At 62.0% G+C, this 57671-nt stretch carries 48 protein-coding genes and 2 tRNA genes (2 of these 50 cut by a window edge); 30 read left to right on the top strand and 20 right to left on the bottom strand.

Annotated elements, in window-relative coordinates; genetic code table 11:
• On the bottom strand, nucleotides 1–930 hold the 5' portion of the coding sequence (locus E4656_RS08235; RefSeq protein ID WP_135482718.1) for a Gfo/Idh/MocA family oxidoreductase. It extends 105 nt beyond the left edge of the window; the window shows 930 of its 1035 coding nt (coding positions 1–930); it begins with the start codon at nucleotides 928–930; the stop codon falls past the left edge of the window.
• A gap of 247 nt (nucleotides 931–1177) precedes the next feature.
• Between E4656_RS08235 and E4656_RS08230 the strand changes: the two genes are divergently transcribed.
• The gene (locus E4656_RS08230) at nucleotides 1178–2470 is read left to right on the top strand and encodes an NCS2 family permease (protein ID WP_135482717.1); all 1293 of its coding nucleotides are present in this window, start codon (nucleotides 1178–1180) and stop codon (nucleotides 2468–2470) included.
• A gap of 48 nt (nucleotides 2471–2518) precedes the next feature.
• A complete protein-coding gene (locus tag E4656_RS08225; protein ID WP_135482716.1) occupies nucleotides 2519–3076 on the top strand; it encodes an adenine phosphoribosyltransferase in 558 nt (185 codons plus the stop codon).
• 45 nt (nucleotides 3077–3121) lie between these two features.
• Here the strand turns inward: E4656_RS08225 and E4656_RS08220 are convergent, their stop codons facing one another.
• The 3 genes from E4656_RS08220 to E4656_RS08210 form a co-directional block, all read right to left on the bottom strand.
• Nucleotides 3122–3517, bottom strand: coding sequence for an MAPEG family protein (locus E4656_RS08220; RefSeq protein ID WP_135482715.1), 396 nt, complete (start codon nucleotides 3515–3517; stop codon nucleotides 3122–3124).
• Between the two features lie 62 nt (nucleotides 3518–3579).
• Nucleotides 3580–4911, bottom strand: coding sequence for a deoxyguanosinetriphosphate triphosphohydrolase (locus E4656_RS08215; RefSeq protein WP_135482714.1), 1332 nt, complete (start codon nucleotides 4909–4911; stop codon nucleotides 3580–3582).
• Between the two features lie 33 nt (nucleotides 4912–4944).
• On the bottom strand, nucleotides 4945–7272 hold the full coding sequence (locus E4656_RS08210; protein ID WP_135482713.1) for a penicillin acylase family protein: 2328 nt from the start codon (nucleotides 7270–7272) through the stop codon (nucleotides 4945–4947).
• Nucleotides 7273–7418: 146 nt separating this feature from the next.
• Between E4656_RS08210 and parC the strand changes: the two genes are divergently transcribed.
• The gene (gene parC / locus E4656_RS08205) at nucleotides 7419–9665 is read left to right on the top strand and encodes a DNA topoisomerase IV subunit A (RefSeq protein ID WP_135482712.1); all 2247 of its coding nucleotides are present in this window, start codon (nucleotides 7419–7421) and stop codon (nucleotides 9663–9665) included.
• A gap of 44 nt (nucleotides 9666–9709) precedes the next feature.
• Nucleotides 9710–9991: a late competence development ComFB family protein gene (locus E4656_RS08200; protein ID WP_135482711.1), complete on the top strand. Its 282-nt coding sequence runs from the start codon at nucleotides 9710–9712 to the stop codon at nucleotides 9989–9991.
• On the opposite strand, the gene glgX is transcribed toward E4656_RS08200, so the two are convergent.
• Together glgX and glgB are read right to left on the bottom strand one after the other, a co-directional pair.
• Nucleotides 9970–12093, bottom strand: coding sequence for a glycogen debranching protein GlgX (glgX, locus tag E4656_RS08195; RefSeq protein WP_135482710.1), 2124 nt, complete (start codon nucleotides 12091–12093; stop codon nucleotides 9970–9972). The genes E4656_RS08200 and glgX overlap by 22 nt on opposite strands.
• Nucleotides 12094–12104: 11 nt before the next feature.
• On the bottom strand, nucleotides 12105–14273 hold the full coding sequence (gene glgB, locus E4656_RS08190; RefSeq protein WP_135482709.1) for a 1,4-alpha-glucan branching protein GlgB: 2169 nt from the start codon (nucleotides 14271–14273) through the stop codon (nucleotides 12105–12107).
• A 112-nt stretch (nucleotides 14274–14385) separates the two neighbouring features.
• On the opposite strand from glgB, the gene E4656_RS08185 reads away from it, so the two are divergent.
• The 4 genes from E4656_RS08185 (at nucleotide 14386) to E4656_RS08170 (ending at nucleotide 19563) form a co-directional block, all read left to right on the top strand.
• Nucleotides 14386–16554: a TIM-barrel domain-containing protein gene (locus E4656_RS08185; protein WP_135482708.1), complete on the top strand. Its 2169-nt coding sequence runs from the start codon at nucleotides 14386–14388 to the stop codon at nucleotides 16552–16554.
• A 175-nt stretch (nucleotides 16555–16729) separates the two neighbouring features.
• Nucleotides 16730–17149 carry a c-type cytochrome gene (locus tag E4656_RS08180; protein WP_135482707.1) on the top strand — a complete coding sequence of 140 codons (420 nt, stop codon included), beginning with the start codon at nucleotides 16730–16732 and terminating at the stop codon, nucleotides 17147–17149.
• Between the two features lie 102 nt (nucleotides 17150–17251).
• Nucleotides 17252–18739 (top strand): 4-hydroxy-3-polyprenylbenzoate decarboxylase, encoded by a 1488-nt coding sequence (gene ubiD, locus E4656_RS08175; protein WP_135482706.1) that lies wholly within the window; start codon nucleotides 17252–17254, stop codon nucleotides 18737–18739.
• 119 nt (nucleotides 18740–18858) lie between these two features.
• Nucleotides 18859–19563: a ferredoxin reductase domain-containing protein gene (locus E4656_RS08170; protein ID WP_135482705.1), complete on the top strand. Its 705-nt coding sequence runs from the start codon at nucleotides 18859–18861 to the stop codon at nucleotides 19561–19563.
• A 27-nt stretch (nucleotides 19564–19590) separates the two neighbouring features.
• On the opposite strand, the gene E4656_RS08165 is transcribed toward E4656_RS08170, so the two are convergent.
• Genes E4656_RS08165 through hemC form a run of 4 tightly spaced genes read right to left on the bottom strand, consistent with a single transcriptional unit; the run spans nucleotide 19591 to nucleotide 23660 of the window.
• Complete coding sequence (locus E4656_RS08165) at nucleotides 19591–20823, bottom strand: heme biosynthesis HemY N-terminal domain-containing protein (protein WP_135482704.1); 1233 nt, start codon at nucleotides 20821–20823, stop codon at nucleotides 19591–19593.
• Nucleotides 20820–21959 carry a uroporphyrinogen-III C-methyltransferase gene (locus E4656_RS08160; RefSeq protein ID WP_167855983.1) on the bottom strand — a complete coding sequence of 380 codons (1140 nt, stop codon included), beginning with the start codon at nucleotides 21957–21959 and terminating at the stop codon, nucleotides 20820–20822. Before E4656_RS08160 ends, E4656_RS08165 begins: the two co-directional genes overlap by 4 nt.
• The gene (locus E4656_RS08155; protein WP_167855982.1) at nucleotides 21956–22699 is read right to left on the bottom strand and encodes a uroporphyrinogen-III synthase; all 744 of its coding nucleotides are present in this window, start codon (nucleotides 22697–22699) and stop codon (nucleotides 21956–21958) included. The genes E4656_RS08160 and E4656_RS08155 overlap by 4 nt, the downstream gene beginning before the upstream one ends.
• 19 nt (nucleotides 22700–22718) lie before the next feature.
• A complete protein-coding gene (gene hemC, locus E4656_RS08150) occupies nucleotides 22719–23660 on the bottom strand; it encodes a hydroxymethylbilane synthase (protein ID WP_135482701.1) in 942 nt (313 codons plus the stop codon).
• Nucleotides 23661–23781: 121 nt separating this feature from the next.
• On the opposite strand from hemC, the gene znuC reads away from it, so the two are divergent.
• Together znuC and E4656_RS08140 are read left to right on the top strand one after the other, a co-directional pair.
• Entirely contained in the window at nucleotides 23782–24594 is an 813-nt protein-coding gene (gene znuC / locus E4656_RS08145) for a zinc ABC transporter ATP-binding protein ZnuC (RefSeq protein WP_240753936.1), read from the top strand.
• Nucleotides 24587–25387 carry a metal ABC transporter permease gene (locus E4656_RS08140; protein WP_135482700.1) on the top strand — a complete coding sequence of 267 codons (801 nt, stop codon included), beginning with the start codon at nucleotides 24587–24589 and terminating at the stop codon, nucleotides 25385–25387. The genes znuC and E4656_RS08140 overlap by 8 nt, the downstream gene beginning before the upstream one ends.
• Nucleotides 25388–25998: 611 nt before the next feature.
• On the opposite strand, the gene htpX is transcribed toward E4656_RS08140, so the two are convergent.
• The 3 genes from htpX to ettA form a co-directional block, all read right to left on the bottom strand.
• Entirely contained in the window at nucleotides 25999–26856 is an 858-nt protein-coding gene (gene htpX, locus E4656_RS08135; RefSeq protein ID WP_135482699.1) for a protease HtpX, read from the bottom strand.
• 106 nt (nucleotides 26857–26962) lie between these two features.
• Nucleotides 26963–27889 (bottom strand): Ppx/GppA phosphatase family protein, encoded by a 927-nt coding sequence (locus tag E4656_RS08130; RefSeq protein ID WP_135482698.1) that lies wholly within the window; start codon nucleotides 27887–27889, stop codon nucleotides 26963–26965.
• Nucleotides 27890–28229: 340 nt separating this feature from the next.
• Entirely contained in the window at nucleotides 28230–29885 is a 1656-nt protein-coding gene (gene ettA / locus E4656_RS08125; protein ID WP_135482697.1) for an energy-dependent translational throttle protein EttA, read from the bottom strand.
• A gap of 252 nt (nucleotides 29886–30137) precedes the next feature.
• Here ettA and glyA point away from each other — a divergent pair, with 252 nt between their 5' ends.
• Nucleotides 30138–31406 (top strand): serine hydroxymethyltransferase, encoded by a 1269-nt coding sequence (glyA, locus tag E4656_RS08120; RefSeq protein WP_135482696.1) that lies wholly within the window; start codon nucleotides 30138–30140, stop codon nucleotides 31404–31406.
• Nucleotides 31407–31568: 162 nt separating this feature from the next.
• On the opposite strand, the gene yhbY is transcribed toward glyA, so the two are convergent.
• Nucleotides 31569–31880, bottom strand: coding sequence for a ribosome assembly RNA-binding protein YhbY (gene yhbY, locus E4656_RS08115; protein WP_135482695.1), 312 nt, complete (start codon nucleotides 31878–31880; stop codon nucleotides 31569–31571).
• Between the two features lie 75 nt (nucleotides 31881–31955).
• Between yhbY and rlmE the strand changes: the two genes are divergently transcribed.
• From rlmE to E4656_RS08035, 16 genes are all read left to right on the top strand, one after another.
• Nucleotides 31956–32711 carry a 23S rRNA (uridine(2552)-2'-O)-methyltransferase RlmE gene (rlmE, locus tag E4656_RS08110; RefSeq protein WP_240753935.1) on the top strand — a complete coding sequence of 252 codons (756 nt, stop codon included), beginning with the start codon at nucleotides 31956–31958 and terminating at the stop codon, nucleotides 32709–32711.
• Nucleotides 32712–32900: 189 nt separating this feature from the next.
• Entirely contained in the window at nucleotides 32901–34925 is a 2025-nt protein-coding gene (gene ftsH / locus E4656_RS08105; RefSeq protein WP_135482693.1) for an ATP-dependent zinc metalloprotease FtsH, read from the top strand.
• A gap of 94 nt (nucleotides 34926–35019) precedes the next feature.
• Nucleotides 35020–35880 (top strand): dihydropteroate synthase, encoded by an 861-nt coding sequence (gene folP, locus E4656_RS08100; protein WP_240753934.1) that lies wholly within the window; start codon nucleotides 35020–35022, stop codon nucleotides 35878–35880.
• Complete coding sequence (glmM, locus tag E4656_RS08095) at nucleotides 35877–37217, top strand: phosphoglucosamine mutase (protein ID WP_135482692.1); 1341 nt, start codon at nucleotides 35877–35879, stop codon at nucleotides 37215–37217. Before folP ends, glmM begins: the two co-directional genes overlap by 4 nt.
• A gap of 87 nt (nucleotides 37218–37304) precedes the next feature.
• Complete coding sequence (gene tpiA / locus E4656_RS08090; protein ID WP_135482691.1) at nucleotides 37305–38060, top strand: triose-phosphate isomerase; 756 nt, start codon at nucleotides 37305–37307, stop codon at nucleotides 38058–38060.
• A 9-nt stretch (nucleotides 38061–38069) separates the two neighbouring features.
• A complete protein-coding gene (gene secG, locus E4656_RS08085; protein WP_135482883.1) occupies nucleotides 38070–38411 on the top strand; it encodes a preprotein translocase subunit SecG in 342 nt (113 codons plus the stop codon).
• 49 nt (nucleotides 38412–38460) lie between these two features.
• Nucleotides 38461–38546, top strand: a tRNA-Leu gene (locus E4656_RS08080).
• Nucleotides 38547–38613: 67 nt separating this feature from the next.
• Nucleotides 38614–38690: transfer RNA gene (locus tag E4656_RS08075), tRNA-Met, on the top strand.
• Nucleotides 38691–38820: 130 nt separating this feature from the next.
• Entirely contained in the window at nucleotides 38821–39261 is a 441-nt protein-coding gene (gene rimP, locus E4656_RS08070) for a ribosome maturation factor RimP (RefSeq protein ID WP_476703733.1), read from the top strand.
• Between the two features lie 27 nt (nucleotides 39262–39288).
• Nucleotides 39289–40782, top strand: coding sequence for a transcription termination factor NusA (gene nusA, locus E4656_RS08065; RefSeq protein ID WP_135482689.1), 1494 nt, complete (start codon nucleotides 39289–39291; stop codon nucleotides 40780–40782).
• A gap of 24 nt (nucleotides 40783–40806) precedes the next feature.
• A complete protein-coding gene (gene infB / locus E4656_RS08060; RefSeq protein ID WP_135482688.1) occupies nucleotides 40807–43356 on the top strand; it encodes a translation initiation factor IF-2 in 2550 nt (849 codons plus the stop codon).
• Between the two features lie 34 nt (nucleotides 43357–43390).
• A complete protein-coding gene (gene rbfA / locus E4656_RS08055) occupies nucleotides 43391–43822 on the top strand; it encodes a 30S ribosome-binding factor RbfA (RefSeq protein ID WP_135482687.1) in 432 nt (143 codons plus the stop codon).
• Complete coding sequence (gene truB, locus E4656_RS08050; RefSeq protein WP_135482686.1) at nucleotides 43803–44705, top strand: tRNA pseudouridine(55) synthase TruB; 903 nt, start codon at nucleotides 43803–43805, stop codon at nucleotides 44703–44705. Before rbfA ends, truB begins: the two co-directional genes overlap by 20 nt.
• 125 nt (nucleotides 44706–44830) lie before the next feature.
• A complete protein-coding gene (gene rpsO, locus E4656_RS08045; RefSeq protein WP_135482685.1) occupies nucleotides 44831–45100 on the top strand; it encodes a 30S ribosomal protein S15 in 270 nt (89 codons plus the stop codon).
• A gap of 231 nt (nucleotides 45101–45331) precedes the next feature.
• Nucleotides 45332–47449, top strand: coding sequence for a polyribonucleotide nucleotidyltransferase (gene pnp, locus E4656_RS08040; protein ID WP_135482882.1), 2118 nt, complete (start codon nucleotides 45332–45334; stop codon nucleotides 47447–47449).
• A 259-nt stretch (nucleotides 47450–47708) separates the two neighbouring features.
• Entirely contained in the window at nucleotides 47709–48488 is a 780-nt protein-coding gene (locus tag E4656_RS08035; protein WP_135482684.1) for a substrate-binding periplasmic protein, read from the top strand.
• Nucleotides 48489–48549: 61 nt separating this feature from the next.
• Here the strand turns inward: E4656_RS08035 and rlmM are convergent, their stop codons facing one another.
• Genes rlmM through E4656_RS08020 form a run of 3 tightly spaced genes read right to left on the bottom strand, consistent with a single transcriptional unit; the run spans nucleotide 48550 to nucleotide 51201 of the window.
• Nucleotides 48550–49605 (bottom strand): 23S rRNA (cytidine(2498)-2'-O)-methyltransferase RlmM, encoded by a 1056-nt coding sequence (gene rlmM / locus E4656_RS08030; RefSeq protein WP_135482683.1) that lies wholly within the window; start codon nucleotides 49603–49605, stop codon nucleotides 48550–48552.
• Between the two features lie 29 nt (nucleotides 49606–49634).
• Entirely contained in the window at nucleotides 49635–50288 is a 654-nt protein-coding gene (locus E4656_RS08025) for a hypothetical protein (protein WP_167855981.1), read from the bottom strand.
• A gap of 49 nt (nucleotides 50289–50337) precedes the next feature.
• Entirely contained in the window at nucleotides 50338–51201 is an 864-nt protein-coding gene (locus E4656_RS08020) for a DnaT-like ssDNA-binding domain-containing protein (RefSeq protein WP_135482681.1), read from the bottom strand.
• A 124-nt stretch (nucleotides 51202–51325) separates the two neighbouring features.
• Between E4656_RS08020 and E4656_RS08015 the strand changes: the two genes are divergently transcribed.
• Genes E4656_RS08015 through E4656_RS08005 form a run of 3 tightly spaced genes read left to right on the top strand, consistent with a single transcriptional unit; the run spans nucleotide 51326 to nucleotide 54167 of the window.
• On the top strand, nucleotides 51326–52210 hold the full coding sequence (locus E4656_RS08015) for an ABC transporter ATP-binding protein (protein ID WP_135482680.1): 885 nt from the start codon (nucleotides 51326–51328) through the stop codon (nucleotides 52208–52210).
• A 1-nt stretch (nucleotide 52211) separates the two neighbouring features.
• Entirely contained in the window at nucleotides 52212–53225 is a 1014-nt protein-coding gene (locus tag E4656_RS08010) for an ABC transporter permease (protein ID WP_240753933.1), read from the top strand.
• A 24-nt stretch (nucleotides 53226–53249) separates the two neighbouring features.
• Complete coding sequence (locus E4656_RS08005) at nucleotides 53250–54167, top strand: LysR substrate-binding domain-containing protein (RefSeq protein ID WP_135482679.1); 918 nt, start codon at nucleotides 53250–53252, stop codon at nucleotides 54165–54167.
• A 609-nt stretch (nucleotides 54168–54776) separates the two neighbouring features.
• On the opposite strand, the gene pgi is transcribed toward E4656_RS08005, so the two are convergent.
• The 3 genes from pgi to panC form a co-directional block, all read right to left on the bottom strand.
• Nucleotides 54777–56414, bottom strand: a complete 1638-nt coding sequence (gene pgi / locus E4656_RS08000; protein ID WP_135482678.1) for a glucose-6-phosphate isomerase — start codon at nucleotides 56412–56414, stop codon at nucleotides 54777–54779.
• A gap of 56 nt (nucleotides 56415–56470) precedes the next feature.
• Complete coding sequence (gene panD / locus E4656_RS07995; RefSeq protein ID WP_135482677.1) at nucleotides 56471–56854, bottom strand: aspartate 1-decarboxylase; 384 nt, start codon at nucleotides 56852–56854, stop codon at nucleotides 56471–56473.
• 82 nt (nucleotides 56855–56936) lie between these two features.
• Nucleotides 56937–57671, bottom strand: partial view of a pantoate--beta-alanine ligase gene (gene panC, locus E4656_RS07990; protein WP_135482676.1) — the 3' portion only. Its footprint extends 114 nt past the window's final position; only the last 735 of its 849 coding nucleotides appear in the window; its start codon lies off the right edge, out of view — the gene reads right to left on this strand; it ends in the stop codon at nucleotides 56937–56939.

Here is a 57671-nt window from a genome sequence, read left to right as displayed (position 1 = left end):
TCCCTGCACAATACTGTCGACCAGGGCCTGATAGAAGCGCCGGTAATCTCCCGCCGGCACAGTCCGGTGTTCAGCCCGCCCGTCGGCATCAAACTGTGTCGCCTGTTGCAGGCCGTTGTCTGCAATCTGCAGTCGGTCTGGCATGGCGCCATCCCGCAGTGCGGCCTCCTGCGGGTCCAGCCCCCAGCACTGCCAGCTCCCGCGCTCAAAGCGCGCATTGAAACGCCGCATGTCGCCAGCCTCGAAGGGGGTGGAACCTGCCGTGACCTGAATATCTCCATAGTCCAGCCAGACCTCGAACCAGTCCGGAGTCTGGCTGCCGGGCCGGAGCGCGCGAATATCTGCCTGCACTGTTTTGGGGCGGCCAAGCAGAACCAGAACCTGATCCAGCAGGTGCGGACCCAGATCCCAGAAGATGCCGGTGCCAATGCCGGGCTGCTCGCGCCAGCGGTCTCTGACCGCAGGCCGGAAACGGTCGAAGCGGGTATCCAGATGGCGCAGCGGACCCAGCTCGGCACTGTCCACCAGTCGCCGCAGGGTAAGAAAATCCCCGTCATAGCGGCGGTTCTGATAGACGCTGAACTGCAGTCCGCGTGCGTCCGCCAGGGCCAGCAAAGCCTCCATTTCATCCACCCGGGTGACCGAGGGTTTCTCCAGCAGTACATGCTTGCCGGCTTGCAGCGCCTGCTCGGACAGCGGGAAATGCAGTTCATTGGGGGCGGTAATGACGATCAGGTCAATGTCCTGGCGTTCCATCAGGCTGGCGGCGTTGTCGACCACATCAACCTCGGGCGCCACCGCCTGCACTGCTTCGGTCTGGCGGCTCTGCACTGCCCGCAGATCCAGTTGGTCATGGCTGCGGATAAAGGGAGTGTGAAACACCTGCCCCGACAACCCGAAACCGATCAGTCCGACACCCAGTTTGCTCATATTGTGGCTCCATGACCCGGTATTGCAGTTGATGCGGTCCATTTAACGGGGTCGGCACTGAGCAGGCAAGTATCAAACTGTAATGGACCGGTTCTTGCTAAAGTCTTGTTGGCTGCAGGGGTGGTTGGAATTCGGTGCCCGCACCAGAAGGGATGCACCAAAACTTTCCATTTCTTTACCTAGCATATAAACTGCGCCAACCAATGGTGCACGCACAGTCCCAATGAGCAACAAGAGAGCAAAAACTATGTTGGAACGCTTGTTCAAGATCAAGGAAATGGGCTCCAGCGTCCGGACCGAGGTGATCGCGGGTATCACCACCTTCCTGACTATGGCCTACATCATCTTCGTGAACCCGGATATCCTGTCCGCCACGGGCATGGATCGGGATTCGATCTTTGTAGCCACCTGTCTGGCAGCTGCTGTCGGCTGTCTGATCATGGGCCTGTGGGCCAACTATCCAATCGCCCAGGCGCCCGGCATGGGACTGAATGCCTTCTTCACCTATGGTGTTGTACTGGGCATGGGGCATACGTGGGAAGTGGCACTGGGTGCTGTCTTCCTGTCCGGTGTACTGTTCCTGCTGCTGAGCATCTTCAAGGTGCGTGAGTGGATCATCAACGCCATTCCGCTGTCCGTGCGTTACGGTATCGCGGCCGGTATCGGCTTCTTCCTGGCGCTGATTGCGCTGCAGAATGCCGGTATCGTGGTGGGCTATGATGCCACCCTGATCACCCTGGGTGACCTGACGCAGCCGGCCGCCATCTATGCCTTCCTGGGCTTCTTCGTGATCTCCGCGCTGGCCTATCTGAAGGTCACCGGTGCGGTCATGATCGGGGTGCTCGGGGTGACTGTCGTGGCCATGATTTTCGGCCACAACGAGTTTGGGGGCGTGATTTCCATGCCGCCGTCCATTGAACCGACCCTGTTCAAGCTGGATATTGTCGGCGCCCTGGATGTGGCGTTGATCAGTGTCATTTTTGCCTTCCTGTTTGTGGATCTGTTCGACACCTCCGGTACCCTGATCGGCGTTGCCGAGCGGGGCAAGCTGTTGGACAAGGACGGCAATCTGCCGCGTATCAACCGCGCCATGATAGCTGACTCCGGTGCCTCCATCGCCGGTTCACTGTTCGGTACCTCAACCACCACCAGCTATATCGAGAGTGCCGCTGGCATCTCGGCGGGCGGCAAGACCGGTCTGACTGCGGTCGTCGTTGCGGCCCTGTTCCTGATTGCACTGTTCTTTGCGCCGCTGGCCGGTTCCGTGCCTGCCTATGCAACGGCCGGGGCTCTGCTCTATGTGGCTGTACTGATGTCCGGTGCGCTGGCCAAGGCCAACTGGGACGACGTGACGGAAGCCGCGCCGGTGCTGATCGCCGCTCTGGCCATGCCGTTCACCTACTCCATTGCCGACGGTATTGCACTGGCCTTTATCAGCTATGCAGTCATCAAGACGCTGTCAGGTCGCTGGAAAGAAGTCAGCCCGATGGTGTACATTCTGGCGCTGGTATTCATTCTGAAATTCATTTTCCTCGACTGAGACTGATGTTGGCACCGCCCGTGCGGGCGGTGCCTGCCGAGCCAATCTATGACACAAGCCTCTACTCCCTACAGTGATTACATCAAGGGTGTAATCAGAACTGTTCGTGACTGGCCACAGGCCGGTATCAACTTCCGCGATATCACCCCTCTGATGCAGAACCGCGCGGCCTTCCGCAAACTGATTGATGCCTTTGTGCATCAGTACCAGGAGCAGGAAATCGACGCCATCGCCGCGATTGACGCCCGTGGTTTCATTATCGGAGCGCCGCTGGCCTATGAGCTCAATACCAGCTTCGTGCCGGTGCGCAAGAAGGGCAAGCTGCCGTTCAAGACCCTGAGCGAAACCTACAAGCTGGAATACGGTGAGGCCACTGTGGAGCTGCACGCCGACGCCTTTCAGGCCGGTGAGCGCATTCTGGTGGTGGATGATCTGATTGCCACCGGTGGCACCATGCTGGCGGCGGCAAAACTGATCAAGCGGGTGGGTGGCGAAGTGGTCGAGTGCGCTACCATTATCGATCTGCCGGACCTGGGAGGCAGTGACGCCATTCAGGCTGCGGGCTTCAAGATATTCAGTGTCTGCAGTTTCTCGGAAACCGAATAGACCCTCGCAACAGCAGGGCTGCACTGTGGCAGCCCTTGCCTCATGTCAGAACTTGAACGCAACCCCGACCCAGAGCGCTATCAAGGCCAGGTTGCTGAGCTGAAACACCAGCATGCGATGAATGACATTGTTGTAGGTCAGGTGGATGGCGGCATGCAGTATGCGGAAAATCACATAGATCCAGCCCAGCGGCGCCACCCAGGCGGCCTCGATCGGATGCAGCAGATAGATCAGTGCCACCACATAGAACAGCACCGGCATCTCGAACAGGTTGGAATAATGGCGCGTGGCCTGCTGCAGGTAGCGCGGTGCATCACCGCTGACCAGACGAAAATACCCCATCGATACCTCGCCGCAGCTGACCGCCCGGTAGCGCATGATGAATCCGAAGATCAGTAACAGGAAGGTGAAAGCCACCATGGCCAGCAGGGGAGAAAGCATGCAATCGGCTCCAGCTTGTTTTGGCGCAGCATAGCATGGAAACCACTATCCGCAACGGACCGCTAGCGGGACATTGGTGTGACACCACCAATCTGACGCGCCAGGTAGCTGGCATACTGGTCAGTCTGCTGGGTCACGAAATCCAGCGTGCGCAGATAGATGGTATAGAGCGACCAGTCCGGCTGCGGAGCTTCATCGCGCATCAGGTCCAGTACGCGCTGGGTGCGGTAACTGAGGTTGTGGCCCTGTTGCCGGTACAGTTCATGGCCGGCAGACAGAAAGGCGTGCAGCAAGGTGCTCAGCGTGGCATAGGCCCCTATTTCTATTTCCGTTTTGTGACTGTCCATGAACACCTTGCGGCGGGCCAGAGCCTTGGCGCTGTGAATGCCCTCGCGAATATGAACCGGGCAGTGTGACAGCAGGTCGCCCGTCAGGTCGCCATTCAGTATGACCTCGCGCTGTTGCAGGAATACATCCACCACGGCATCGATCACCGCCTGCATGGCCTTGCCGCGCAAAGCGGCCAGCTTGCGCAGTGGCGATACCTCGTCCTCGGCGCCCAGCGCCAGTTCGGCCTGCGGGTTGATCTGCAGCAGGATGTCGCGCACCTCTTCAAAAGTCAGGATGCGCAGGTCGACTGCGTCTTCCAGGTCAATGATGGCATAGCAGGTGTCATCAGCGGCTTCCATCAGGTAGGACAGCGGGTGACGGCACCAGCGCTGTTCATCCCGCTGGCACAGACCCAGGCTGGTGGCAATTTCCTGCAGCATGGGGGCTTCCTGCTGGAAACAGGCAAATTTGCCACTGTCACCGCCATGGCGCACAGTCCACGGGTACTTGAGCATGGTGGCCAGGGTCGGATAGGTCAGCCGCAGGCCGCCGCGAAACAGATGGTATTCGATCTGAGTGACCAGACGGAAGCCCTGGGCATTGCCTTCCCAGCCGGTAAGATCAGCCCGTTCATCCTGCGTCAGCCCTTCCAGCAGCGCCGCATTGGCGGGTTGCTTGAACCAGTCCTGAATGGCGAATTCGCCGGCATGGCCGAAGGGCGGGTTGCCAATGTCATGGGCCAGGCAGGCCGCCTGCACGATCACACCCAGGTCGTCGGGCTGTATCCAGGGCGGCAGGTCCTGATGAATGCGTTCGCCCACCTTGAGGCCCAGCGAGCGGCCCACGCTGCCGACTTCGACACTGTGGATCAGGCGCGTATGCACATGGTCGTTCAGAGCCAGCGGGTGTACCTGAGTCTTGCCCGACAGGCGGCGGAAGGCACTGGAGAAGACAATGCGGTCATAGTCCTTGTGAAAGTGGCTGCGCCCCAGCTCATGCGGTTCCAGCGCCGAGTGGCCGTGGCGCTCCGTGTTCAGCAACTGATGCCAGTTCATGGCGGTCATGTGGCGTTCCTCATGGTCCGGTACGGCCTCGTTTCAACGCTGGGGGAACAGCGACATCTGGTATTCGGCCGGCCCCGGCAGGAAAGGCGTCGGCGCCGCTTCCAGCCAGTCGGCATGGCCGTTGCGGTAGTAGGGGCTGATCGGGTGGCCGCTCTGGCTGCCGGCCATATGGAACAGGCCGTGCTGTTCATGGCCCGGCGCCACTACCATGCGCAGGGTAACACCAAAGTCGTTGTGTTGCCGTCTTGGCATGTGATGGTCTCCGGGCAGGCCGTCAGCCGGCAGGTTCAGCACGGGATCCAGAGCAGGCAGCCAGTGGCTCAGCGGATGCGCCAGGCGGCCGGTGTTCTGCGCCGCCCAGGCCTGCGGGCCGAGCTCGGTGCGGGTCTGTTCCAGCGCCTGGTGCAGGGCCGCCTCCCACAGCTCATCCCAGCTGGCGTAGGCGGGATTCAGGTGATGCGGGTCGGCGGCGCTGACCAGGGCCCAGGCCGGATACTCCGCCTGCTGGGCAACATGGGCCACCTGAAAGCGGTCGCTCTGCGCGGCCACATGCTGATAGATCGGCCCCAGAGCCCGCTCCATGACCGCCTGTCGATAGGCTCGTACCAGCGGGTAGGCCAGGCTGTCAGGCTCGGCCATCAGCAGTTGGCTGCGGCTCAACTCGTTGTCGAGTGCGGATGGCAGCTCGATGTCCGTTTGTTCCAGTACGCCGAGCATCTGTGTACGCCAGCGCTCAAGCAGCAGGGCACGATGATCCAGCTGCAAATCGCGCAGGGCAGCTTCATCCACGCTGGACAGGTTGTGCAGCCCCGCTCTGAGCTGCTGCGCGCGCGCGCCCCGCGCAAAGCCGCCATCCAGTGCCGGCTCCAGAGTGGCCAGAGGTTTCTGGTTGGCAGACCAGAGACGGTGCTGATCGAGCACCTGCGGGCGCTCGCTGCTGCCGCTCAGGGGGCCGCTGTCCTCGAGTTCGGCGCCGTCTCGCAACGAGGTCATGGCGGCGCCCTGGAAGTCGGGCAGGGCACCACCCAGAGTCCAGGCTATGTCTCCGGCCTGATCAGCCAGCAGCAGGTTCTGCGGTGCCACCAGGTTGGCTGCAATGGCCAGCCCCTCGCTCAGGCTTGCTGCCTGTTCCATGTCCAGCAGGCTCAGGTCCAGCGTATCCGTGGACAGGGCTGACCAGCGCAGCGCCAGCCAGTGGCCCCCATCGTCCTGCCCCACCACCGGCCCCCAGCGGGTCTGCCGAATGGTCATGGCCTGCGGTGAGGAGCCGCGTATGGCGATGCGCTCGGTGCTTTCCTGAAAAGGTTCCCAGCCATCCGGCGTGCGATAGGTGTCGCCCCGCACTTCCAGCCGGATGAACTCGCCGCTGCGCACGAACGCATTGGACCAGGCCCAGGCCAGTTGCTGGTTGGAGCCGCTGATCATGGCGGGAAAGCCGGGTCGGGTGACTCCGGTCACCCAGCGGCCGCCCTGTGGCAGTTGCCAGCGGGCGCGATACCAGGCATTGGGCAGAGTCAGGCGCTCATGCTGGTCCTGAGCCAGGATGGCCCGGCCATCCGGATTGAGGGTGCCGCTGGTGGCAAGCAGGTTGCCACCGGCAACCGTGCTGTCGGGAACGGGTTGACCGGGTGTGCCCTCAGGCAGCCACTCGGCCAGCGGCTGCTCGGGCAGCGGCGGTGCCAGGGCGGTGGGCAGGCCGCTCAGCGGGGCATCCCAGTCGCCGCCGGCAGGGCGCATGAAGGTGGCCCAGTCCGGCGGCAGATGCTGCTCCAGAGCCACCAGGCTAAGGTCACGCCAGAGGGTGTCTTCCTGCTGCTCCAGAAAGCGGGCCAGCAGCACCAGTACCGAGTCCTCGGGCTGCCACGGTGCCGGTGAACTCTGCAGCAGCAGGTACTCGAAGGGCGGTTGGGTCAGACCCTGCAGCCCCTGATTGACACCCCGGGTATAAGATTCGATGATGCTGCGCTGCCGGACACTGGCTTCGGCCAGCATGCGCCGGGCCAGCGGACGCAACTGATAGGTGCGGCGCAGTCTGTCCTGGGTCAGATGATCGGCCCCCAGCAAGGCGGACAGCTCACCGGCCGGCAGGCGGCGGCTCAGGTCCATCTGGAAGAAGCGCTCCTGCGCATGCAGATAGCCCAGGCCAAAGGCAATATCTTCCCGGTGCGTGCCGTTCAGGGTAGGCACACCCTGCTCGTCGCGTGCGATGTCCACCTTGGCGCGCAGACCGGGTACAATATGATTGCCTTCCATGACTGGCAGGCTGCCGTGCAGGTAATAGAACAGCGTCATGGCCCCGGTGGAGGCCACGATCAGCAGGATCAGAACAAGGTAGCGCACTACGCGCAACGCGCGGGACATAGACAACCTGTCGGGTTCCGGTGAATTTCCGCCGCCGTGCACGAATCAGTGCCTGCGGTCTGGCGACGATTGTAGCGGAAACCGGGCCCGGACGGGCAGGCATCGGAACCGATGAGTTTCAAGAAAAAGTCAATGGACAGTCAATTATGAGCAATACCGTGCTGGATCAGGACGGCGTCGAACGCATTTCGCTGGCCCGCTTTACCGAAAAGGCCTATCTCGACTACTCCATGTACGTCATTCTGGACCGGGCCCTGCCGCATATCGGTGACGGTCTGAAGCCGGTACAGCGGCGCATTATTTATGCGATGAGTGAACTGGGGCTCAAGAACACGTCCAAATACAAGAAGTCGGCACGTACCGTGGGTGATGTGCTGGGTAAATACCACCCCCATGGTGACAGCGCCTGCTATGAAGCCATGGTGCTGATGGCCCAGCCCTTCTCCTATCGCTATCCGCTGGTCGATGGTCAGGGCAACTGGGGCTCACCGGATGATCCCAAGTCATTCGCGGCCATGCGTTATACCGAATCCAGGCTGGCTCGCTTTGCCGAAACGCTGCTCAGTGAGCTGGGGCAGGGCACGGTCGACTGGGTGCCCAACTTCGACGGCACCATGAACGAACCGGAACTGTTGCCGTCACGGCTGCCGCATGTGCTGCTCAACGGCACCACCGGTATCGCCGTGGGCATGGCTACGGATGTGCCGCCACACAATCTGCGCGAGGTGGTCTCCGCCTGCGTGCACCTGCTTGATCAGCCCGAGGCCACCGTGCAGGACCTGCTGCTGCATATCAAGGGCCCGGACTATCCGACCGGGGCCGAGATCATCACCCCGCGTGCCGAGATCGAGAAGCTGTACGAGACCGGCCGCGGTTCGCTGCGCAAGCGCGCCATCTACGAGGTGGAACAGGGTGACATCGTGGTCACCGAACTGCCCTTCCAGGCTTCGCCGAGCAAGGTGCTGGCGCAGATCGCTCAACAGATGCAGGCCAAGAAACTGCCCATGGTGACGGACCTGCGCGATGAATCCGACCACGAGAACCCGACCCGGCTGGTGATTACGCCGCGCTCCAATCGTGTCGATGTGGACGCGCTGATGCAGCACCTGTTTGCCACCACTGATCTCGAAAAGTCGTACCGGGTCAACCTGAACATGATCGGCCTTGATGGCCGACCCGGCGTGCGCGACCTGCGTCAGATCCTGAGCGAATGGCTGACCTTCCGCCGCGAGACCGTGCGCCGCCGCCTGCAGCACCGGCTGGACAAGGTCAATGACCGGCTGCATCTTCTGGATGGCCTGCTGGTGGCCTACCTCAATATCGACGAGGTCATCGCCATCATCCGCGAGGAGGAGCACCCGAAGGCAGAGCTGATCGCGCGCTTCGGGCTGACCGACGTGCAGGCCGAGGCCATCCTGGAACTGCGGCTGCGCCATCTGGCGCGCCTGGAAGAGATGAAGATTCGCGGCGAGCAGGAAGAACTGCAGGCCGAGCGTGAGCGTCTGGAGAAAACCCTGAAGTCGGATGCCCGCATGCGCAATCTGATCAAGAAGGAACTGCTGGCGGACGCGGAGTCCTTCGGTGACGAACGGCGCAGCCCGCTGGTGGTGCGGCGCGAAGCCAGTGCCTTCAGTGAAACCGATCTGATGCCCAATGAACCGGTGACCGTCGTGCTGTCGGAAAAGGGTTGGGTGCGCTCGGGCAAGGGGCATGAACTGGACCCGACAACCCTGAATTACAAATCCGGCGACAGCTTTGCCTTTGCCGCGCGCGGGCGCTCGAACCAGATGTCGGTACTGCTGGATCATACCGGCCGGGCCTATTCACTGCCGACGCATACACTGCCCAGTGCGCGCGGGCAGGGAGAGCCGGCCAGCGGTCGTCTGACGCTGCCACCGAGCTGCGCCTTCCGTGGCCTGCTGCTGGATGACAATGACAGTCACTACCTGCTGGGCAGCACGGCCGGTTATGGCTTCCTGACTCGCTATGACAGCCTGGTGGGCAAGAATCGCAACGGCAAGGCGGTCCTGACGCTGCCCAAGGGGGCGGATGTGCTGCCGCCGCGCCGGGTAACCGATGTGGCCCATGCCCAACTGGCGCTGGTCAGCAACGAGGGCAGGCTGCTTCTGTTCCCGGTCAAGGACCTGCCCGAACTGGGCAAGGGCAAGGGCAACAAGATGATCAACATACCGACTTCACGGGCCGCCACCGGCGAGGAATTTGTGGTGGATTGGGCCGTGGTGGCGCCCGAGCAGGTGCTGGTGCTGGCATCCGGCAAGCGGACACTGACCCTCAAGGGCGCTGATCTGGCCCAGTACCTCGGCGAACGTGGTCGGCGGGGCAACAAGCTGCCGCGCGGGTTCCAGAAAGTTGATCAGTTGCGGGTAGAGTAGGCTAGACTGGAAACAGACAATTCAGGCAGACAGGAGCAGCGTGCATGTCGATCAAAGAAGACATCAGCAACTATTATGAAGATCTGGTCGTTGATTACATGGTCGAACAGCACAGTGATCGGGGCCTGACACGCGAGGAGATGGAAGATGTGGCCTGCCTGGCCCTGAATCAGCTGCCGGCCCGGTACTACCGGTACTCGGTCGACATGGCCTTTTTCCTCAGCAGCCGCGAGATGGACAAGATGCGGTCCCAGGTCGAAGAGGCGGTCGGCAGCGCCGTTGAGTATGTGCTGTCACATCGTGATCAGGAAGACAGAGACGGCTGAAAGCGGCCCAGCAGGCACTGACTGCGGGGCGCCATGCGATAGCTGCCGCTGACTTCATGGTTCAGGCCGGTGGCGCCGTTGGCGCTGCCCGTATCCAGCAGCAGGGGCCAGGTTGTCACGTCGCTGTGCGGGAAGCGGAACTCCATCGGTTCGACGTCGGCATTGATCAGCCAGAGAAAATACTCGTCACCCTCGGCGAGCCCATGTCCGATATCCTCCACCGCCGGCGACAGCAACACCCCGACGGTACGACAGTCCGGGTTGTGCCAGTCTTCGATGCGCATCGGCTGGCCTGCTGCATTGAACCAGTGCACGGCATCCGAATGGGCCGGGCCATCGGCCAGATCTTCCGGGTTGAATACCAGGTCGTGAAACAGACTGGAACCCTGGCGGATTGCGATCAGGTGCCGGACAAATCGGCACAGCTCGGGATCGGCCTGGTCCCAGTGATACCAGTTGATCTCGTTGTCATGGCAGTAGGCATTGTTGTTGCCCTGCTGGGTGCGCCCCAGTTCGTCACCGCCAAGCAGGTGCACGGCACCCTGTGACAGCAGCAGGGTGGTCAGCAGATTGCGCTTTTGCCGCTGGCGCAGGGCCTGAATTTCCGGGTCGTCAGTCGGCCCTTCCACCCCGTAGTTGGCACTCAGGTTGTGGCCGTGACCGTCCCGGTTGTGCTCGCCATTGGCTTCGTTGTGCCGCTGTTCATAGCTGACCAGATCTTCCAGCGTGAAGCCGTCATGGTAGGTCACATAGTTGAGGCTGGTGGAGAGCGCGCGCTGTCCTTTCTGCAGCAGGTCACGTGACCCCATGAGACGCGTGCAGAAATCCGGCAGCAGGCCGGAATCACCGCGCCAGAACCCGCGTACGGTGTCGCGATAACGGTCGTTGCACTCGTACCAGTGCTCCGGGAACTGCCCCAGTTGATAGCCGCTGGGGCCGACATCCCAGGGCTCGGCAATCAGTTTGACCCGGCTCAGTATCGGGTCCTGCGCCACGGCCTTGAAAAAGGCGGCTTCGGCATTGAAGTGGCGCTGCTCACGCCCCAGGGTGACCGCCAGGTCAAAGCGAAAGCCGTCCACATGATAGGTCTCGACCCAGAAACGCAGGCTGTCCATGACCAGTTTCAGGGTGGCGGTTTCATGCAGGTTGACGGTGTTGCCACAGCCGGTGTCATTGATGAAGTCGGTGCCGTTCTGTCCCAGGCGATAGGCCTGGCCCGGGCACAGACCCGTCAGATTGAGGGTGCAGCCTGTAGCATCGGCTTCGGCGGTGTGGTTGTAGACCACGTCCATGATGACCTCGATGCCGGCCTGATGCAGGGTGCGGACCAGAGTCTTGAATTCATGCACTGCGTCGCTTGTCGCGTAGCGCGGGTCCGGTGCAAACCAGCAGGCCGGGTTGTAGCCCCAGTAATTGGTCAGGCCCAGAGGCTGCAGATGAGGCTCGGGCATGAAGGCCTGTATCGGCAGCAACTGCACTGCCGTAATGCCCAGGTCCTGCAGGTGGCGCACTATGGCCGGATGGGCCATGCCCAGATAGGTACCCCGTTCGGCTGCGGGCACATCCGGATGCAACTGGCTGATACCGCGCACATGGGTTTCGTAGATGACGGTCTGGGTCCAGGGAATATAGGGCGGCTGATCCTGCTGCCAGTCGAAGTCTTCCTGGTCCACAACCAGGCTTTTGGGCATGGCTTCGCCGCTGTCCTGATCGTCGGGCGTGAGTGCCTGCGGATCGCTCAGGGTGCGCAGGCTGTCATGGTAGGTCAGCGGGTGGCTGATGGCCTGTGCACAGGGGTCAAGCAACAGCTTGTCGGCATTGAAGTAGAGGCCGGAGCCGGGGTCAAAGGGCCCGTCAGCACGCAATCCATAGGCCTGCCCCGGGCCTATGCCTGCCACCCGGATATGCCAGACATCGCCTGAGCGCGCGGTCATCGGCAGGCGTCGGGTTTCCTGGCCGCTGGCGTCAAACAGGCACAGCGTCATGGCGGTGGCGTGGGGGCTGAAGACGGCAAAGTTGCAGCCCTCTGCATCGGCTTCGGCGCCCAGCGGAAAGGGGCGCCCATGCAGGTGGCCGGACGCCGAATGAAAGCGGAGGTTCATGATTCTGCTATTCAACTCTTCTTGAGGATCAGGCTGGCCAGGGGTGGCAGGCGCAGTGTCAGACTGACGGGCAGGCCGTTCCAGGCCTGGTCATGACTGTCATGGTACTGTCCGGCATCGAAGTTGCTGCCCCAATAGTACTCCGAATCGGTGTTCATGATCACCTCATAGCGTCCCGGCTCCGGCACCCCGATGCGGTACTGCTCGTGCGGAACCGGCGTGAAGTTGCATACCACCACCATCAGCTCGCCCTGATCGCCGAACCGACAGAAGCTGATCACACTGGCTGCAGCGTCCTCATGGTTGATCCAGCGGAAGCCGCCGGGCTCATGGTCCAGCCGGTGCAACGCCGGCTCTGTGGTATAGAGTCGGTTCAGGTCGCGCACCAGATGCTGGCAGCCCCGGTGGCGGTCATGGTCCAGCAGCCACCAGTCCAGGCCGCGCTGGTGGCTCCACTCCCGGGTGGAAGCAAATTCGTTGCCCATGAAATTCAGCTTCTTGCCCGGATGGGTATACATGAATGCATAGTAGTTGCGCAGGTTGGCCATCTGCTGCCACTCGTCGCCCGGCATGCGATCCAGAATGGTGCCCTTGCCGTGCACCACCTCGTCATGCGACAGCGGCAGCACAAAGTTCTCGTCGAAGGCATAGACCAGGCTGAAGGTCAGTTCGTTGTGGTGATGCTGGCGGTAGATGGGGTCTTTCTGCACATAGTTCAGGGTGTCATGCATCCAGCCCATGTTCCACTTGAAGCCAAAGCCCAGGCCGCCGGCATAGGTGGGTCTGGACACGCCGGGGAAGGAGGTGGATTCCTCGGCCACGGTGAAACAATGCGGGAAGCGCCCGTAGACGGCTTCGTTGAAGCGCCTGATAAAGGCAATGGCTTCATAGTTCTCGTTGCCGCCATCCACGTTGGGCACCCAGTCACCGGCCGCGCGCGAGTAGTCCAGATACAGCAGGGACGCGACCGCATCGACACGAATACCATCGACATGATAGTGCTCCAGCCAGGTCAGCGCGCTGGAGATCAGAAAGTCGGTGACATGGCAGCGGCCATAATCGTAGATAAAGCTGTTCCAGTCCGGGTGCCAGCCCCGACGCGGGTCTTCATATTCATACAGGGCGGTACCGTCGAACCGGGCCAGCCCGTGCGGGTCGGCCGGAAAGTGCGCCGGTACCCAGTCCACGATCACGCCGATGCCGGCCTGATGGCACTGATCGACAAAGGCCTTGAAGTCGTCCGGGGTACCGAAGCGACTGGTCGGTGCAAAGAGGCCGACCGGCTGGTAGCCCCAGGAACCGTCAAAGGGATACTCGCTGATGGGCATCAGCTCTATATGGGTATAGCCCAGGTCGAGCAGGTAGGGAATCAGTTGTGCCGCCAGTTCCCGGTAGTTCAGGGCGGTGCCGTCGTTATGGGTGCGCCAGGAGCCGGCGTGGAGTTCGTAGATGCTCATGGGCTGCTGACGCAGATCCGCCGGTTCGCGTTGCTGCCAGGCCTGATCCTGCCAGACATAGGCCGTCTGATCCCAGACCACGGAGTGGAATGCAGGGTGCTGCGCATGCCAGTCTCCGCAGGGGTCCTGCTTGTGCGGCAGCACCTGACCGCTGGCGTCCTTCAACTCGAACTTGTATTGCGCACCCGGGGCGAGATCCGGAATGAACAGACGCCAGATGCCGTCCTGATGGCTCATCATGGGGTGACGCCGGCCATCCCATTGATTGAAGTCGCCAATCACACTGACGGCCCTCGCATTGGGGGCATAGACCGCAAAGCGAACACCCTCGATGGCCCTGCCCTCGGGCGTGGTGGCCTGACACAGCCGGGCGCCCATGTTGTGATAGAGGGTTTCGGCGCTGCAGGGGAAGTCCTGCTGTGCCCGCTCGGCAAACTGATAGGCATCCAGCAGGTCAAAACGATGGCCGTCCAGCGTGATGGTCAGTCGATAGCTGAAACGCTTGCGCCGCCGGGGCAGGCGCAGTTCGAACAGGCCCCGATCATCCAGACAGGTCAACTGGCCCAGCTCCTTGCCGCTCTTCAGTTCCGCCGCTTCAATCGCCTCTGCCCCCGGCATCCACGCTCTGAGCACCAGCCCTTTGCTGTCCGGTCCCAGGTGCAGACCCAGGTCGTCGAAGGGACGGGCGTGGGTGGCGTGGGCAAGTTCATTGGCTGCGTGCATAGCGTGTAAGGTCCTGTATAGTGTTGCTTTTGCGGGTCGGGCAATGGTGCCATTGTAGACAGTCTGGCCCAGCAGCATAAGAAGTTCCATCCTTGCGTAGTTGATTGAAACCATGTGGCAAAGACTGGTATTGCTGAGCCTCTTCCTGCTGGCTCTCATTGGCACCCTGATCTGGTTCCGGGCAGACCTGGCCCGTGCCGACTCGGGCGTACTGACGACCGCCTGGACCGCCGATCGGGACTGGGATCTGGGTGCCGCCTCTGTGACCTGGGACCATGCGCAGAGACAACTGCGGGTCCAGGGGTCGGAGGGCGTGGTCTGGGCCTCCCCTCCCGGCCGCCCCTGGCTGCAGGTATTGAACGGTGAGCTGCCGCACCTGCATCGGGTGCGCGATGGCCGTTTCTCCCAGCAACTGGATACCTGTGATGAACAATTCTGGTTTGACCAGGAGCGCACGGGTCAGAGTCTGATTCTGCAGGGTGAACTCGAGTGTTCCGGCGTTTCGGTGCGGGCCCGACTGCAGATTCAGACCACCACTGCAGGCGGTGTCGAACTGAACTGGTCCTTGCTGGAAGCTGACAGCCTGCCGACGGCCGCAACGGTGCTGGCCTTTGAGCTGCCGGATTCGGAAGCCGTATTTGGCTTCGGACATCAGGTCGGCACCTTGAACCGCCAGGGTGAACGGGTGTTGCTCGACAGTCACTCGCAGCCTGGCAGCCGTACCGGTGCGCGTGCCGGCACGCTATGGCCGGTGGGTATTACCCGCCATGGACGCGGCCTGGTGGCACTGAACCCGGGGCATCAGATTCTCGACCTGCGCGCTGCTGACAGTGCGCGTCTGGAGGTGTGGGATCAGTCGGAAGGCCGCCTGGAAATCTATCGACACGATCACCCGCGTGCCCTGCTGACCACTTTGGGTGAGCGTCTGGGTTTCATGCCCGGGCTGCCCGATTTCATGCACCGGCGGGCTCTGCTGGGCACGGCACGGGGTGCGGCTGTCGCGCAACAGATGCTGGATGAACTGGCCCGGGAAAGTACGCCTGTTGGTGGTCTGGTACTTGATGTGCCGCTGCAGAGCGGCTGGCCGGTCAGCGCTGATGAATTGCCCTGGCGCCCGGGGCGCTTCGAGTCAGCCCAGGCCGACTGGGCAGTCCTGCTTGAGCGTCTGGACACGGATGATCTGCCACTGCTCGGCAGTCGCAATCCGCTGCTGCAACCACTGTCGATTGACAACCAGCAGATATCGACACTGGCCGATATCACCGCTGGTGACCCAACCTACCGAGCCCGCATCCTGCAGCCCGAACCGGGCGATCAGAGGCAGCGCCGGGTGCTGCAGCTTGATACCCGGCAGGAGCCGGTACGGGACTGGCTGGACGTGGAGCTGGCTGCAAATCGTTATGCCGCCGTGCAAGGCTGGGTCAGCAACTGGTACGAGCCGCTGCCGGGGCGAGAGGAATTACCGCAGGCTGCGGCCTGGAGTGCTCGTGAAGCCCGCCAGCGCGACTGGCTGGAGTGGCAACAGGCACAGGCGGAGCCGTTTGCAATCGCGCGGGAACCCATGCCGGCTGATAACCAGCGGCGCCCGGAAGCTCTGCTGAGTGGACTGAATACCACCAGTTGGGGTGCCAGGACAGGTCTGCGGGCCAGCCTGACGGCACTGCTGTCGGGCGGCGTCAGTGGCCTGACGGTGGCGCACAACCCGGTCGGGGGCACCGCCACGGCCAGCCAACTCTGGTGGTCGGAACCGCGTGATACTGAACTGTTTTTGCGCTGGCTGGAGCTGAACACCTTTACCAGCCTGCTGCGGCTGCATGAGGGCGATCAGCCGCACCGCCATGTCCAGGTCACTGACTCGGTGGGTACGCGTATCCATTTCGATCGTCTGGCCCGGCTGTATGAGGGCCTGTTTCCCTACCGGCAGCAGCTCATGCAGGAAGCCGCAGAGCGGGGCTGGCCGCTGGTGCGGCCTCTGTGGCTGGTCTTTCCCGAGGATCCTGAAACCTGGGCGCTGGCTGCAGATCAGTTCATGCTGGGTGACCATCTGCTGGTGGTACCCGCATTGAGTTCCGGTACCGTGGAGCGGGAGTTTTATCTGCCCGCCGGCGAATGGACGCACCTGTGGGATCAGCGCAGATTCGAGTCGACCGGCGAAAGGCGTCGGATGCGCACGCCGATAGGAGAGCCTCTGGTGCTGGTGCATGCCAATTTCCCGGATCGAGAAACCTTGCTGGCGCTGGGTGCCGAACTGGCTATCGCCAATATTCTGGACAGCTTCTGAGGGTATAACGCGCTGTTTTCATGTCGGCGCCAGTTTGGCACTCTTTGCTGGTACTCTTTTGGTGCTTTTTTGGTACAACGTCTTTTCAGTTGTCAGTTTGGTAGTCGCTGGCAGAACGGTTATACTGCGCAACAGTAAACTTTGAACCCCTTGCATCACGACAGGCAGGAATCATATGAAAAAAATCATACTGGCAGTGTCCGCATTAGTTCTGGCAGCCGCAGCGCTCTGGGCGACAGCGAATCCGACAGACTCTCTGATCAATCGCATTTCCTCGCAGGCCCAGGTCTGTGTGGCCGGGCAGGACTGCTCAGCCGAGGGCATGGCGGCGACCCGTGTGGCTTCCGCATCTGCCCGTTCCGGTGAAGATGTCTATAATCAGTCCTGTGCCGCCTGCCACAATTCCGGTGCTGCCGGTGCGCCCCGCCTGGGTGCTGATGCCTGGCAGACACGCCTGGACGACAAGGGCTTCGATACCCTGGTCGAGAACTCCATCAGCGGTATTGGCGCCATGCCCCCGCGTGGCGGCTGTGCGGACTGTTCCGATGAAGAAATCGAGGCGTCCGTGCAGTACATTATTGACGAAAGCATCTGATCCGACAGGGCAGACGCGGGCTCCGGGTGATTCCGCGAGTCTGATCAGAAACGGAAGGGGCGCTCAGGCGCCCTTTTTTATGGACCGACAGGAAGCCAGCACATGCAGTACCGAGATCTGCGGGAGTTCATTGCGCAACTGGAAGCCCAGGGTGAACTGAAACGCATAGACCGGCCGGTCAGCCCCCGGCTGCAGATGACAGAGATCGGTGACCGGGTGCTGCGCGCCGGCGGTCCGGCCCTGCTGTTCGAACGCCCGCAGGACGGCGCGCAGAAGTGGGACATGCCGGTGCTGGCCAATCTGTTCGGTACACCCGAACGGGTGGCGGCCGGAATGGGCGCCGACAGCATCAGTGAACTGCACGAGATCGGCAAGCTGCTGGCCTATCTCAAGGAGCCCGATCCGCCCAAGGGGCTGAAGGACGCCTGGTCCAAGCTGCCGATTTTCCGCAAGGTCATGAGCATGGCCCCCAAGATGGTCAGTCGCCCGCCCTGCCAGACCCATGTGCTGGACGGTGACGAAGTCGACCTGTCACGCCTGCCGGTGCAGACCTGCTGGCCTGGCGATGCCGGGCCGCTGATCACCTGGCCGCTGGTGATTACCCGCGGGCCGGAAAAGAAGCGCCAGAACATGGGGATCTATCGCCAGCAGGTGATAGGGCGCAACCGCGTCATCATGCGCTGGTTGTCGCACCGTGGCGGGGCGCTGGACTTTCGCGACTGGCAGCAGAAACACCCCGGCGAACCCTTCCCGGTGGCGGTGGCGCTGGGCGCCGATCCGGCGACCATTCTGGGCGCGGTCACGCCCGTGCCGGATTCACTGTCCGAGTATGCCTTTGCCGGCCTGCTGCGGGGCCACCGCACCGAGCTCGGCAAGGCGACCCTGCATGATCTGGATGTGCCGGCCAGCGCCGAGATTGTGCTGGAAGGCTATATCTACCCGGATGACATGGCACCCGAAGGACCTTTCGGGGACCACACCGGGTACTACAACGAGGTTGACCATTTCCCGGTGTTCACTGTCGAGCGCATGACCTGGCGTGATGAACCGATTTATCACAGCACCTACACCGGTCGGCCGCCGGATGAGCCGGCGATTCTGGGGCTGGCGCTGAACGAGGTGTTTGTGCCCATTCTGCGCAAGCAGTTCCCGGAGATCACCGACTTCTATCTGCCGCCCGAGGGGTGTTCCTACCGCATGGCGGTGGTGACCATGAAGAAACAGTACCCGGGCCACGCCAAGCGGGTCATGTTGGGGGTCTGGTCCTTCTTGCGCCAGTTCATGTACACCAAGTTCGTGATCGTCACCGATGACGATATCAATGCCCGTGACTGGAATGATGTGATCTGGGCCATGACCACGCGCATGGACCCGCAGCGCGATACCGTCATGATCGACAACACACCCATCGATTATCTGGATTTTGCCTCACCCCAGTCGGGTCTGGGCAGCAAGATGGGCATGGACGCGACCAGCAAGTGGCCCGGCGAGACCCAGCGTGAATGGGGTCGTCCCATTGTCATGGATCAGGGCGTCAGGGATGAGGTCGATGCGATCTGGCCTGAACTGGGACTCGAGGGCAGACAGTAGACAGTGCACGGTAGACAGGTGTGCCCCTGTCGGGGCAATGAAACTCTGTCGACTGTCTTCCGTATACCGTCTACTGTCACTATAATACCCGACCAATTCAGTAGGTTATTGGAGCCCTGATGCCCACCTCTCTGTCGCTGAAGTTGCGTCGCCCGCTGGGCGGTGGCGTAGAGCAACTGATTTTCATTCCCGAACCACCCGCCACCTGGCAGGCCGGGCAGTTTCTGGAGCTGCTGATGCCTGGCGAAAAGGATCTGTACTTCACCATTGCCAATGCACCCGATGACGAGATCGAGCTGCATGTGGATTCGACGCCGGACAACCTGGGGGCGCAGGTGCTGATGGACCGGATCGAACAGGCGGGGTCAGTGCAGGCCGAGGTGGGGCAGGGCGACTGCCATGTCGGCTGCCTGCCCGACGATGACTCACCTGTTTTGCTGGTAGCCTCCGGAACCGGGTTCAGTCAGATCAAGGCGGTGACGGAAGCGCTGCTGAAAGCACGCTCCAGTCGGCCGATCTATCTATACTGGGCCACACGCAGTACCACGGGTCTCTACATGGGGGAACTGGCCCAAAGCTGGGCTGACACCCATGATTCGATTCATTTCTCGGCCGTGATTTCGGAACGTCAGACCTGGGACAGCGGCCAGCACCACCTGCATGCCTGCATTCACGAAGACCACGCCGACCTGAGCCGGTTCTCCGCCATTTGCTGTGGCTCGCCGGACATGGTGTATGCCACGCTGGATTATCTGGTGGAGTTCGGTCTCAGACCCGAGCGTTTCCACAGCGACATGCTGCAGTTCGCCCCCCGACCCGAGTGACACCTCGGGTCGGCTGCGGGGCGGAAGTCAGTGGTCGGTCGGGGCGGCCACTGCCTGTGCTTTTTCGTACTCGGTCCGGGCCGGTTTCTCCGGCAAGGGCAGCGGTGGCAGCCGCAACAGCTGAGCGCTCACCCGGGCCAGACGCTCCTGGCTCTGCTGGTTCTGACCCAGAGCCGCCTCCAGTCGCGCCAGTTCCAACTCCAGCTCTGGCAAGGGTTCCAGGCGCAAACCGTCGGCAAAATAGTCCTGCGCCTTGCCCCAGAGACCTTCCTGCAGGCACAGACGACCCAGAGCCAGCATGAACAGGGCATCGCGCGGTTGCTTCTGCAGCCAGGCTTCAGCCTGCCGCAAACGTTCCCGGGCCGGGGTGTCGAGCTGGCTGTACAGGGTCAGCAGCCGGGAATCCCAGTGCTGGCTCAGTGCGTGCTCAATGGCCTGCAGAGCAATATGCGGTCGCTCCAGCTTGACCAGGGCGCGCAAATACCAGTAGCGCAGATCAGGGTCCGACTGCTGGCTGGTGGTCAGTTGCTTCCACCATTTCTGCAGTTTCTGCCCGGCGTTGGCGGGTGCCTCCTCCATCAGTCCGGCCACCATGTCGCACTGCCAGCGTTCCGGCTTGCGGCGTCCGGTCTTGATCAGGCGCGGCTGCAACTCCAGCAGCGACTGCCAGTCCTGCAGCCGGACATGGATATCACGCAGCAGGCGCAGCACGAAGGGGTTGCCGGGATGGTTCTGCTCCAGGCGCTTGGCGTGGGCCAGGGCCAGGTCAAGCTGGCGCGACTCGTAGGCTGACAGCACCAGCAGCAGGCCGGAGGCCAGGTCCATGTGAGGATGTTCCTGCGTGGCCTTGTCCAGCCAGGAAGCCACTGTCGGGTAGTCCTTCTCGGTCTGCGCGATGCGCGCCAGCAGCAACTGGTTGACCCAGGGCAGCGGGCTGTCGGCTTCGCCGGCGGTCAGATGGCGCTTGGCGCGGGGCAGCCGCAGTTCCAGAAAGGCCAGAATGCCTTTCTCCAGCTTCTGTACCCCGCGCTGATGGCGGTTGGGGCGCAGATGGATGACGCCCCGGATCAGGGTACGCACAAACATCATCCCCAGCAGGGCCAGCAGCACAATGGCCAGGGCCACCCAGATCGACATTTCGACCGCGTGATCGCCCCAGGCCAGCAACAGGTAGCCGGGGTCCTGCCGCATCAACCAACCCAGCAGGCCGCCGATGGCGATAATGACCAGCGGCCAGATAATGCGGCTCAGCGTGATCATTCGTCATTCTCCCCGTTGTCGGCCGGCAGTTGCAGGGCACGCAGTCGGGTCAGGCCCCGGTCGATGACCGGCACCTCAACCTGAACCTCCACGCTGCGCAATGTGTCGAGCTGGGCTTGCAGTTCCTCGGCGCGGGGAATCTGTCCGGCCCCCTGCGCCACCCATTCCTGCGCCTGCTCCAGGCTGGCCTCGTACAGGCTCTGACGGCCCTGCAGCAGCGCGGCCTGGGCCTGCTGCATCAGCAATCTGAACTGGGTGCGGGCCTGGGCAAACTCGGGTGCTGTCAGGCGCTCGGTGCCGAGGTCATCGCGGTAGCGGATGTTGACCAGATCACGCAGTTCGCGGCCGAGACGTTCGTACCAGAGTGCATCTTCCGCCAGTTCGGGGCGCTCTGCCGCCGGTTCGAAGCGGTTGTCGGGCCACCACTCCCATTGGCCCGCCTGCGACGCCAGGGCGGCCAGCTCGAAATAGATACCGTCCACATCGGGTCGGGGCACCGCACGCAGCGCCTGGATATCCTCGGCCAGCGCCTCGCGGACCGGCAGATAGGCGAGGTCATTCAGGTCACGCAACATGCGGTCGGCCTGGCGCAGCAGGTTCTCTGCCTGCTCCAGATCGCCGGTGAGAAAGCTCATGTGGCGGGCGGTGCGCAGCAGGTATTCGATCTCCAGCCGCATGACATCCTGTTCCTGCGGGCCGGATTCACGGCTGACTCGTTCGGCCAGGCTGATCAGGTCATCGCGGGTGCTGTCCAGATCGTCCTGCAGCACTCGCATGATGTCGTCACGGCCGCTGACTTCGGACTGCAGGGACTCCAACTGGCTGTCGAGCGCTGAGCGTTCATCGGCCCAGGTTGCCTGCACCTCTACCCACTCGGCCTGAAAAAGCTCCCACTGCTGCCAGGCCCACCAGCCCCCGGCGCCGGCACCACCAAGGGTCAGCAGCAGGAGCACCAGCAGCAGCGCGACCAGACCGCCGCCACGCCGTGGTGGCGGCTGCTGTTCCGGTGTGTCTGCGGCGGGGGGTGAGGACGCACCGTCGTTGTCAGTCTGCGGCCCGGCGTCAGGGCTGGCCGCCTTGGCCGGCGCTGGCGTGGGCTGGTCTTTGTCCGCTTCCGGTGTCTTGTCTTTACTCACTTCAATGTCCTGTGGTCAGCCAGAGTTGCTGCAGTGGCTTCCAGGCTGGCGCCATCGGCCTGCAGTATCTGCTCCCAACCCTGTTCACGGGCCAGTGCAGTCAGACGGGGGCTGCTGGTCAGCAGCCGTGCTTTATGTTTTGTAACCACCGCTACCTGAGAAGTCAAACTTTGCAGGGCCAGTGCTGACGATACCTGAATAATGGCGCCGGCGCTGACCCATGTTGTCAGCGCCTGCAATTCGTCACTGGTCAGACGAACGGGCTGGCGCTGATACAGGCTCAGTCGGGTGACGCGCGCGCCGCGCTCGCTCAGGGTGTCCTGCAGCAGGGTACGCCCGCCCTCGCCGGCGACCAGAAGCCATTTCTGTTCGGCCACTTCCCGGGTTTCGGGCAGGTCCAGAATGTCCTCGGCCCGGTTGCCACGGGTCGGTGCCTTGATGCTTAGCTCCGGCCAGTGCTGTGCCAGCACGCGGCGGGTGCCGCTGCCACTGCACAGCCAGTGCAGCCCGACCGGCGGCTGTGGCCACCAGCGGTCCAGCGCGCGCGCGGTGCATTCGGCGGCCCGGGGGCTGATCATGATGACACCGGCAAACTGATCCAGATCCTGCCAGGTGGCGCGCATCTGCGCACTCTCCGGCAGGTCCTGCAGGGTCAGCAGCGGCAGGCTGTGCACCGTCCAGCCTTCGGCCCGCAGTGCTGCTGTCCAGCGCTGCTGCTGATCGGCCGGCTTGGTAAGCACGATGCTGTTCATCCGCGCGTTACATCAGATCCAGATGGCGCAGAATGGCGTCCGCCCCGCGAGCCAGCATGGCCTCGGCCACTTCAATGCCCATGCGTTCGGCACTGGCATGATCATCCAGGCCGCTGATGCGGGTGGTCGCTGATTCCTGAATCAGCCCCTCGCCATTGGGCCAGGCGATTCGGCCTTCCAGCCGCAGCTCGTGCCCGTCCAGCCAGGTAAACCCGGCAATGGGCACCTGACAGCCGCCATTGAGGCGCCGGTTCATGGCCCGTTCGGCACTCAGCCTGACGTGAGTGGCCGGGTCGTCCAGGGCCTGAATCAAGGCGCGGGTGGTGCTGTCGTCGGCGCGACATTCGATGCCCACGGCGCCCTGACCGCACGCGGGCAGACACTGTTCATAGGGCAGCTTCTGGCGAATGCGCTCGTGCAGGCCCAGCCGTTCCAGGCCAGCGGCGGCCAGGATGATGGCGTCATACTGGCCCGCGTCCAGTTTGCCCAGCCGGGTGCCGACATTGCCGCGCAGAAATTCGATTTTCAGGTCTGGCCGGGCGGCCAGTAGCTGGGCCTGACGGCGCAGGCTCGAGGTGCCGACCACGGCGCCTTCGGGCAGGCTGTCCAGGCTGTCGAACCGATTGGACACAAAGGCATCGCCCGGCTCGCCGCGCACGCAGATCACCGGCAGTATGAAGTCGGGCTCCAGTTCCATGGGCACATCCTTCATGGAGTGCACGGCGATGTCGGCCCGCCGGTCCAGCAGCGACTGTTCCAGTTCCTTGATGAAGAGCCCCTTGCCGCCGATCTTGGACAGCGACACATCGAGAATGCGATCACCCTTGGTGACCTGCTTGACCAGCTCTACCTGCAGGCCCGGATGCGCCTGCTGCAAATGATCGGCGACATATTCTGCCTGCCAGAGAGCCAGGGGACTGGTGCGGGTTGCTATGCGAAGGGTGGTCATCGGGCCTCGGTCTGATCGGTTGCGGGTAGGATACAGTCAGTGCGCCCGGACCTCCGGCCCGGGCTGGCATGGCATTGTAACACCCCGCGCTGACGGGGGTGAAGGCGCCCCGGAGTGTCTTGTGTCGGCGGGTCTTTGCCTGCATCATGCCGACATGACCCGACGCAAGCACAACAAACCGTCCGACACCGAGCCGCTGGTGGCCCTGCATGGCGTCAGCCTGAGCAAGGGCGGCCGGGCCGTGCTGGATCAGGTGTCGCTGAGTGTGCCGCCGCGGCGCATCATCACCGTGGTGGGCCCCAATGGCGCCGGCAAGACCACGCTGCTGCGGGTTCTGCTCGGCCTGGAAGCTCCCGACAGCGGCACGGTGCGTCGCCAGCCGGGGCTCAATGTCGGCTATATGCCGCAGCGCCTGCCACTGAATCAGCTCTTTCCGGTGACGGTGCGGCGCTTCATGAACCTGCAGGGGCGACCGGGCCGCACGGCGGTGGTCGATGCGCTCGAGCTGACCGGGGTCGGGCATCTGCAGCAGCGGCCGCTGGCAGGGTTGTCGGGCGGTGAGCTGCAGCGCGTGCTGCTGGCCCGTGCCATCGTGCAGAAACCCGACCTGCTGGTGCTGGACGAACCGGTGCAGGGCGTCGATTTCATGGGGGAAGCGGCCCTGTATCGCCTGATTCATTCACTCAAGGAGAGTCTGGACTGCAGCGTACTGATGGTGTCCCACGATCTGCATGTGGTCATGGCGGCGACCGACCAGGTGATCTGCCTGAACCATCATGTGTGTTGCGAGGGCACGCCGGAAACGGTCGAGTCGCACCCGGATTTCGTACAGATTTTCGGGCCGCGCGATGCCGAGACGCTCGGTGTCTATCATCACCAGCATTCCCATCATCATGATCTGAGCGAGCAGGGAGGCCCGGCTGCCCGTGACTGAACTCTGGCTGCTGCCATTGCTGGCCGGTTGCGGACTGATGCTGCTGGCGGCACCGCTGGGAAGTCTGCTGGTGTGGCAGCGCATGGCATTCTTTGGTGATGCGCTGGCCCATGCGTCGCTGCTGGGAGTTGGCATAGGCCTGCTGTTTTTCTGGTCGCCGCTGGCCGGGGCCATGCTGGGCACGGTGCTGTTTGCCGTATTGCTGTGGCGGGCCGAGCAGGTGCGCAGCCTGGCCGGGGATACCTGGCTGGGGGTGTTGTCTCACGGCAGCATGGCCTTGGGGCTGCTGCTGGTCTATGGCTATGCGCCGCCGGGGGTGAATCTGAGTGCGCTGCTGATCGGTGATGTGCTGGGTGTTACGCTGGCCGATCTGTGGGCGCTGGCGGTGGTGCTGGTTGTGGGGCTGGGCTGGCTGTTCTGGCGCTGGCGCGACTTGATGCTGAGCGTGCTGTCGCCGGAACTGGCGCAAGCGGAGGGGGTGCGGCTGTCCATGCTGCGCGCCCAGTTCATGGTGCTGCTGGCGCTGGTGGTGGCGCTGGCCATTCAGTGGATCGGGGTGCTGCTGATTTCGTCCCTGTTGCTGATTCCGGCAGCAGCGGCCCGCGCCTGGAGCCGCGAGCCGGAGCATATGGTGGCCGGTGCGGTGCTGATCGGGATGCTGGCGGTGGTGCTGGGTATCAGTGCTTCCTGGCAGTGGGACTGGCCGACCGGGCCCGCCATCGTGGTGGTGGCGCTGGGGCTCTTCTGCCTGCTCTGGGGCGCCGCCCGACTGCTGCCCCGGCTGGCGCCCTGACTCTTTTCCTTCGCCCAGATGCTTTATCTTTTGTGCCCTGCCGCCGAGGTCGGGGTACCGGGTGCACAGACACGCAAAAACGTCGTCCCTGACAGCTCGACTGCGCAGAGTATCAGGCCCGTCCCTGGGCCTGACCCTGCGGGCTCGCTGCGCTCGTGCAAAATTGCTCCCGGCAATTTTGTCCCTGTGCGTCGACGGTCTGTGCACCCGGTACCCACTCCTGGCGGCAGTCACGCTCAAGCCACCTGGCTTGTTTGTAGAGAGCGACGCAAGTCGCGACAGACGGTGCCAGCCGCCCATCTTGCAGGGCCTGCCGGCCCCAGTCGCGACTTGCGTCGCTCGCTATAAATTCGGCTTGCGCCTCATTATCGGGACTCGCGTCCCTCGCTACATAACTCTCGCCAGACATTTGCTACGGTACGGCTACACTGAAAAGAGGCACTGATGGTGTGGCCGCCGGGCTGCGGATCAGGGCATCCAGCCAACAGGCGGTCCCTCTAAGCGCCACCAGTCAAGCGGTATTCTCACAGGGCCTGTACCCGAGCCTGGCGACGGTCCGATTGGCAGTTCATCAGGCGGTCCCTCGAAACGCTACCAGGCGAAAGCGGCTGTCAAAGCCGCTGCAGCGCCGCGATGCGGTCGTCGAGGCTGGGGTGGGTGGCCAGCAGCTCCCGGCCCTTGCCGAGAATACCGAACGCCACCAGGTTGCCCTCCAGCTCGGTTTCCTTGCTGCCCTTCAGCCGCTGCAGCGCCGCAATCATCTTGTCCTTGCCCACCAGCCGTGCCGAACCCGCATCTGCCGCGTACTCGCGCTTGCGGGAGAACCAGTGCACCACCACGCTGGCCAGCAGCCCGAAGATCACCTCCAGCACCATCACCACCGCGATATAGCCGAAGAAACCCAGGCCCTGCCCATTGCGGCCGCCCAGAGCATTGCTCACCAGGTTGGCCACAATGCGCGCGAAGAAGATCACAAAGGTATTCACCACACCCTGAATCAGGGTCAATGTCACCATGTCACCATTGGCGATGTGGGCCACCTCGTGCGCCAACACCGCCTCCTGTTCGTCGCGCTGCATGTTTTGCAGCAGGCCGGCACTGACCGCGACCAGAGCATCATCACGCTTGGCGCCGGTGGCAAAGGCGTTGATTTCCTGACCGCCATAGACGGCCACCGAAGGCATGCCGATATTGGCTTCCTTCGCCAGCCGCGCCACGGTCTGCATCAGCCACTGCTCATCGGCGGTACGCGGCTGCTCGATCACCCGGGCGCCGGTCGCCTTGATGGCCATCTTCTTGGACAGCAGCAGCGAAATGAAGGAGCCGCCCATGCCGAACATGGCGGCAAACACCAGCAGCAGGCCGGTGCCTTCGAGGCGAACGCCGAACAGCGGCAGCACGATATTGGTAAAAATGCCGAAGGTGACGATGATGCCGATGTTGGTCAGGATAAACAGCATGATGCGCATGACAGGTACTCCGTAAAATCACATAACTGAAGGGCTTATAGGGGCAGGGTGTGTCGATTTCAAGCGCTTTTCCTGCCTGGATACACAGGCTGCGAGCGCTCGGTGATCAGGGCTCGGGGGGTCGGGACTGCATTAGTTCGACAATGATGCCCTCGCGCAGGGCCCGTGTGGACAGGCTCATGACATCAATGTCGAGCCAGGCAAATACCTCGGACATGATCACATAGCCGCCGGGGAACACATGCGTGCGCCGGATATTCAGGTTCAGCACATGGCTGAGCTGGTCGATGTTCTGTACCTGCCACAGTACAGGCTCAATGCGGTCCAGACCCTGGCGGGTAATGTCACCATTGGACAGGTGCAGGGAGCGCAGTACCCAGCTCAGACTCTTGGCCGTGCCGGAAGAGGCCACGGCACTGACCTGGGAGCCCAGCGTCATGGGCTCATGCAGATGCCGGCGCAGCGCCGTGCGCACGTGCTCGCGGGCCTGATTCAGGTCGCGCTGGCTGATGCGGTGGGCGGAGAAAAAGGCCGACGACAGCGAAGCGCTGCCCATGTCGAGACTGGCCGCAAGGGCGATGTCCTGACCGCTGCCCAGCACGATCTCGGTACTGCCGCCGCCGATATCGACCACCAGACGCTCACTCTGACTCAGACCCCAGGTGGCGCCGAGATAGATCAGGCGGGCTTCGTCCTCGCCGGTCAGGATGTCGATGGGCACACCCAGGGTGGTTTCGGCTTCCTGCAGGAATTCGGCATCATGGCGCAGCAGGCGAAAGGCGCTGGTGCCGACTGCACGAATGCCGGTGATCTGATGGCGGTCGAGTACCTGACGAAACTGGCTCAGGCAGCGCAGCGCGCGGCGCCGGGTTTCCGGGCGCAGGCGTCGGGTTTCGGGGTGGATGCCGTTGCTGAGGCGCACGATCTCGCGGTGTGCATCCACGGAGGCCAGATTATCTCCCTGGGGAGACATGATCACCAGATGGAACGAATTTGCTCCCAGATCAATGGCGGCGTAGTGGTCAGCAGGCATAAAATAGTGTCGTCTCAACTCAGAGACAAATATAACAGGGGGGGTATGAAATAAACAGCAGCGAGAGTGCGCTGTGAGCGGTCTGGCGAGGATTCATGACAGGCAAAAGTCCCCGGCCATCCGTGGCCTGGCGCGATCCGTCCAATAGAAGAAGGGGTTGATTCAGACAGTCCTGGCCGATCCATCGGATGAGTCCGTGCGGTTGCTTACACTGCCCTGTGTGGCTCCATGCATTCCGTATCCTGAATCGGGGTCTACTATACGGGGTTGGCCGGGGTGTGCCGAGAGGCTATCCGCCCGATCCCGTGTAAGCAATTTCCTACACGGGTCGGGCTTGCCCCTATTGCAGGCGCTTGTACTTGATGCGTTTCGGCCCCTGATCTCCGGTACGCTTGCGATGGTCGGCCTCGTAATCGGTAAAGTTGCCCTCGAAGAAGGTCACCTGGCTGTCGCCTTCGTAGGCCAGAATATGGGTGGCCACACGGTCGAGGAACCAGCGATCGTGCGAGATGATCATCACGCAGCCCGGGAAGGCCAGCAGTGCCTCCTCCAGCGCCCGCAGCGTCTCCACATCCAGATCATTGGTCGGTTCATCGAGCAGCAGCACATTGCCGCCGCTTTTCAGCAGCTTGGCCAGGAACAGGCGATTGCGCTCACCGCCGGACAGATCTCGCACATATTTCTGCTGGTCGCTGCCCTTGAAGTTGAAGCGGCCGAGATAGGCCCGTGACGGAATCTCGTAGGTGCCGACCTGAATGATGTCGTGGCCATCGGAGATTTCTTCCCAGGCCGTTTTGCTGTCGTCCAGATCACGCATCTGGCCAATGTGCGACAGTTCCACGGTGTCACCGATGGTTACCGTGCCGGCATCGGGCTGTTCCTTGCCGGCCAGCATGTTGAACAGCGTTGATTTGCCGGCGCCGTTGCCGCCGATGATGCCGACAATGCTGCCCGGCGGGACCGAGAAGCTGAGATCCTCAAACAGCAGCTTGTCATCGTAGGCCTTGCGCAGGCCCTCGACCTCGATAACCTTGTCACCCAGGCGCGGGCCGGGCGGGATATAGATCTCGTTGGTTTCGTTGCGCTGTTGGAATTCGCGCGAGTTCATCTCTTCGAACTGCTTCAGGCGGGCCTTGGACTTGGCCTGACGCCCCTTGGCATTCTGCCGCACCCACTCCAGCTCGGCCTTGATGGCCTTTTCATGCGACTGCTGTTGCTTGCTTTCCTGCGCCAGGCGGGCTTCCTTCTGTTCCAGCCAGGAAGAATAGTTGCCCTGCCAGGGAATGCCGTGCCCGCGGTCCAGTTCCAGAATCCAGCCGGCCACATTGTCGAGGAAATAGCGGTCGTGGGTGATGGCCACCACGGTGCCGTTGAACTCGTGCAGGAAGCGCTCCAGCCAGGCCACGCTTTCCGCGTCCAGGTGGTTGGTCGGCTCGTCCAGCAGCAGCATGTCCGGGTTGGACATCAGCAGGCGGCACAGCGCCACGCGCCGGCGCTCACCACCGGACAACTGGTCAACGCTCTGTTCCCAGGGCGGCAGACGCAGGGCATCGGCGGCCACTTCCAGCTTGCGCTCCAGGTCATGGGCGTCGGTGGCGGCGAGTATGCCTTCGAGACGGTTCTGCTCCTTGGCCAGCGCATCGAAATCGGCATCGGGCTCGGCATAGGCAGCGTACACCTCGTTCAGCCGATCCTGCGCATTGCGGATTTCCGCCAGGGCCTCTTCCACGGTGTCACGTACTGTCTTGCCCGGGGTGAGCTCCGGCTCCTGTGGCAGATAGCCGATGTTGAGGTCATTCTGGGGGCGGGCTTCGCCAATGTAATCCTGGTCTACCCCGGCCATGATGCGCAGCAGGGTGGACTTGCCCGAACCGTTCAGACCCAGCACACCGATCTTGGCGCCCGGGAAAAAGCTGAGCGAAATGTCCTTGAGAATCTCTTTCTTGGGGGGAACCACCTTCCCCACGCGATTCATGGTGTAGACGTACTGTGCCATACAGTCCTCTGCTAACTGTTGATGATCGATTATGGGGCGAGAGTGTACATGACTGAAGCGGTACAGGCACTCCGCGCGACACGGTCGGCAGGGGTCTGGCCGTCCGGGTGCTGCAAATTAAATTCAACAGCCCATGAGTTATTATCAGGTGACAAGGTGCCGGCCGGACGGTTTAATGCGCCGCAGAATCCGAAAGCCGGACACGCAGGCACTGACACTTATTCAGATACTGACACCAAGGGAGTCTTCTACATGTTCAAAACCTCTATGCGCATTGCGGATTATGATGCCGATCTGTGGGCCGCGATGGAAGGCGAGCGGCACCGTCAGGAAGAGCATATCGAACTGATCGCATCCGAGAACTACACCAGTCCGCGGGTGATGGAGGCGCAGGGCTCCCAACTGACCAACAAGTATGCCGAGGGCTACCCCGGCAAGCGCTATTACGGCGGCTGTGAATATGTCGATGTGGTGGAGAATCTGGCCATCGAGCGGGCCCGGAAGCTGTTCGGTGCCGGCTATGCCAATGTACAGCCGCACTCCGGCTCGCAGGCCAATGCGGCTGTCTACATGGCGCTGTGCAAACCGGGCGACACCATTCTGGGCATGAGTCTGGCGCATGGCGGTCACCTGACGCACGGGGCCTCGGTATCTTTTTCCGGTCGCATCTACAATGCGGTCCAGTACGGCCTCAATGCGGCCACCGGCGAAATCGACTATGACGAAGTAGAGCGTCTGGCGCTGGAGCACCGGCCGCGCATGATCGTGGCCGGTTTCTCGGCCTATTCGCGGGTGATTGACTGGGCCCGTTTCCGTGAGATTGCTGACAAGGTGGAGGCCTGGCTGCTGGTCGACATGGCCCATGTGGCTGGCCTGGTGGCGGCCGATGTCTACCCGAGCCCGGTGCCCTATGCCGATGTGGTCACGACCACCACGCACAAGACGCTGGGCGGCCCGCGCGGCGGCCTGATTCTGGCGCGTGAAGACGAAGAGCTGAACAAGAAGTTGAACTTTGCCGTGTTCCCGGAGAGCCAGGGTGGCCCGCTGATGCACGTGATTGCGGCCAAGGCCGTGTGCTTCCGTGAAGCCATGGAAGACGACTTCCGCGCCTACCAGCAGCAGGTGGTCGCCAATGCCCGGGCCATGGCCGGTACCTTTATCGAGCGCGGTATCAATATTGTGTCCGGCGGCACGGATGACCACCTGTTCCTGGTCGACCTGATCGGCAAGGACTACACCGGCAAGGACGCGGATGCAGCTCTGGGTGAAGCCAATATCACCGTCAACAAAAATGCGGTGCCCAACGACCCGCGTTCACCCTTCGTGACCTCCGGGCTGCGCATCGGCACACCCGCCATTACCCGGCGCGGTTTCCGCGAACAGGAATGTCGCGACCTCACGCACTGGATCTGCGATGTGCTGGCAGGCCTGGAGCAGGGCGACGCGGCCGAAGCCATCGCCAGCGCCAAGGCCAAAGTGCTGAAGATCTGTGCGGATTATCCGGTATATCGGGCGGATTGATTGTTAGTCGACAGTGGATTTTAGTCGACAGTAGACAGTGGGTGTTAGTCGACAGATGACGGTCGACAGTAGACAGTGAGAGTTTGACAGTCCTCGGTGGTTTGGCAACGTTTCTACCGTCTACCGTCTACCGTCTACCGTCTACCGTCTACCGTCTACCGTCTACCTGACGTTGCTCTTCTTCGGATCGGCCTTGGGGTTGCGTCTGTACAGCAGCGCTATCTTGCCGATACTGGCAACCAGCTCACAGCGGGTTTCGGCCGTCACATAGTCGATGACGGGCTGGCGGTCGTCGCGCTCTCCGGCAGCAATTTTCAGCTTGATCAGTTCGTGATCGGTCAGGGCACGGTCCAGCTCCGCCAGCACCCCCTCGGTAACGCCGTTGCCGCCGATGGTGACAATGGGTTTGAGATCGTGGCCGATACCACGCAGGCGCTTCTTGTCTTCCGAGGTCAGGGGTTTGCGGGCCGCCATGGGTGAGGTCTACTCCTGTCGCATTGAATTGGGGTAAGGCTCCGGCTCTGCCTGCAGTGCCGGAGCAGGCCAGAAATGGTATCATTAGTCATCGATCGGGTCTTTAACGAAACTATGGCAAAACAGCATCGAGGGCGGGAGCGGCGTACCGGCCGATCAGGCCAGGCAACGGCAGAGCAGGCACAGGTCAAGACCAGCGGGGCGGGGCGGTCCAAGTCCAGCGCCGGCTGGCTGGACGAGCACTTTTCCGATCCGTATGTCAAACAATCGCAAATCGATGGCTATCGCTCGCGTGCGAGCTATAAGCTTCTCGAGCTTAACGAGCGTGACCGCCTGTTTCGTCCCGGGCAGGTGGTGCTGGATCTGGGCGCCGCCCCTGGTGGATGGTCGCAGGTGGCCGCGCAGCTTGTGGGCGATGCGGGCATGGTCGTTGCTTCTGATATTCTGCCCATGGATGCTGTTGCCGGCGTTCGGTTCGTGCAGGGTGACTTCACGGACAACGATGTCTATGCAGCCATTGTCGATGCGCTCGAAGGTCGCCCCGCAGACCTTGTAATCTCGGACATGGCCCCCAACATGAGCGGTATGGCCGCGATTGATCAGCCAGCGGCCATGTATCTGGCAGAACTGGCCCTGGATATGGCTCAGCAGGTACTGAAACCGGGTGGTACCCTGGTCGCCAAGGTGTTTCAGGGCGAAGGTTTTGATGCTGTCCTGCAGGCGTGCCGGCAGCAGTTCCGGCGCGTGGTTACCCGCAAGCCGGAAGCTTCCCGGGCACGCTCGCGTGAAGTCTACCTGGTGGCTCAGGATCTGAAACAGGGTCCGGAGTAACCAGCCGGGCCGCAATGATGGGCCCGCTGCCTGACGGAAAGTCTGGTCGGGTCGTACATTTGTTACGTATTGCTCACTAATGGTGGCGATAGCGTAAGCACAGTTAACCCGTAACGGGTGGATATGATATTTTGTCTCCACCTAAAAGTGAGGAGTCACGCTGCCTCCCACAGGAGAGCGTTAATCAATATGGCTAGAAATCTGATTTTGTGGATTGTGATCGCAGTGGTGTTGCTGACTGTGTTCAACAATTTCCCATCCGAGCCGGCAGGGCAACAGCTGTCCTATTCGCAATTCATGCAGCAGGTGGAGCGCGATCAGATCCGACGTGTCACCATCTCCGGTACGGATATCGAGGGGGTGCGTGCCGATGGCTCCCGCTTCACGACCACCAGCCCCTACATGATTCTGGGGCAGGATGTGGTCGACCGGCTGATGGATGCCGGGGTGGAAGTCGAAGCGCGAGCACCCGAGCAGCAGAGCGTCTGGACGCAACTGCTGATTGCCAGCTTTCCGATTCTGATCATCATTCTGGTCTTTCTCTTCTTCATGCGTCAGATGCAGGGCGGCGCCGGTGGCAAGGGCGGCCCGATGAGTTTTGGCAAGTCCAAGGCCAAGCTGCTCAGTGAAGATCAGGTCAAGACCACGTTCTCTGATGTTGCCGGTGTGGAAGAGGCCAAGGACGACGTCGCCGAACTGGTGTCGTTCCTGCGCGACCCCGGCAAGTACCAGCGCCTGGGCGGTACCATTCCGCGCGGCGTCTTGATGGTGGGTCCTCCCGGTACCGGTAAAACCTTGCTGGCCAAGGCCATTGCCGGTGAGGCCAAGGTGCCGTTCTTCTCCATTTCCGGTTCCGACTTCGTGGAAATGTTCGTTGGTGTCGGCGCCTCACGGGTGCGCGACATGTTCGAACAGGCCAAGAAGCAGGCGCCCTGTATTGTTTTTATCGACGAAATCGATGCCGTTGGCCGCAGCCGTGGCGTCGGCATTGGCGGCGGCAACGATGAGCGCGAACAGACGCTGAATCAGCTGCTGGTCGAAATGGATGGTTTTGAAGCCAATGACGGCATCATCATTATCGCCGCCACCAACCGCCCCGATGTGCTTGACCCGGCACTGCTGCGTCCGGGCCGTTTTGACCGTCAGGTCACGGTCGGGCTGCCGGATATTCGCGGCCGGGAGCAGATCCTCAAGGTGCACATGCGCAAGGTGCCGCTGGCGGACAACGTGGAGCCGAAGATCATTGCCCGCGGCACGCCCGGCTTCTCCGGTGCCGACCTGCAGAATCTGGTCAACGAGGCCGCCCTGTTTGCAGCGCGCTCCAACAAGCGCGTGGTCAGCATGGAAGAGTTTGACCGCGCCAAGGACAAGATCATGATGGGCGCCGAGCGCAAGTCCATGGTCATGTCGGACAAGGAGCGTACCAATACCGCTTATCACGAATCGGGCCACGCCATCATCGGGCGTCTGGTGCCGAGCCATGATCCGGTCTACAAAGTCAGCATCATACCGCGCGGACGCGCGCTCGGTGTGACCATGTTCCTGCCGGAGGAAGATCGCTACAGCCTGACCAAGGAAGGGCTCGAGAGCCAGATCTGTTCACTCTACGGTGGGCGTCTGGCGGAAGAGTTGATCAATGGTGCCGATCAGGTCACCACCGGGGCTTCCAATGATATCGAGCGGGCCACCAAGCTGGCGCGCAACATGGTGACCAAGTGGGGCCTGAGCGAGAAGCTGGGTCCGCTGATGTACGAAGAAGAGCAGCCGGACTACTATCAGCAGGGCACAAAGATGTCGCCGGAAACCCAGCGTGCCGTGGATGCCGAGGTGCGCGAAATCTGTGACCGCTGTTATGCGCGCGCCAAGCAGTTGCTGGAAGAAAACCGCGACAAGCTGGAACTGATGAAGGACGCGCTGCTCGAATACGAAACCATTGATTCCGCCCAGATCGATGCCATCATGGAAGGCCGCAAGCCGGGGCCGCCCAGAGACTGGGATGAGTCCGCTGCAGCCAAGGCCAAGGCCGATCGTGAGCGTGCATTGCGGCAGGAGGATGACGATGACGAGCCGATCGGCCGTCAGGATCCGCCGAGCGAAGAGCCGGATGCCACTGATCTGTCCAGTGAGGGCGAAGACCCCGGGCAGGATGATTCCGATGTGGCCGGTGATCACGGCCCAAGACCAGAGGATGGCGGCGAGCCACGGCGTGACTGAGTAGCGCCGTATACAGGATGTGATCTTCAGGGCGGCCGGCTGGGCCGCCTTTTTCGTTGTTTGACCGGATGGCCGAGAGGCAGAGGTGGACTGCGTGGAACTGGAGCAGGGTGGTCGCAGGCTGAGCCTGGAGCGGCCCAGAGTCATGGGGGTGTTGAATGTCACGCCCGATTCATTCAGTGACGGTGGGCGCTTTCATGCGCCGGATCAAGCCTTGGACCAGGCGGCACAGATGGTCGCGGCCGGGGTGGATATAGTTGATATTGGTGGTGAGTCGACCCGCCCCGGAGCCGCGCCGGTATCCGAGCAGCAGGAACTGGATCGTGTCCTGCCGGTGCTGGAGGGCTTGCGCCAGCGTTTTGATGTATGGATCTCGGTGGATACCAGTTCACCCGCAGTGATGCGGGCGGCGGCAACTGCCGGCGCCGACATGCTCAATGACGTGCGCGCCCTGAGCCGCGAAGGGGCTCTGGCGGCTGCCGTTGATACCGGCCTGCCGGTCTGTCTGATGCATATGCAGGGCGAGCCTGCGAACATGCAGAGCGACCCGCGCTATGATGATGTAGTCAACCAGGTGGTAGGCTATCTGACCGAACGTCGGGATGCGGCACTGGCCGCCGGTATTCCGGCCGGGCGCATTGTGCTGGATCCCGGCTTTGGCTTTGGCAAGACACTGGAGCATAATCTGGCTCTGGTGCGTGCCTTGCCGGGGCTGGCAGAGTTGGGTCATCCGCTGTTGGTGGGTTTGTCCCGCAAGTCCATGCTGGGTCGGATTACCGGGCGACCGGTAGATCAGCGTCTGGGGGCCAGCGTCGCCGCCGCACTGCTCTGTGCCCAGCGCGGAGCACAGATCATACGGGTACACGATGTGGCCGAGACCGTGGATGCGCTTGCCGTCTGGCAGGCGGTCATGCGGATTGGCAGTGTTTCAGAGAGCAGGGAGTCAGTTAAGTGAGCAAACGGCAGTACTTTGGCACGGACGGCATTCGCGGCGCGGTTGGCGAACATCCGATCTGCCCGGAATTCATGCTGCGGCTGGGCTGGGCCGCCGGGCGGGTATTTGCCCGGCAGGGTAAGAGCCGGATCCTGATTGGCAAGGACACCCGAATATCAGGCTACATGTTCGAGTCTGCCCTGGAAGCCGGCCTGTCTGCTGCCGGGGTCGATATTCTGCTGCTCGGACCTCTGCCGACCCCCGCGATCGCCTACCTGACGCAGACGTTCAACTGCGATGCCGGCATTGTGATCTCGGCTTCGCACAACCCGCATGAAGACAATGGCATCAAGTTCTTTGGACCGGAAGGCATGAAGCTGTCCGACGAAGTTGAAAAGGCCATTGAACAGGAACTGAAAAAGCCGATGGTCACGGTGCCCTCGGCAGAACTCGGCAAGGCGCATCGTATCTCCGATGCCGTCGGGCGTTATGTGGAATTTTGCAAAAGCACGGCACCGGGCCTGTCGCTGCGCGGCAAGCGCCTCGTCCTGGACTGCGCCCACGGCGCTACCTATGACGTGGGTCCCAAGGTGTTCCGGGAGCTCGGCGGTGATGTCACCTGTATCGGCTGCGCGCCCAACGGCCTCAATATCAACCGCGATGTCGGCTCTACCAGCCCCAAGGCACTGCAGTCGGAAGTGCTGGCGCAGAGCGCCGATCTGGGTATCGCCTTCGATGGTGATGGTGATCGGGTGCTGATGGTTGATCACGAGGGTCGGTTGCTTGATGGTGATGAGCTGCTGTATATCATGGCGCGTGATCTCAAGCGCCGGGGCCGCCTCAGCGGTGGCGTGGTCAGCACGCTGATGGCCAATATGGGCCTGGAAGTGGCACTGCAGCGTGAAGGCATTGAACTGGTGCGCACCCAGGTCGGAGACCGCCATGTCATGGAAGAAATGCAGCAGCGGGGCTGGTGCCTGGGTGGTGAAGGGTCCGGGCATTTGATCTGTGCCCATCGCACCAGTACCGGTGATGGCATTATTGCCGCCCTGCAGGTTCTGCTGGCACTGGAAGAAAGTGGTGCCAGCCTGGCCGAAGCCGCGGCCGGCATGCGCAAGTTCCCGCAAAAGATGATCAACGTACGCGTGGCCGATCGTGATGCGGTGGCCGACAGCGAGTCGGTGCAGCAGGCCGTGGCGCGGGTCGAAGCGGAACTCGGAACCCGGGGCCGTGTACTGCTGCGTCCGTCAGGTACAGAGCCCGTGGTCCGTGTTATGGTCGAAGGTGAAGACGGCGGTCAGGTGCTGGCCCTGTGCGAGCAACTGGCGGCAGAAGTGCAGTCGGCCCTCGGCAGTTGAGGTATCAGGCCGGGCGGGCGCAGTGGTCAGCTTGTGTCCCCGAGTCAAAATGGTTAACATACGCGCCGCATTTTCAGGGGGTTATACATGCGCACACCATTTATCGCAGCAAACTGGAAAATGAACGGAACCCGCTCCGAGGTGGCCGCGTTGCTGGACGGTTTCAAGTCCGGTATCAGCACGGAAAGTCGCCAGGTTGCGGTCTTTGCCCCCTTTGTTTTTCTGCCGGCAGTGCAGGATGCCCTGCAGGGTACCGGCATAGCCTGGGGTGGGCAGAACGCCCACACGGCCGACTCTGGCGCCTATACCGGTGAAACTTCGCTGGCGATGCTGAAAGAGTTTGGTTGCCAGTATGTTCTGGTCGGCCACTCCGAACGCCGGACGCTGTTTGGCGAGACCGATTATATCGTGGCAGACAAGGTTGAAGCCGCACTGGCAGCAGGTGTAACCCCGGTGCTGTGTATCGGTGAAACCCTGCAGGAACGCGAACAGGGTATTACCGGTGAGGTCTGTCGCCGCCAACTGAGCACGGTGCTGGATCAGGTCGGGGTCGAGGGCTTCCGTAAACTGGTGGTGGCCTACGAACCGGTGTGGGCGATCGGTACCGGCAAGACGGCAAGCCCGGAGCAGGCGCAGGAAACGCATGCCGAGTTGCGGGCCTACCTGGCCGAGACAGATGCTGATATGGCGGCGCAGTTGCAGATTTTGTATGGCGGCAGCATGAAGGCGGCCAATGCGGCGGAACTGATGGCGCAGCCCGATATTGATGGTGGCCTGGTGGGCGGCGCCTCCCTGAAAGTGGACGAATTTACCGGCATCTGCAATGCAGCAGCGGCCCGATAAGGTGTAATGATGGAAGCAATAATCCTGGCAATACATGTAGTGCTGATCATCGCCATGGTGGTCTTTATCCTGCTGCAGCGCGGCAAGGGTGCTGAAGCCGGCGCGGCGTTCGGCGGCGGCGGTGGTGCCTCCCAGGGGCTGTTTGGTGCCTCCGGTGGTGCCAACTTCCTGTCCCGCACCACGGCCTTTCTGGCCACCGCATTCTTCGGCACCAGCCTGGTGCTGGCTGTGATTGCCTCCAACCGGGCGGAAGATGACGGCCAGATCCAGATTGATGAAAGTATTCTGCTGGAAGAAACCGCGCCAGTGGAACAGGAGACTGGCGATCCGGCTTTTCCTGACGTAGAATAGGTGCCCCTTGAGTGAACTGAGGCGGTCTTCTTGAACCGCCTGTAGCAGTGCCGACGTGGTGGAATTGGTAGACACGCCATCTTGAGGGGGTGGTGGGCATAGCCCGTGCTAGTTCGAGTCTAGTCGTCGGCACCATTTATTCGGAACGGACCTGGCCCCGTTCCCTGGCTGGCCCAGGGGGAGGTTCGTTCTAGTGGGTTGTTGCGGGGTGGAGCAGTCTGGTAGCTCGTCGGGCTCATAACCCGAAGGTCGTAGGTTCAAATCCTGCCCCCGCTACCATGTTGTGCAGGAGAGCCCCGCTACAGGGGCTTTTTGCTAGGTGGGCCACAGGGCCCACTTTTTGTTTATGCCGTCGGCACAGGTCCGGCGGTGCTGACAGTGACGGAGCCAAATGGCGAAAGCAGATACAGTGAGCGCGATTTGCCAGCCGGTGGTTGAAGGGCTGGGTTTCGAACTGTGGGGTATCGATTACCTTGCTCAGGGGCGACACAGCACCCTGAGGGTCTATATTGACCATCCCGAAGGCATCACCGTGGATCACTGCGCGGAGGTGAGCCATCAACTGGCAGCGGTACTGGATGTCGAAGACCCCATTACCAATGCCTACACGTTGGAAGTCTCTTCGCCGGGTATGGATCGGCCGCTGTTCAAGGCCGAACACTACTTACAGTTTGTGGGTGCCTGGGCGAATCTCAAGCTGCGCTTTCCCTTTGAAGGCAAGCGTCGCTATCGGGGCGTGATTCAGGGCGTGGAGGAAGACTCGGTCGTCCTTCTGGTCGAAGATCACGAACTGCTGCTGCCGCTGGAGCAGATTGATAAAGCGAACATTGTGCCTGAATTCGATGATTGACAGGCAACGGACAGTCGAGGCTGGTTTATGAGCAAAGAAATACTGACGGTGGTCGAGGCCGTTTCCAATGAGAAGGGTGTCTCCAAAGAGGTCATATTCGAGGCTATCGAACTGGCCCTGGCGACCGCTGCCAAGAAGCGCTTCGATGACGATGGCGAGCCGGATGTCCGGGTTGCCATTGACCGCAGTACCGGTGAGTACGACACCTTCCGGCGCTGGACCATCGTCGACAACGAGTCAGTGCCCGAACTGGGGTCTGAACTGACACTGCAGGAAGCAGAGGCTATCGATACGGCGCTGCAGCCGGGTGACATCTATGAGGAAAAGGTAGAGAACGAATCCTTTGGCCGTATCGCGGCGCAGGCTGCCAAACAGATCATCGTGCAGAAGGTGCGCGAAGCCGAGCGGCAGAAGATTGTCGAACAGTATGAGAACCGCGAAGGCGAGATCATTCACGGCAACGTGAAGAAGGTTACGCGCGACAATATCATTATTGATCTGGGCGGTAATGCCGAAGCCATACTGCCGCGTGAAGAGCTGATTCCACGGGAAACCTTCCGCATTGGCGACCGGGTACGGGCTGTGCTGATGGGCGTGCGCGAAGATGCCCGCGGGCCGCAACTGGTGCTGAGCCGCAGTGCCAATCAGATGCTGACCGAACTGTTCCGCATCGAGGTGCCGGAAATTCACGAGGAAGTCATTCGCATTGTGGCCTGTGCACGTGACCCGGGCTCCCGGGCCAAGATCGCCGTCACCACCAACGACGGACGTATCGACCCGGTCGGGGCCTGTGTCGGCATGCGGGGCTCGCGGGTGCAGGCGGTGACCGGTGAGCTCGGCAATGAGCGCGTCGACATCGTGCTGTGGGATGACAACCCGGCGCAGATGGTGATCAATGCCCTGGCGCCGGCCGAAGTGGCCTCCATTGTCATGGACGAAGAAACCAACACCATGGATGTGGCGGTTACTGAAGACAATCTGGCTATTGCCATTGGCCGCAGCGGGCAGAATGTCCGCCTGGCCAGTCAGTTGACCGGCTGGATCATCAATGTGATGACCGAAGAAGACGCCACGCAGAAACAACAGGAAGAACTGGACAGTCTGTTGGCCCTGTTTACCGAAAATCTGGGTGTGGATGAAGAACTGGCCGAGGTGCTGATTGAAGAAGGCTTCACCTCGCTGGAAGAGGTGGCCTATGTGCCGCTGGAGGAGATGCTCGGCATCGAAGGTTTTGAAGAAGCACTGGTCAACGAACTGCGTGACCGTGCCAAGGATGTTCTGCTGACCCGAGAGTTGGCGAGTGAGGAACAACTGGAATCCGCAACACCTTCGGAGGACCTGCTGGCTCTCGAAGGTATGACCCGAGAACTGGCCGGAATACTGGCCGCCAAGGGGATTGTAACCCTCGATGATCTGGCCGAGCAGGCCACTGATGATCTGATGGACATCGAGGAACTCGATGAGGAGCAGGCAGGGCGCTTGATCATGGCTGCACGCGCGTCCTGGTTTGAAGAGAACTAAGCGGCTCCGGGAGGATACGAGAATATGGCAGATGTAACTGTACAACAGCTCGCGGACAATATCGGTACGCCGGTTGATCGCTTACTGAAACAGATGGGCGAGGCCGGCCTCAAGCACAGTAGTGCTGAAGATGCCGTGACTGACAGTGAAAAGCAGAAGCTGCTCACCTATCTCAAGACGAGTCACGGCGGCAAGGCCGGCGAGCCCAACAAGATTACCCTGAAGCGCAAGGTCACTACCCAGTTGAAAGCAGGCAGTGGCTCGGGCAAGGGCAAGACCGTCAATATCGAGGTGCGCAAGAAACGCACCTACATGAAACGGGACGCTGCCGACTCCGGTGCCGTAGCAGGCACTGAAGTCAAGAGCGACGAGCAATTGCGGCGCGAAGAAGAGCAGCGCAAACTGGAAGAAGCCCAGCAGCGTCTGCAGGAAGAAAAGCGCGCTGCAGAAGAGTCGGCTCGCCGCAAGGTGCAGGAAGAGGAGGAGCGCAAGGCTGCAGAAACCACCAAGGCCGAGCCGGCGGAAGTCACGCCAGCCCCGGGGCCGGGTGATGTTGATGTGCCGCCAGATCCTGAGCTGGAAGCCAAGAAAGCACGTCACAAGGCCAAGAAGGCCTCTGATGATGCCACCGAAGAGCGCCGCAAGGCCAAGAAGCCCAAGGCCGCACCCAGTGGCAAGCAGGAGCGTGGCAAGGGCAGCCGCCATCAGCAGATCATGGGCCTGATGGATGACGAAGGGGGCAGCGGGCGTCGCCGTCCCAAGCGCAAAAAAGGCGGTGGTCCGCGCGAGCACCAGTTCCAGCAGCCGACTGCACCCCTGGTGCGCGAGGTCAAGCTGGGCGAGAACATCAATGTGCAGGATCTGGCCCACCAGATGTCGGTCAAGCCGGCCGAAGTGGTCAAGATACTGTTCAAGATGGGCGTCATGGCGACCATCAATCAGGTGCTGGATCAGGACACCGCGATCCTGGTGGTCGAGGAAATGGGCCACCGTTATGTGACCGTCTCCGAGAACGCCATGGAGGAGGATCTGGACGCGTCCATCACCTATGAAGGTGAGCCGACCGCACGGGCGCCCGTGGTCACTGTCATGGGTCACGTTGACCATGGCAAGACGTCCCTGCTGGACTATATTCGCCGCACCAAGGTGGCGGCGGGTGAATCCGGTGGCATCACGCAGCATATCGGTGCCTACCATGTGGAAACCGATCACGGCATGGTCACCTTCCTGGACACTCCCGGCCACGAGGCGTTCACCGCCATGCGTGCCCGGGGCGCCCGGTCGACCGATGTTGTTATCCTGGTGGTGGCGGCCGATGACGGTGTCATGCCACAGACGGAAGAAGCCGTCCAGCACGCCAAGGCGGGCGGCGTACCCATTGTGGTGGCCGTCAACAAGATGGACAAGGAAGGCGCTGACCCCGAACGGGTCATCTCCGAACTGGCGGCAAAGAATGTCGTGCCCGAAGAATGGGGCGGTGATACCCAGTTCATTCGCGTCTCGGCGCACACCGGTGAAGGCATTGATGCCCTGATCGATGCCGTGCTGTTGCAGGCGGAAGTGCTGGAGCTCAAGGCCTATGCCGAAGGCCCGGCCAAGGGCGTGGTGATCGAATCCAAGCTCGACAAGGGCCGTGGTGCAGTCAGCACCCTGCTGGTACAGAACGGCCTGCTCAAGCAGGGCGACATTGTGCTGGCGGGTGATGCCACCGGTCGGGTACGCGCTCTGGTGGACGAAGCGGGACGTACCATCGAATCCGCCGGCCCCTCCATTCCAGTCGAGATTCTGGGCCTGGACGGAACACCGGAAGCCGGCGAAGAGTTCGTGGTGGTCGACTCCGACAAGCAGGCCCGTGAAGTGGCCGAGCATCGTCGTGAACGAGCCCGTGAGCAAGAACTGGCCAAGCAACAGGCAGCCAAGCTGGACAACCTCTTTGCCGGCATGGGTGCCGGTGAAGTGGCTACACTCAATATCGTGCTCAAGGCGGATGTACGCGGCTCTCTGGAGGCCATACAGGCACAGCTGGCCGGTCTGGGCAACGAAGAAGTTCGGGTCAATGTGGTCTCCGGGGGTGTGGGCGGTATATCCGAGTCCGATGCCAACCTGGCGGTCACCGCCAATGCCGTCATGCTGGGCTTCAATGTCCGTGCCACTGGCAAGGCCAGAGAGGTGATCGAGCGCAATGGTCTGGATCTGCGCTACTACAACGTGATCTACGACCTGCTGGATGATATCAAGGCCGCGCTGAATGGCATGCTGTCACCCGAGTTGCGCGAACAGATTGTGGGCCTGGCCGAGGTGCGCGATGTGTTCAACTCACCCAAGTTTGGCCAGGTGGCGGGCTGCATGGTGGTTGAAGGCACGGTATATCGGAACAAGAACATCCGTGTATTGCGTGATGATGTCGTCATCTATGAAGGTGAGCTGGAATCGTTGCGGCGCTTCAAGGATGACGTGCAGGAAGTCCGTCAGGGCACCGAGTGCGGCATCGGCGTGCGCAACTACAAGGACGTCAAGGCAGGCGACAAGATCGAGGTGTTCGATGTGAAGGAATTCGCGCGGACCATCGACTGACTGGTGGCACACACTGACCGGAGGTCACAATCACATGGCGCGTGATTTCAAGCGCACAGACCGGGTGGGCGACCAGATCCAGAAGGAGTTGGCCACGCTCATCCAGTTTGAACTCAAGGACCCGCGGCTGGGCATGGTGACGCTCAATGCCGTCCGGGTATCCAGTGACTTCGGCTATGCCGATGTCTATTTTACGGCGCTGGGCCAACTGGATGAAGACGAGGCAGAACAGCAGCGTCAGGCAGAGAAAATTCTGGCTGGCGCCGCCGGCTTTCTGCGTGGTGAGCTGGCCCGCCGTATTCGGCTGCGGGTCATGCCCCATCTGCGTTTTCACTATGACCACAGTATGGAGCGGGGACAGAACCTGTCGCGGCTGATTGATACCGCCCGGCGTGACGATGCCCGTTACCAGTCCACCCCATCTTCCGAGGACCCGGCCCGGGGCGATGACTCGAAAGAAGATTGATCTGCACGGTGTCCTGCTGGTCGACAAACCGGCCGGCATGACGTCGAACCGTGTGCTGCAGCAGCTCAAACACCATCTGGGTGCCCGCAAGGCGGGCCATACCGGTGCGCTGGATCCGCTGGCGACCGGCGTGTTGCCGATCTGTTTCGGCGAAGCCACCAAATTCTCCCAGTTCCTGCTTGATGCCGACAAGGCCTACGAAACCCGGGCCGCCCTGGGTGCACGCACGGATACCGCCGATGCGGACGGCGTCGTTACTGCCGAGGCATCGATCCCGGCGTTGACCGATGAGCAGATCGGCGCGGTGCTGGCAGAGCAGTTCAGCGGCCAGATTGAGCAGGTACCCCCGCAGTATTCCGCCCTCAAGCACGAGGGGCAGCCGCTGTACAAGCTGGCCCGGGAAGGCAAGCCGGTGCCGGTCAAGCGGCGCACCGTGACGCTTCATGAGAGCCGCTTGCTGGCGCGTGGCGAGGACTGGCTGGATCTGTACCTGCACTGCAGCAAGGGCACCTATGTGCGCTCCTTTGTCGAGGATCTGGCGCAGGCTCTGGGTACCCTGGCCCATGTCAGCCGCCTGCGGCGGGTGCGCCACGGGCGGTTCGGGATAGCCGAGACAACGCCATTGGAGGAACTGCTGGCCACGCCGGCGGACACCCTGCAGACCCGGCTGCTGCCGCTGGACACCTGCGTGGCCGAATTGCCCCAGTGTCTGCTGGATGCCGAGCAATACCGGCGCGTGCGCCATGGCAACCCGGTTGCGGTGACAGGGTCGGCCGGGCTGGTTCGTATCCGCTATGGTGACCACTTCCTGGGGCTGGGCGAGATTTCTGCCGAGGGCACACTGAAATCACGTCGCCTGGTGAATACAGATCTGTTAGAATAACGCGCCGTTATCGCCGCTGGGCGGCGAGTGCGGAGCGGTCGCCGTCAGGGCGGCCACAAGGGCCACTGTAAGCATGCACGGTGGTTCCGGGTCCTATTCACGCATGTTGATGGAGAGTTTGAACCATGGCTTTGACCGTTGAAGAAAAAGCTGAAATCATCAAGGAATATCAGGTAGAAGAAGGTGATACCGGGTCTCCCGAGGTGCAGGTAGCCCTGCTGACCCAGAACATCAATGGCCTGCAGTCCCACTTCAAGGGACACCAGAAAGACCACCACAGCCGTCGTGGTCTGATCCGGATGGTCAACCAGCGCCGCAAGCTGCTGGACTACCTGAAGAAGAAGGATCTGAGCCGTTATGCAACCCTGATCAAGCGTCTGGGCCTGCGTCGGTAAGACAGCAAGACTGCAGAGGGGCCAGGCGGCCCCTCTGTCGATTCAGCACCAGGCCTGCGGGTCTGGCGCGACAAGTACTTGGGCAACTCGGCATGAGTACTTCTAACAATTGGGCTCCACGATGCACCGGCGCCAGGGCAGTAATCTGCCGGCCGCATCGCGCGGAGACTAATTCTTAGAAGTGCTCGGTTGCCTGCATCGCAAAACCGGAGAGGAAAGCACTTTATGGCACTGAACCCAGTGACTCATACATTCGAATACGGTGGCCAGACTGTCACCCTGGAAACCGGCAAGGTCGCCCGTCAGGCCACCGGCGCCGTTATCTGCACCATTGGCAAGACGTCGGTGCTCTGCGCCGTGACTGCGGCGAAGGAAGCCAAGCCGGATCAGCCGTTTTTCCCGCTGTCCGTGCATTATCAGGAAAAATACTATGCTGCCGGTCGTATTCCGGGCGGCTACCTGAAGCGCGAAGGTCGTCCTTCCGAGAAGGAAACCCTGACCTGCCGTCTGATCGACCGACCGATTCGGCCGTTGTTCCCGAAGGGCTTCATGAATGAAGTGCAGGTGGTACCCACCGTGATTTCGGCGGATGAAAATGTCGATCCCGATATTTGCGCCATGATCGCCACCTCTGCTGCCCTGGCGGTGAGCGGTGTGCCCTTCAACGGCCCCATCGGTGCCGCCCGGGTCGGTTTTACCGAAGCCGAAGGCTATGTATTGAACCCCACCTATGGGCAGTTGGAAGAATCCGACCTGAACATGGTGGTGGCCGGTACCCGTGACGCCGTGCTGATGGTCGAATCCGAGGCGAAGGAACTGACCGAAGACCAGATGCTGGGCGCGGTTCTGTTCGCCCACCTGGAAATGCAGGCCGTGGTCAAGGCTGTGGATACCCTGGTCGAGAAGTCCGGCGCTCAGAAATGGGACTGGACGCCGCCGGCGGAAGACACCGACACCATCGAGAAGGTCCGGGCCGGCTATTGGGATCGCATTGGCGAAGCCTACAAGGTCACCGACAAGATGGAGCGCTACGCGGTTCTGGACGCTCTGCGTACCGAAGCCATTGAGGCGCTGGTTGATGAAGAGAACGGCCCCGATGCCGGTCAGATCAAGTCCGCCTTTGCCAAACTGGAGAAGCAGCTCGTTCGTCAGCGTGTCGTCGCCGGCGAGCCGCGCATCGACGGTCGGGATGCCCGCACTGTGCGCCCGATCGCGGTGGAGGTGAATACCCTGCCTGGCTCGCACGGCAGTGCGCTGTTCACCCGGGGTGAAACCCAGGCCATTGTGGCGGCTACCCTGGGCAGCCTGCGTGACGGTCAGATGATCGACATGCTGCACAAGAAAACAACCGATCACTTCCTGCTGCACTACAACTTCCCGCCGTACAGCGTCGGTGAATGTGGTCGCATGGGCGGCGTGGGTCGACGTGAAGTCGGTCACGGTCGTCTGGCCCGTCGTGGTGTCGAAGCCGTGTTGCCCAATGTGGATGACTTCCCCTATGCCATCCGCGTGGTCTCCGAGATTACCGAATCCAACGGTTCGTCCTCCATGGCCACCGTCTGCGGTACCTCGCTGGCCCTGATGGATGCCGGTGTGCCGATCAAGGCACCGGTCGCCGGTATTGCCATGGGTCTGGTGAAGGAAGACAACGGTTTTGCCGTGCTGACCGACATCCTGGGAGATGAAGATCACCTGGGTGACATGGACTTCAAGGTGGCTGGTACTGCCGCTGGTGTTACTGCGCTGCAGATGGACATCAAGATCGAAGGCATCACCGAAGAAATCATGGAGCAGGCGCTGGAGCAGGCTCATGACGCCCGGACTCATATCCTGGGTGAGATGAACAAGGTGATCGACCAGCCGCGTGCCGAGCTGTCCGAGAATGCCCCCACCATGCTGGCCATCAAGATCGATCAGGACAAGATCCGTGAGGTTATCGGCAAGGGCGGCGCAACCATTCGTGGTATCTGCGACAGCACGGGTGCGGACATCGACATCCAGGATGACGGCAGCGTGCGCATCTATGCGCCGACCAAGCAGGCCGCCAATGACGCCCTGGCACAGGTTGAAGCCGTGGCGCTGGACCCGGAGCCGGGTGCGCTGTACCGCGGCAAGGTCGCCCGCATCACCGACTTTGGTGCCTTCGTCAACTTCCTCGGCGAAAAGGACGGCCTGGTGCATATCAGCCAGATCGTGCCGCGTCGCATCGAGAAGGTGACCGATGTGCTGTCCGAAGGCGAGGAAGTCGTGGTCAAGGTGCTGGAAGTCGACCAGCGCGGCCGCGTCAAGCTGAGCATGAAGGAAGTCACCGAGGAAGAGAAAGCCTCGATGGCCGCCACCGAAGACTGACAGCGGATGCGCACAGCGTGCGCATGCTCCTCTGTAAAAAAACCCGGCCCCGGCCGGGTTTTTTTATCTTTCTCCGTGAAATGGACAACAGGAAAGGGCTTCTGGGCTGGCTTTTTCATTGGCACTGTTGCAGCATTTTGGACATAACTACAAATCGCCAATGCAAGCGGCGATGTGATGGCCCGCAGTGCCGTCGTGAATAAAAGCAAGTTGCCTCGCCCGGCCCACGAACGCGAACTGCAATCTGAAGGTGCCCAGAATGAAGAGAATTCGCCCTGTCGAACTGCTGCCCGCCGGTCTTTGCCGCACTGTGCTGATTGTCCTTTTCCCGGCCCTGCTGCTGATTACGCCCCTGAGTGCACGCACGCTGGTGGGGGCCGGAGACCCCTGGCCGCCGTTCCTGGATCCGGATCTGCCCGGCAACGGTATTGCCGTGCAGATTGTAACAGCGGCGCTGGAGACTCAGGGGTATGACGTGGAGTGGAACAACATGCCCTGGGCACGTGCCCTGTACGGTGTTCGTGACGGCGAATACGACATTCTGGTTGGGGCCTGGCATACCGACGAAAGAGCCGAATTCCTGCTCTACAGCGAGCCCTATATCGACAACGATGTGCGCATCATCATGCGCGCTGATGATGACTTCGAGTTCGAGGGTATCGAGGACCTGGCCGGCAAGCGCATCGGCACGGTCCTGGGGTATGGCTATGGTGACGAGTTCAATCAGGCCGACAACTACATCCCCGAACCGGCAGTGAACCTGATCACCAACATCCGCCGTCTGGTGGGCCGTCGCATCGACCTGACCGTTGAAGACGAACTGGTGGCCCGCTATCTGATCAACGATATCAACCCGGATTTTATCGATCAGGTTCGGTTCTCCGAAACACCGCTGATGAGCAACTCGCTGCATGTGGCAGTGGGGCAGGACCACCCTGAGGCCCGGGACATCATCGATGCCTTCAATGCCGGGTTTGCCCTCATTCGTGAAGACGGGACCTACGAGCAGATACTGCGCGACAACAACCTGCTCGAATGAGACGACCAGAACGCCGACAAGAGCGGTATCTGAAGCTGAGCCGTGATGGTTGACCGGCTGATCAGGTGCCGGGTCTGATGCAGACAGTAATCTCTGCCCGATCGAAGTAGAGCTGACGGGCCTGGATTTGCCAGTTCCGGCTTGCCCCGGAAAGCCGTGCGTGCAGGCGTTGTTCGATGTCCTGCCAGGTCTGCCAGCGTTTCTTCATCGGCAGCTTGAGGTTGAACACGGCATTGCGACACCAGCCTGCCGTCAGCCAGTCGAGCATGCGCTCGGCCACACGCGCCGGGCTCTCGACCATATCGCACACCAGCCAGTCCACCGGATGCTCAGGCACCCAGGTAAAGCCGTCGACGCGCAGGTGCTCGACCTGACCGGACGCCATCAGGTCATCATCCATGGGGCCGTTGTCGATGGCCTGTACCTGCAGACCCTGCTTGACCAACTGCCAGGTCCAGCCCCCCGGGGCGGCGCCCAGATCGGCGGCCGTGAAGCTCTGTTGCAGCTGTTGCCGCCAGGTATCACCCAGAAATATATGCAGGGCTTCCTCCAGCTTGAGTGTGCTGCGGCTGGGTGCCTGCGGCGGAAACCTGAGCCGCGCCACACCCATGGGCCAGCGCGGTCTGTGGGCCGGGTTGTCGCGGCCCAGCAGCACGCGGCTGGAATCCAGAAACAGCGCATGCCAGGCGGGCAGATCGGCCCGGTCTTTCGGGGTCAGCAGATTCTGTTGGCGCAGCGCCTGGCGCAACGGATGTACAAACTTGCCGGCAAAGCGGGCGGTGCCGCGATAGGCGTCGCCTTCCGCCGTATCACAGAACAGCTGACCGGCGGCAGGCTGGTCCTGCAGGGCGTCTGCAATGGGCCGGGTGCGATCGGATGCCGGCAGGGCGTCGAGGTGGGCCAGTACCGGCCAGGCCTCGCGGGTGAATACCAGAGCCGGCAGCTCGGCATAGAGGCGCGATGCCTGTTCGGTATGGAACTGCAGCCAGCCGCTGTCCGCTTCCGGCTGCGCCCAGCCGTAGTGGCCGTGTTCGGCAGCCACCTGCGTGATTTCCGCCAGGCATTCCTTTTCGAAACCGGGGCGGCACAACAGCAGCAGGCTGGTGGGGTCAGTCATCAGGGGTCCTGTAAGGTATGCGGGGCGAGTTATTCCGGCAGGTCTGCCACCGGCAACTGCTGTGCCTGCAGCGCCGCCAGCGCGCGCTGACGGAAGTTGTGGCGTATCTGGCTGCCCCTGGGCAGTTCCATGTAATGGAACAGGTGAGCGACGGCCTTGGGGTCTGCGGCATGACGCTCACACCAGGCCGTGACATCCAGCGCCGGGCCGGTGTCGGTGGGCGGGGGCAGACTGGGCTGCCGGGGTTCGCTCAGTTCATGGCCCTTGCACAGGCTCAGCGCCAGTTCCTGATAATAGCGGCGGAAATCCGGCCACACCTGTTGCTCGGTCTCGCTGCGCAGACGAAAGAAGCCGGTGCGGCTGGCGGCATGATAAACGGCCGGGTGGCGCCAGTGATGCTGCAGCGGCCGCCCGGCATGGATGCAGGCCTCCTGATAGGCATCGCGGGCCTCGGGCAGGTCGTCCGGGCGGGCCTCTTCACTCAGTGTGGCCAGAAATTCGGCGATGGTGGGCGGCCAGGCATGCCGCAGACGCACGGCGTCGATGGTTTTCTCTATGGCTGCCAGCGGAAAGTCCTGCAGGGCCGTGGCCCATTCCCGCTTGGCATGCTTCAGGGTGTCATCGTCGGCGTAGGCGCTTTCGAACTTGTGTGTATAGATATGGTGAAAGCGGGCGAACAGCATGTTCACCATGATCTTGACGTCGGCCTCGACGTCGGTGCGGTACCCCTGGCTACCAGTCGACGTCGCCGATGTTGCGGAGACGTTCCCTGACCTTTTGGCGGCGCTCACGAGGACTTGTTTCGCGGTCGGGTGTTGCGGCTCGGAAGTCATTTTGGCTGTCATTCAGATGATATTGCCAGCGGCGGCTGACCCAGTTGAAGAACTTGGTATCCCAGCTCATGTGCCGCTGCCCGGAATCCCGGTAGTAAAGCACAAAGCTCTCACGCTGGGCCAGTGCGAATTCGGTATCAATACCCCGGTTCTGTATCATGGCCAGGCAGTCCTCCCCCGGTTGCCACTGCAGGGTCATGGTGGTGCGCTCACCGGCCGTCGCTGGCGCGGGTATGGCAGCATCGGCCAGCTTTTTCTTTCTGTCTTCTGCCATGGCGGTGTACAGGGGTTCGTCACTGTAGCGCCGCGGCGCCATCTGCATCGACCCGATATGGTTGGTGTCATCGGTCAGCAGCGGCCGCAGTTCCGGCATCGGGGGCGGCATGTCGTAGTCATCACCGGTCTGGGCCTCCGGACCCGGGCTGCACTCGGAGGAGTCCGGGCGGGCCGGGGTGGTGGCTGTCGGGTTCGGCATGGCGTTGTCCTGCAACTCCAGAGTCAGCGTACCCGGACCGGACTCGATACGGCGCAGCCAGCCGACATCGATCAGGGTGTCGATGGCGGCCCAGAAACGGGCCGGGGACAGAAACGGCAGCCATTCCAGCCATTGGATTTCGGCCACGCTCACCCGACAGCGGCGGCCCTGCTCGTCAACCTGGCCCTGCAGCGCGACCAGGTCGCGCACAAACTCGAGCAGCACGGCCGCTTCCAGCCCGAGCGTGCAGGCCTGGCGAGTCTGGAACGCAAAGGTCGGTTTGGTCATGCAATCCTTCTGTCTTGTCAGAGGTGAGCGGTCAGGGCAACTTGACGGCAATGGCTGTATTTCGTGGCGCCGGGTCGATAGAATGCGCCCTGCAGCAGGCCAGTGGGCACCAATCCGGAGGACCATGGAACCCGTCATCAAGGTCGAGTCTCTGACCAAGCGTTTTCGCGACCTGACCGCCGTCGATCAGGTCAGCTTCAGTGTGCCCGAGGGCGTCTGCTTTGGTCTGCTCGGTCCCAACGGGGCCGGAAAAACCACCACCATCGAAATACTGGAAGGCATTCAACGGCCTACCAGTGGTCATGTTCTTTATTTCGGTCGTGCAATGCAAGCCCGGGAACTGTACCAGGACATCGGTATACAGTTTCAGCACACAGCACTGCAGGACCGCTTGACGGTACGCGAAACCCTGCGCCTGTTCCAGGCCTTTTATGATCATCCGCTGCCGCTGGAGGACCTGATTGCGCTGTGCGCGCTGGAGGACATCATCACGCGGGATACGCGCCGGCTGTCCGGCGGCCAGCGCCAGCGCCTGCTGCTGGCCCTGGCGCTGGTCAATGACCCGCGCCTGGTCTTCATGGATGAGCCCACCACCGGTCTGGACCCGCAGGCGCGGCGTCATTTCTGGGCCCTGGTGGAAGCCATCCGGGCGCGTGGCAAGACCATACTGCTGACCACCCACTATATGGAAGAAGCCGAACACCTGTGTGATCAGATCGCCATCATGGACCGCGGGCGCATTATCGCCCGGGGCGCACCCGAGGCCCTGTTGCGCGAGCATTTTTCCGGAGTCATGGTGCGCATGGACGATGCCCGGGTGCCGGCGGACCTGCTGGCGCGTCATGCCGGCTGGCACCAGGATGGCCAGCTCTGTTTCCAGACCGAGCAGGTCGAAACCCTGGTGACCGAGCTGATTGCGGCCGGGGTCTCCCTGCATCATCTGCAGGTGCAGGCACCCAACCTCAATGATCTCTTTCTGCAACTGACCGGCAACGCCCTGAGGGCCTGACATGAGTCTGCGTCGCTTTCTTGCTGTACTCACAGCCCGCAACCTAGAGTTCGTGCGCGACCGCAGCACCCTGATCTGGAACATTGCCTTCCCGATCATGCTGATCGTCGGCTTTGCACTGATCTTCGGCAACGCCAACCCGGTGTTCAAGGTAGGGATTCTGAGCGAGTTGGATGCCTATGTCAGCCAGCCGCAGATTACCCGCTCCGAACAGGTAGGCACGGTGCCCTACGCCTCGCAGGAGCAGGCTCTGGCCGCCTTGCGGCGCCATCAGATCCATCTGGTGCTGGATGTCGACCAGCGCCTGTACTGGATCAACGAAACCTCTCGCGAAGGGCAGGTGCTGGAAGAGCTGCTGGCCTGGCAGGACCCGGAGTACCGGCGCCGACTGATCGGCGGCTTCGAGGTGCGCTATGTCGACTGGGCCATGCCCGGTGTGCTGGCCATGAATATCATGTTTGCCTGTCTGTTCGGGGTAGGCTATGTGCTGGTGCGCTATCGCAAGAATGGCGTGCTCAAGCGTCTGCATGCCACACCGCTGAGCACCCTGGAGTTTCTGGGCGCCCACATGGCTTCCCGCCTGCTGCTGGTCATGGCTGTCAGCGCCTGCCTGCTGGCGGGCGCCATCTGGGCACTGGATATCGTCATGATCGGCAGCTATCTGAACCTGGCAGTGGTCGGTCTGCTCGGTACTCTCTGCCTGATTTCGCTGGGCCTGCTGATCGCCGCCCGTTCGCGCAGCGAGGAACTGACGGGTGGCTTGATCAATTTCAGTACCTGGCCCATGATCTTTCTGTCGGGGGCCTGGTTCTCCATCGAAGGCGCCCCCTACTGGCTGCAACTGCTGGCCGAACTGCTGCCACTGACCCATATGGTGGAGGCGGCGCGCATGATCATGCTGGATGCTGCCAGCCTGGCCGAGGTCAGCTATCACCTGTCCGTGCTGGTGGTCATGACCGTGCTGTTCCTGAGTCTGGGCGTGCTGCTGTTCAACTGGGAAAGCGATCACCGCTGATCATCGAGGAGACCCATTGCCATCATGGCTGACCTGCCCCCCCTGACCGCGCTGCGTGCCTTCTGGTATGTGGCTGAACGTCGCAGCTTCAAGGCTGCCGCCGAGGCGCTGTTTGTGACTCAGGCGGCGGTAAGCCACCAGATCCGCCAGTTGGAAGAGGCGCTGGGCGTCAGCCTGTTCGAGCGCGGCAACCGCGAGGTGCGCCTGACCCGGGAGGGGCAGCGTCTGCTGCCCTATGTGCAGCAGGGCTTTTCTGCGCTGCGGGCCGGCGTCACCCTGGTCAAGGACGATGCCGACCCCCATGTGCTCGGCCTGTCGGTATTGCCGGCCCTGGCCGGGCGCTGGCTGTTGCCGCGCCTGGGCGGGTTTCATCAGGCGCACCCGGATGTCCGGGTGCAGTTGCAGCCAGATGATCAGTTGGAGACCTTCTCCGACGGCACCATGGATCTGGCCATACGCTATGGCCGCGGCCGTTACCCCGGTCTGCGCAGTGAGCTGATACTGCGGGACAGCCGGCTGGTGGTGGCCGCGCCCGAGTTTGTCGCCGCCCAGCAGCCGACGCTGGACAATCTGGGACGGCTGCCACGGCTGGAGGAGTCCGGGCCTGATGCGGAGCCGGGCTGGGCGACCTGGTCCGAAGCTCAGGGGGTGCTGGTGCGGTCGCCTTCGGTGTTGTCCGTGGCGGACCCTTCCTTGCTGATTGATGGGGCGGTGGCAGGCCAGGGACTGGCGCTGGTGCGCCGCAGTCTGGTGCAGGATCTGCTGGATTCGGGGCGGCTGGTGCGGGTGTTCGAGCACGAGATCGAAGTGGAGCAGGGCTACTATCTGGTCGCGCCCGAGGCACACTTTGTGCGCGCCAAGGTGCGCTTTTTCGTGCAGTGGCTGCGCGAGGAGATCCGGCAGAGCTTCGGCCCCGATATGGGCGCCTATCACGGTACCTAGAAGGCGGTTGGTTGCTGAGACAAGCCGCCTATGCGGGGTGCATTGGCTTGCCAGCAACGATATCCAGAGTCTGACGGACCGTCGCCACGCTCGGGTACATGCCCTGTGAGACACGCAAAATACGTCATCCCTGACAGCTCGGTTGCGGCCATCCCTGGCCGCAAACGGTCTCACAGGGCATGCACCCGGCAGGCGACTCCAGCCGTGCCGCCATACTGTAGGCTGTGAGCCTTGCTCACGCATGCGTGGCCAAGGGCCACTGCCTACAGAAATGCCTCTGTTGTAGTGAGCGACGCGAGTCGCGATGGCGGCGTAGCCGCCCCCTCCCGTGGGCCCAATCGGGACTTGCGTTCCTCGCTACATTTGCCTCTCTACAGGTCGAGTGCCTTCTTGAAGCTGGCACTGATGGTGCGGCCGCCGCGCGGTGGTATCCTGATCCGCAGACCGTCTGCGCACATGGATGTGCGCAGTCGAGCTGTCAGGGACGACGTTTTTTGCGTGTCTGCGGTCAGGGTACTCCGCAGAGGCGGCTTGTCTCAGAGGGCGACGGTCCGTCAGACTCTGGATATCAACTTGGTTGCCGGCAAGCCCGGATACCCCGCCCCAACCCTACTGCGAGTTGCGGTAGCGCCGGATAAGGGCGGCGGTGGAGTCGTCGTAGGGCTTGAGGTCGCCCTTGTGCAGCACATCATGGATGGCATTGCCCAGCACCTTGCCCAGTTCCACGCCCCACTGGTCGAACGAATTGATGCCCCAGATATGTCCCTGCACATACACCTTGTGCTCATAGAGCGCGATCAGCGCACCCAGTACTTCCGGCGTCAGTAGGTCGAAGGTGATGGCGGTATGCGGCTGATTGCCCGGAATCACCTTGTGCGGGGCCAGCGCACGGGCCTGCTTCTCATCCATGCCCTGCGTCAGCAGTTCGGCCAGCACCTCGTCTTCGGTCTTGCCTTCCAGCATGGCCTGCTGCTGGCCGAGGAAGTTGGCAAACAGCCAGGCATGGTGGTCCGCCACCGGGTTTTGGCTGCGCAGCGGCATGATGAAATCGGCCGGAATCAGGCGCGTGCCCTGATGCAGCAACTGGTGGTAGGCATGCTGACCATTGGTGCCGGTGCCGCCCCAGACCACGGCGCCGGTCTGCCAGTTGACGGGGTCGCCGTCACGGGTGACCCGCTTGCCGTTGGACTCCATGTCCATCTGCTGCAGATGAGCCGGGAACTCCTTGAGTGATTCGTCATAGACCAGCACGGCCTGTGACTCGGCGCCCCAGAAATTCTGATACCAGATGCCCAGCAGCCCCATGACCACCGGCAGGTTTTCGCCCAGCTTGGCAGTACGGAAGTGTTCGTCCATCGCATGCGCGCCGTCCAGCAACTGCTCGAAGGTATCCATGCCCAGCACGATGGCCTGCGGCAGGCCGATGGCCGACCACAGGCTGTAGCGCCCGCCGACCCAGTCCCACATGGGGTAGATGTTGTTCTCGTCGATGCCGAACTCGGTGGCCGCCCTGATGTTGGTCGATACCGCCACAAAGTGATGCTTCACATCCTTCTGCTTGCCGCCCTGCTGCAGGAACCAGGCGCGCGCGGCTTCGGCGTTCTTCAGTGTTTCCAGCGTGCCGAAGGATTTGGAGCAGACCACGAACAGGGTGGTTTCCGGGTCCAGATCACGGCAGGCCGTGGTGATGTCGGTGCCGTCGATATTGGCCACATAGCGCAGGTCGTAGCCGTCCTGCCAGTAGGGGCGCAGGGCGTCGCTGACCACCTTGGGGCCGAGGAAGGAGCCGCCGATGCCGATATTGACGATGGTACGCAGCTTCTTGCCGGTATGACCCTTGAAGTCGCCGCGGTGCACTGCCTTGACGAAGCTGCGCATGCGCTTGAGGGTGTCACGCACCGTCGGCATGACATCCTTGCCGTCCACCTTGATGGCGGCATCGGACCGGTTGCGCAGGGCCACATGCAGGGCCGGACGGCGTTCGGTGTTGTTGATCGGCTCTCCATTGAACATGGCCTGAATGCCGGCTTCCAGGTTGGCTTCCCGGGCCAGGTCGAGCAGCCGCTGGAAGGTGTCCTGGGTGGCCCGGTGACGGGAAAAGTCGATATGCAGACCCGCCGCTTCCAGAGAGAACTTGTCATGGCGGGTGTTGTCCTGCTGAAACAGGGCCCGCAGATCAGTGGATTCGATGGCGGACTTGTGGTTCTGCAGGGCTTTCCAGGCATTCAGTTCGGTGGGCGCGGTCATGGCGTCTGTTCCTGTAATCGGTTTCGGTTTGGCTGATTGATCTGCGGATTCCCGGTTCAGGAAGCCAGCTGTACCGGGATGGCGTTGCTGGTATGGCTGACCGCATTGTGTTCCACCAGATAGAGCAGACGCGGTCGGAAATCTTCCAGCTCCGCCTCGTCGAACTGCCCGTAGGCGCAGATGATGACCCGATCACCCACGCCGGCCTTGTGGGCAGCAGCCCCGTTCATGGAAATCATGCGGCTGCCGGGCTCGCCCCGGATAATATAGGTCGTGAAACGTTCACCGTTGTCGACATTGTAGACCTGGATCTGCTCATACTCGCGCAGACCGGTCAGGGCCAGGAAATCGCTGTCTATGGCACAGGAGCCTTCATAGTCCACCACCGCATCGGTGACGGTGGCACGGTGCAGTTTGGCTTTGAGCATCAGGGTTTGCATGGAGTTTGGCCTGTCTTGCTGATCCTGCTGACGTCGGCTGCGGTCGCCCGGCCGACGGGATGCTGAGTATGCCGGATACGGCTCAGGGCTTCAAATCGACCGTCAGATTGTCGATCAGGCGAGCCCGACCCAGGCGGGCTGCGGCCAGAATGACCAGCTTCTGATCAGTCGGTTCTGCGGCCTGCAGATCATGCTGCCGGCAGATGGAGAAATAGTCCGGCCGCCAGCCCTCGCGGGTCAGATGCTCGTGGGCACTCTGTTCCAACTGGCGGTAGTCGCGTTCACCCTGCTGAATACGGTCCCGCGTCAGCATCAGTTGCCGGTAGAGTTCCGGCGCGCGCTGGCGCTCGTCGGCGGTCAGATAACCATTGCGCGAACTCAGGGCCAGGCCATCCTCGGCGCGCAGGGTCGGTGCGCCGTGGATTTCGGTCGGGATGAACAGGTCGGTGACCATGCGTCTGATGATGGCCAGTTGCTGAAAATCCTTCTCGCCGAATACCGCATAGTCGGCCTGAATCAGGTTCAGGAACTTGCACACCACGGTGGCCACGCCGGTAAAGTGTCCGGGGCGCACGGCGCCACAGTGCAGTTCGCTCAGGGCCGGCACCGTGACTCGGGTCTCGTCCCCCGGCGGGTACATGCCTTCCACACCCGGGGTAAAGACCCCGTCGACATGATAGCGCCGCAGCGCTGCCAGATCGGCATCCGGTGTGCGTGGATAGGCGTCCAGATCCTCTTCCGGGCCGAACTGCGACGGGTTGACGAAGATGGTGCAGATCACCAGATCGGCCAGTGACTGGGCCTTCTCGATCAGCGA

The organism is Natronospirillum operosum (genome assembly GCF_004768465.1).
GTDB lineage: Bacteria > Pseudomonadota > Gammaproteobacteria > Pseudomonadales > Natronospirillaceae > Natronospirillum > Natronospirillum operosum.
Note: the sequence above shows the minus strand (reverse complement) of the source record. Positions and strands in the feature narration are given on the sequence as shown.

Bases quoted from the DNA above. Each gene is read 5' to 3' on its own strand.
- E4656_RS08230 (WP_135482717.1), top strand. From the start codon at position 1,178: ATGTTGGAACGCTTGTTCAAGATCAAGGAAATGGGCTCCAGCGTCCGG.
- E4656_RS08225 (WP_135482716.1), top strand. From the start codon at position 2,519: ATGACACAAGCCTCTACTCCCTACAGTGATTACATCAAGGGTGTAATC.
- E4656_RS08220 (WP_135482715.1), bottom strand. From the start codon at position 3,517: ATGCTTTCTCCCCTGCTGGCCATGGTGGCTTTCACCTTCCTGTTACTG.
- E4656_RS08215 (WP_135482714.1), bottom strand. From the start codon at position 4,911: ATGACCGCCATGAACTGGCATCAGTTGCTGAACACGGAGCGCCACGGC.
- E4656_RS08210 (WP_135482713.1), bottom strand. From the start codon at position 7,272: ATGTCCCGCGCGTTGCGCGTAGTGCGCTACCTTGTTCTGATCCTGCTG.
- parC (WP_135482712.1), top strand. From the start codon at position 7,419: ATGAGCAATACCGTGCTGGATCAGGACGGCGTCGAACGCATTTCGCTG.
- E4656_RS08200 (WP_135482711.1), top strand. From the start codon at position 9,710: ATGTCGATCAAAGAAGACATCAGCAACTATTATGAAGATCTGGTCGTT.
- glgX (WP_135482710.1), bottom strand. From the start codon at position 12,093: ATGAACCTCCGCTTTCATTCGGCGTCCGGCCACCTGCATGGGCGCCCC.
- glgB (WP_135482709.1), bottom strand. From the start codon at position 14,273: ATGCACGCAGCCAATGAACTTGCCCACGCCACCCACGCCCGTCCCTTC.
- E4656_RS08185 (WP_135482708.1), top strand. From the start codon at position 14,386: ATGTGGCAAAGACTGGTATTGCTGAGCCTCTTCCTGCTGGCTCTCATT.
- E4656_RS08180 (WP_135482707.1), top strand. From the start codon at position 16,730: ATGAAAAAAATCATACTGGCAGTGTCCGCATTAGTTCTGGCAGCCGCA.
- ubiD (WP_135482706.1), top strand. From the start codon at position 17,252: ATGCAGTACCGAGATCTGCGGGAGTTCATTGCGCAACTGGAAGCCCAG.
- E4656_RS08170 (WP_135482705.1), top strand. From the start codon at position 18,859: ATGCCCACCTCTCTGTCGCTGAAGTTGCGTCGCCCGCTGGGCGGTGGC.
- E4656_RS08165 (WP_135482704.1), bottom strand. From the start codon at position 20,823: ATGATCACGCTGAGCCGCATTATCTGGCCGCTGGTCATTATCGCCATC.
- hemC (WP_135482701.1), bottom strand. From the start codon at position 23,660: ATGACCACCCTTCGCATAGCAACCCGCACCAGTCCCCTGGCTCTCTGG.
- htpX (WP_135482699.1), bottom strand. From the start codon at position 26,856: ATGCGCATCATGCTGTTTATCCTGACCAACATCGGCATCATCGTCACC.
- E4656_RS08130 (WP_135482698.1), bottom strand. From the start codon at position 27,889: ATGCCTGCTGACCACTACGCCGCCATTGATCTGGGAGCAAATTCGTTC.
- ettA (WP_135482697.1), bottom strand. From the start codon at position 29,885: ATGGCACAGTACGTCTACACCATGAATCGCGTGGGGAAGGTGGTTCCC.
- glyA (WP_135482696.1), top strand. From the start codon at position 30,138: ATGTTCAAAACCTCTATGCGCATTGCGGATTATGATGCCGATCTGTGG.
- yhbY (WP_135482695.1), bottom strand. From the start codon at position 31,880: ATGGCGGCCCGCAAACCCCTGACCTCGGAAGACAAGAAGCGCCTGCGT.
- rlmE (WP_240753935.1), top strand. From the start codon at position 31,956: ATGGTATCATTAGTCATCGATCGGGTCTTTAACGAAACTATGGCAAAA.
- ftsH (WP_135482693.1), top strand. From the start codon at position 32,901: ATGGCTAGAAATCTGATTTTGTGGATTGTGATCGCAGTGGTGTTGCTG.
- tpiA (WP_135482691.1), top strand. From the start codon at position 37,305: ATGCGCACACCATTTATCGCAGCAAACTGGAAAATGAACGGAACCCGC.
- secG (WP_135482883.1), top strand. From the start codon at position 38,070: ATGGAAGCAATAATCCTGGCAATACATGTAGTGCTGATCATCGCCATG.
- nusA (WP_135482689.1), top strand. From the start codon at position 39,289: ATGAGCAAAGAAATACTGACGGTGGTCGAGGCCGTTTCCAATGAGAAG.
- infB (WP_135482688.1), top strand. From the start codon at position 40,807: ATGGCAGATGTAACTGTACAACAGCTCGCGGACAATATCGGTACGCCG.
- rbfA (WP_135482687.1), top strand. From the start codon at position 43,391: ATGGCGCGTGATTTCAAGCGCACAGACCGGGTGGGCGACCAGATCCAG.
- truB (WP_135482686.1), top strand. From the start codon at position 43,803: ATGACTCGAAAGAAGATTGATCTGCACGGTGTCCTGCTGGTCGACAAA.
- rpsO (WP_135482685.1), top strand. From the start codon at position 44,831: ATGGCTTTGACCGTTGAAGAAAAAGCTGAAATCATCAAGGAATATCAG.
- E4656_RS08035 (WP_135482684.1), top strand. From the start codon at position 47,709: ATGAAGAGAATTCGCCCTGTCGAACTGCTGCCCGCCGGTCTTTGCCGC.
- rlmM (WP_135482683.1), bottom strand. From the start codon at position 49,605: ATGACTGACCCCACCAGCCTGCTGCTGTTGTGCCGCCCCGGTTTCGAA.
- E4656_RS08025 (WP_167855981.1), bottom strand. From the start codon at position 50,288: ATGCTGTTCGCCCGCTTTCACCATATCTATACACACAAGTTCGAAAGC.
- E4656_RS08020 (WP_135482681.1), bottom strand. From the start codon at position 51,201: ATGACCAAACCGACCTTTGCGTTCCAGACTCGCCAGGCCTGCACGCTC.
- E4656_RS08015 (WP_135482680.1), top strand. From the start codon at position 51,326: ATGGAACCCGTCATCAAGGTCGAGTCTCTGACCAAGCGTTTTCGCGAC.
- E4656_RS08010 (WP_240753933.1), top strand. From the start codon at position 52,212: ATGAGTCTGCGTCGCTTTCTTGCTGTACTCACAGCCCGCAACCTAGAG.
- E4656_RS08005 (WP_135482679.1), top strand. From the start codon at position 53,250: ATGGCTGACCTGCCCCCCCTGACCGCGCTGCGTGCCTTCTGGTATGTG.
- pgi (WP_135482678.1), bottom strand. From the start codon at position 56,414: ATGACCGCGCCCACCGAACTGAATGCCTGGAAAGCCCTGCAGAACCAC.
- panD (WP_135482677.1), bottom strand. From the start codon at position 56,854: ATGCAAACCCTGATGCTCAAAGCCAAACTGCACCGTGCCACCGTCACC.